The 57,671-nt window shown below is 34.5% G+C and carries 56 protein-coding genes (1 of these 56 running past the window's edge); 33 read left to right on the forward strand and 23 right to left on the reverse strand.

Translation table 11 applies throughout. The features are described from left to right. Nucleotides 1-18: 18 nt before the first annotated feature. The 4 genes from KCG49_RS07130 to KCG49_RS07145 form a co-directional block, all read right to left on the reverse strand. A complete protein-coding gene (locus tag KCG49_RS07130) occupies nucleotides 19-354 on the reverse strand; it encodes an antibiotic biosynthesis monooxygenase family protein (RefSeq protein ID WP_218545507.1) in 336 nt (111 codons plus the stop codon). Nucleotides 355-458: 104 nt separating this feature from the next. After that, complete coding sequence (locus tag KCG49_RS07135) at nucleotides 459-1,313, reverse strand: SH3 domain-containing protein (RefSeq protein WP_218545508.1); 855 nt, start codon at nucleotides 1,311-1,313, stop codon at nucleotides 459-461. Nucleotides 1,314-1,613: 300 nt separating this feature from the next. After that, on the reverse strand, nucleotides 1,614-7,202 hold the full coding sequence (locus tag KCG49_RS07140) for an alpha-2-macroglobulin family protein (protein WP_218545509.1): 5,589 nt from the start codon (nucleotides 7,200-7,202) through the stop codon (nucleotides 1,614-1,616). A 128-nt stretch (nucleotides 7,203-7,330) separates the two neighbouring features. Then, on the reverse strand, nucleotides 7,331-8,443 hold the full coding sequence (locus tag KCG49_RS07145; protein WP_218545510.1) for an isoaspartyl peptidase/L-asparaginase family protein: 1,113 nt from the start codon (nucleotides 8,441-8,443) through the stop codon (nucleotides 7,331-7,333). Nucleotides 8,444-8,564: 121 nt separating this feature from the next. On the opposite strand from KCG49_RS07145, the gene amaB reads away from it, so the two are divergent. The 3 genes from amaB to KCG49_RS07160 all read left to right on the forward strand — a co-directional run bounded on the left by amaB (nucleotide 8,565) and on the right by KCG49_RS07160 (nucleotide 12,883). Continuing rightward, nucleotides 8,565-10,118: an L-piperidine-6-carboxylate dehydrogenase gene (amaB, locus tag KCG49_RS07150; RefSeq protein ID WP_218545511.1), complete on the forward strand. Its 1,554-nt coding sequence runs from the start codon at nucleotides 8,565-8,567 to the stop codon at nucleotides 10,116-10,118. Between the two features lie 201 nt (nucleotides 10,119-10,319). Further along, nucleotides 10,320-11,693, forward strand: a complete 1,374-nt coding sequence (locus tag KCG49_RS07155) for a DUF1800 domain-containing protein (protein ID WP_218545512.1) — start codon at nucleotides 10,320-10,322, stop codon at nucleotides 11,691-11,693. Between the two features lie 2 nt (nucleotides 11,694-11,695). Further along, the gene (locus tag KCG49_RS07160) at nucleotides 11,696-12,883 is read left to right on the forward strand and encodes a DUF1501 domain-containing protein (RefSeq protein WP_218545513.1); all 1,188 of its coding nucleotides are present in this window, start codon (nucleotides 11,696-11,698) and stop codon (nucleotides 12,881-12,883) included. A gap of 208 nt (nucleotides 12,884-13,091) precedes the next feature. Here the strand turns inward: KCG49_RS07160 and KCG49_RS07165 are convergent, their stop codons facing one another. The 4 genes from KCG49_RS07165 to KCG49_RS07180 form a co-directional block, all read right to left on the reverse strand. Then, nucleotides 13,092-14,225, reverse strand: coding sequence for an ATP-binding protein (locus KCG49_RS07165; protein WP_218545514.1), 1,134 nt, complete (start codon nucleotides 14,223-14,225; stop codon nucleotides 13,092-13,094). A gap of 30 nt (nucleotides 14,226-14,255) precedes the next feature. Next, the gene (locus KCG49_RS07170; RefSeq protein ID WP_256259906.1) at nucleotides 14,256-14,885 is read right to left on the reverse strand and encodes an HD domain-containing protein; all 630 of its coding nucleotides are present in this window, start codon (nucleotides 14,883-14,885) and stop codon (nucleotides 14,256-14,258) included. Next, nucleotides 14,882-15,634, reverse strand: a complete 753-nt coding sequence (locus KCG49_RS07175) for an SDR family NAD(P)-dependent oxidoreductase (protein ID WP_218545515.1) — start codon at nucleotides 15,632-15,634, stop codon at nucleotides 14,882-14,884. The genes KCG49_RS07170 and KCG49_RS07175 overlap by 4 nt, the downstream gene beginning before the upstream one ends. Nucleotides 15,635-15,718: 84 nt before the next feature. Next, nucleotides 15,719-16,582 (reverse strand): aldo/keto reductase, encoded by an 864-nt coding sequence (locus KCG49_RS07180; protein ID WP_369680351.1) that lies wholly within the window; start codon nucleotides 16,580-16,582, stop codon nucleotides 15,719-15,721. A gap of 104 nt (nucleotides 16,583-16,686) precedes the next feature. Between KCG49_RS07180 and KCG49_RS07185 the strand changes: the two genes are divergently transcribed. From KCG49_RS07185 to KCG49_RS07245, 14 genes are all read left to right on the forward strand, one after another. Then, nucleotides 16,687-17,256 (forward strand): DUF4382 domain-containing protein, encoded by a 570-nt coding sequence (locus tag KCG49_RS07185; protein WP_218545516.1) that lies wholly within the window; start codon nucleotides 16,687-16,689, stop codon nucleotides 17,254-17,256. Nucleotides 17,257-17,414: 158 nt separating this feature from the next. Continuing rightward, a complete protein-coding gene (locus tag KCG49_RS07190; protein WP_218545517.1) occupies nucleotides 17,415-18,416 on the forward strand; it encodes an AAA family ATPase in 1,002 nt (333 codons plus the stop codon). A gap of 159 nt (nucleotides 18,417-18,575) precedes the next feature. Beyond that, nucleotides 18,576-19,442: a DUF58 domain-containing protein gene (locus KCG49_RS07195; protein WP_218545518.1), complete on the forward strand. Its 867-nt coding sequence runs from the start codon at nucleotides 18,576-18,578 to the stop codon at nucleotides 19,440-19,442. 118 nt (nucleotides 19,443-19,560) lie between these two features. Further along, entirely contained in the window at nucleotides 19,561-21,210 is a 1,650-nt protein-coding gene (locus tag KCG49_RS07200) for a hypothetical protein (protein WP_439901098.1), read from the forward strand. Continuing rightward, the gene (locus KCG49_RS07205; RefSeq protein ID WP_218545519.1) at nucleotides 21,210-22,214 is read left to right on the forward strand and encodes a vWA domain-containing protein; all 1,005 of its coding nucleotides are present in this window, start codon (nucleotides 21,210-21,212) and stop codon (nucleotides 22,212-22,214) included. The genes KCG49_RS07200 and KCG49_RS07205 overlap by 1 nt, the downstream gene beginning before the upstream one ends. After that, nucleotides 22,215-22,733, forward strand: a complete 519-nt coding sequence (locus KCG49_RS07210; RefSeq protein ID WP_218545520.1) for a flavodoxin family protein — start codon at nucleotides 22,215-22,217, stop codon at nucleotides 22,731-22,733. Continuing rightward, the gene (locus KCG49_RS07215) at nucleotides 22,726-23,763 is read left to right on the forward strand and encodes a vWA domain-containing protein (protein WP_218545521.1); all 1,038 of its coding nucleotides are present in this window, start codon (nucleotides 22,726-22,728) and stop codon (nucleotides 23,761-23,763) included. Before KCG49_RS07210 ends, KCG49_RS07215 begins: the two co-directional genes overlap by 8 nt. Nucleotides 23,764-23,830: 67 nt before the next feature. Next, nucleotides 23,831-24,652, forward strand: coding sequence for a tetratricopeptide repeat protein (locus tag KCG49_RS07220; protein ID WP_218545522.1), 822 nt, complete (start codon nucleotides 23,831-23,833; stop codon nucleotides 24,650-24,652). An 84-nt stretch (nucleotides 24,653-24,736) separates the two neighbouring features. Then, complete coding sequence (locus KCG49_RS07225) at nucleotides 24,737-26,512, forward strand: BatD family protein (RefSeq protein WP_218545523.1); 1,776 nt, start codon at nucleotides 24,737-24,739, stop codon at nucleotides 26,510-26,512. Continuing rightward, a complete protein-coding gene (locus KCG49_RS16430) occupies nucleotides 26,512-26,973 on the forward strand; it encodes a tetratricopeptide repeat protein (RefSeq protein WP_256259908.1) in 462 nt (153 codons plus the stop codon). The genes KCG49_RS07225 and KCG49_RS16430 overlap by 1 nt, the downstream gene beginning before the upstream one ends. Nucleotides 26,974-27,036: 63 nt before the next feature. Further along, nucleotides 27,037-27,270, forward strand: a complete 234-nt coding sequence (locus KCG49_RS16435) for an SH3 domain-containing protein (RefSeq protein WP_256259909.1) — start codon at nucleotides 27,037-27,039, stop codon at nucleotides 27,268-27,270. Nucleotides 27,271-27,406: 136 nt separating this feature from the next. Continuing rightward, nucleotides 27,407-27,619 carry a hypothetical protein gene (locus tag KCG49_RS07235; protein ID WP_256259910.1) on the forward strand — a complete coding sequence of 71 codons (213 nt, stop codon included), beginning with the start codon at nucleotides 27,407-27,409 and terminating at the stop codon, nucleotides 27,617-27,619. Nucleotides 27,620-27,706: 87 nt separating this feature from the next. Continuing rightward, the gene (locus tag KCG49_RS07240) at nucleotides 27,707-29,305 is read left to right on the forward strand and encodes a SulP family inorganic anion transporter (protein WP_218545525.1); all 1,599 of its coding nucleotides are present in this window, start codon (nucleotides 27,707-27,709) and stop codon (nucleotides 29,303-29,305) included. Nucleotides 29,306-29,333: 28 nt separating this feature from the next. After that, entirely contained in the window at nucleotides 29,334-29,963 is a 630-nt protein-coding gene (locus KCG49_RS07245; RefSeq protein ID WP_218545526.1) for a carbonic anhydrase family protein, read from the forward strand. 193 nt (nucleotides 29,964-30,156) lie between these two features. On the opposite strand, the gene KCG49_RS07250 is transcribed toward KCG49_RS07245, so the two are convergent. Beyond that, nucleotides 30,157-30,669: a CvpA family protein gene (locus tag KCG49_RS07250; protein ID WP_218545527.1), complete on the reverse strand. Its 513-nt coding sequence runs from the start codon at nucleotides 30,667-30,669 to the stop codon at nucleotides 30,157-30,159. 130 nt (nucleotides 30,670-30,799) lie between these two features. On the opposite strand from KCG49_RS07250, the gene KCG49_RS07255 reads away from it, so the two are divergent. Both KCG49_RS07255 and pheS read left to right on the forward strand, forming a co-directional pair. After that, the gene (locus tag KCG49_RS07255; RefSeq protein ID WP_218545795.1) at nucleotides 30,800-31,156 is read left to right on the forward strand and encodes a hypothetical protein; all 357 of its coding nucleotides are present in this window, start codon (nucleotides 30,800-30,802) and stop codon (nucleotides 31,154-31,156) included. 35 nt (nucleotides 31,157-31,191) lie between these two features. Beyond that, nucleotides 31,192-32,211: a phenylalanine--tRNA ligase subunit alpha gene (gene pheS, locus KCG49_RS07260; RefSeq protein WP_218545528.1), complete on the forward strand. Its 1,020-nt coding sequence runs from the start codon at nucleotides 31,192-31,194 to the stop codon at nucleotides 32,209-32,211. A 69-nt stretch (nucleotides 32,212-32,280) separates the two neighbouring features. Here the strand turns inward: pheS and KCG49_RS07265 are convergent, their stop codons facing one another. Then, a complete protein-coding gene (locus tag KCG49_RS07265) occupies nucleotides 32,281-32,682 on the reverse strand; it encodes a hypothetical protein (protein ID WP_218545529.1) in 402 nt (133 codons plus the stop codon). Between the two features lie 80 nt (nucleotides 32,683-32,762). Further along, nucleotides 32,763-33,134, reverse strand: coding sequence for a DUF1801 domain-containing protein (locus KCG49_RS07270; protein WP_218545530.1), 372 nt, complete (start codon nucleotides 33,132-33,134; stop codon nucleotides 32,763-32,765). A gap of 116 nt (nucleotides 33,135-33,250) precedes the next feature. Between KCG49_RS07270 and KCG49_RS07275 the strand changes: the two genes are divergently transcribed. Both KCG49_RS07275 and KCG49_RS07280 read left to right on the forward strand, forming a co-directional pair. Next, nucleotides 33,251-33,646 (forward strand): hypothetical protein, encoded by a 396-nt coding sequence (locus KCG49_RS07275; RefSeq protein ID WP_218545531.1) that lies wholly within the window; start codon nucleotides 33,251-33,253, stop codon nucleotides 33,644-33,646. 7 nt (nucleotides 33,647-33,653) lie between these two features. Then, nucleotides 33,654-33,977: a hypothetical protein gene (locus KCG49_RS07280; RefSeq protein WP_218545532.1), complete on the forward strand. Its 324-nt coding sequence runs from the start codon at nucleotides 33,654-33,656 to the stop codon at nucleotides 33,975-33,977. Here the strand turns inward: KCG49_RS07280 and KCG49_RS07285 are convergent. Beyond that, complete coding sequence (locus KCG49_RS07285; RefSeq protein ID WP_218545533.1) at nucleotides 33,949-34,950, reverse strand: NAD(P)H-dependent glycerol-3-phosphate dehydrogenase; 1,002 nt, start codon at nucleotides 34,948-34,950, stop codon at nucleotides 33,949-33,951. The genes KCG49_RS07280 and KCG49_RS07285 overlap by 29 nt on opposite strands. Before the next feature lie 260 nt (nucleotides 34,951-35,210). Here KCG49_RS07285 and KCG49_RS07290 point away from each other — a divergent pair, with 260 nt between their 5' ends. From KCG49_RS07290 to KCG49_RS07315, 6 genes are all read left to right on the forward strand, one after another. After that, entirely contained in the window at nucleotides 35,211-36,155 is a 945-nt protein-coding gene (locus tag KCG49_RS07290; protein WP_218545534.1) for a nicotinic acid mononucleotide adenyltransferase, read from the forward strand. Nucleotides 36,156-36,328: 173 nt separating this feature from the next. Then, entirely contained in the window at nucleotides 36,329-37,501 is a 1,173-nt protein-coding gene (locus KCG49_RS07295) for a helix-turn-helix domain-containing protein (RefSeq protein WP_218545535.1), read from the forward strand. A gap of 95 nt (nucleotides 37,502-37,596) precedes the next feature. After that, entirely contained in the window at nucleotides 37,597-38,991 is a 1,395-nt protein-coding gene (locus KCG49_RS07300) for a hypothetical protein (RefSeq protein WP_218545536.1), read from the forward strand. Nucleotides 38,992-38,998: 7 nt separating this feature from the next. Continuing rightward, complete coding sequence (locus KCG49_RS07305; RefSeq protein ID WP_218545537.1) at nucleotides 38,999-39,451, forward strand: hypothetical protein; 453 nt, start codon at nucleotides 38,999-39,001, stop codon at nucleotides 39,449-39,451. 383 nt (nucleotides 39,452-39,834) lie between these two features. Continuing rightward, nucleotides 39,835-40,560, forward strand: a complete 726-nt coding sequence (locus tag KCG49_RS07310) for a sterol desaturase family protein (RefSeq protein ID WP_218545538.1) — start codon at nucleotides 39,835-39,837, stop codon at nucleotides 40,558-40,560. A 77-nt stretch (nucleotides 40,561-40,637) separates the two neighbouring features. Then, entirely contained in the window at nucleotides 40,638-41,165 is a 528-nt protein-coding gene (locus KCG49_RS07315; protein ID WP_218545539.1) for a hypothetical protein, read from the forward strand. 18 nt (nucleotides 41,166-41,183) lie between these two features. On the opposite strand, the gene KCG49_RS07320 is transcribed toward KCG49_RS07315, so the two are convergent. The 3 genes from KCG49_RS07320 to mfd all read right to left on the reverse strand — a co-directional run bounded on the left by KCG49_RS07320 (nucleotide 41,184) and on the right by mfd (nucleotide 46,922). After that, complete coding sequence (locus KCG49_RS07320; protein WP_218545540.1) at nucleotides 41,184-42,485, reverse strand: TlpA family protein disulfide reductase; 1,302 nt, start codon at nucleotides 42,483-42,485, stop codon at nucleotides 41,184-41,186. 43 nt (nucleotides 42,486-42,528) lie between these two features. Continuing rightward, nucleotides 42,529-43,392: a DMT family transporter gene (locus KCG49_RS07325; RefSeq protein WP_218545541.1), complete on the reverse strand. Its 864-nt coding sequence runs from the start codon at nucleotides 43,390-43,392 to the stop codon at nucleotides 42,529-42,531. A gap of 131 nt (nucleotides 43,393-43,523) precedes the next feature. Continuing rightward, nucleotides 43,524-46,922 (reverse strand): transcription-repair coupling factor, encoded by a 3,399-nt coding sequence (gene mfd, locus KCG49_RS07330; protein WP_218545542.1) that lies wholly within the window; start codon nucleotides 46,920-46,922, stop codon nucleotides 43,524-43,526. A gap of 100 nt (nucleotides 46,923-47,022) precedes the next feature. On the opposite strand from mfd, the gene KCG49_RS07335 reads away from it, so the two are divergent. After that, entirely contained in the window at nucleotides 47,023-47,454 is a 432-nt protein-coding gene (locus tag KCG49_RS07335; protein ID WP_218545543.1) for a tellurite resistance TerB family protein, read from the forward strand. Between the two features lie 44 nt (nucleotides 47,455-47,498). On the opposite strand, the gene fbp is transcribed toward KCG49_RS07335, so the two are convergent. Continuing rightward, on the reverse strand, nucleotides 47,499-48,512 hold the full coding sequence (gene fbp, locus KCG49_RS07340) for a class 1 fructose-bisphosphatase (protein ID WP_218545544.1): 1,014 nt from the start codon (nucleotides 48,510-48,512) through the stop codon (nucleotides 47,499-47,501). A 224-nt stretch (nucleotides 48,513-48,736) separates the two neighbouring features. Here fbp and KCG49_RS07345 point away from each other — a divergent pair, with 224 nt between their 5' ends. Genes KCG49_RS07345 through KCG49_RS07365 form a run of 5 tightly spaced genes read left to right on the forward strand, consistent with a single transcriptional unit; the run spans nucleotide 48,737 to nucleotide 54,416 of the window. Continuing rightward, a complete protein-coding gene (locus tag KCG49_RS07345; RefSeq protein ID WP_218545545.1) occupies nucleotides 48,737-49,216 on the forward strand; it encodes a GNAT family N-acetyltransferase in 480 nt (159 codons plus the stop codon). A 30-nt stretch (nucleotides 49,217-49,246) separates the two neighbouring features. Continuing rightward, the gene (locus tag KCG49_RS07350) at nucleotides 49,247-50,497 is read left to right on the forward strand and encodes an aspartate kinase (RefSeq protein ID WP_218545546.1); all 1,251 of its coding nucleotides are present in this window, start codon (nucleotides 49,247-49,249) and stop codon (nucleotides 50,495-50,497) included. 37 nt (nucleotides 50,498-50,534) lie between these two features. Beyond that, nucleotides 50,535-52,349, forward strand: a complete 1,815-nt coding sequence (locus tag KCG49_RS07355) for a GNAT family N-acyltransferase (RefSeq protein WP_218545797.1) — start codon at nucleotides 50,535-50,537, stop codon at nucleotides 52,347-52,349. Further along, nucleotides 52,333-53,388: a carboxypeptidase-like regulatory domain-containing protein gene (locus KCG49_RS07360; protein WP_218545547.1), complete on the forward strand. Its 1,056-nt coding sequence runs from the start codon at nucleotides 52,333-52,335 to the stop codon at nucleotides 53,386-53,388. The genes KCG49_RS07355 and KCG49_RS07360 overlap by 17 nt, the downstream gene beginning before the upstream one ends. Before the next feature lie 17 nt (nucleotides 53,389-53,405). After that, nucleotides 53,406-54,416, forward strand: coding sequence for a carboxypeptidase-like regulatory domain-containing protein (locus KCG49_RS07365; RefSeq protein WP_218545548.1), 1,011 nt, complete (start codon nucleotides 53,406-53,408; stop codon nucleotides 54,414-54,416). A gap of 50 nt (nucleotides 54,417-54,466) precedes the next feature. Here the strand turns inward: KCG49_RS07365 and KCG49_RS07370 are convergent, their stop codons facing one another. From KCG49_RS07370 to KCG49_RS07400, 7 genes are all read right to left on the reverse strand, one after another. Further along, nucleotides 54,467-54,967: a TM2 domain-containing protein gene (locus tag KCG49_RS07370; protein ID WP_218545549.1), complete on the reverse strand. Its 501-nt coding sequence runs from the start codon at nucleotides 54,965-54,967 to the stop codon at nucleotides 54,467-54,469. Nucleotides 54,968-55,028: 61 nt separating this feature from the next. After that, nucleotides 55,029-55,415, reverse strand: a complete 387-nt coding sequence (locus KCG49_RS07375) for a VOC family protein (RefSeq protein WP_218545550.1) — start codon at nucleotides 55,413-55,415, stop codon at nucleotides 55,029-55,031. 111 nt (nucleotides 55,416-55,526) lie between these two features. Next, a complete protein-coding gene (locus KCG49_RS07380) occupies nucleotides 55,527-55,985 on the reverse strand; it encodes a DUF1801 domain-containing protein (protein WP_218545551.1) in 459 nt (152 codons plus the stop codon). Nucleotides 55,986-56,007: 22 nt separating this feature from the next. Then, nucleotides 56,008-56,514: a DUF4199 domain-containing protein gene (locus KCG49_RS07385; protein WP_218545552.1), complete on the reverse strand. Its 507-nt coding sequence runs from the start codon at nucleotides 56,512-56,514 to the stop codon at nucleotides 56,008-56,010. A gap of 23 nt (nucleotides 56,515-56,537) precedes the next feature. Then, entirely contained in the window at nucleotides 56,538-56,909 is a 372-nt protein-coding gene (locus KCG49_RS07390) for a VOC family protein (RefSeq protein WP_218545553.1), read from the reverse strand. 107 nt (nucleotides 56,910-57,016) lie between these two features. After that, nucleotides 57,017-57,427 (reverse strand): response regulator transcription factor, encoded by a 411-nt coding sequence (locus KCG49_RS07395; protein ID WP_218545554.1) that lies wholly within the window; start codon nucleotides 57,425-57,427, stop codon nucleotides 57,017-57,019. Nucleotides 57,428-57,595: 168 nt separating this feature from the next. Next, a protein-coding gene (locus KCG49_RS07400; protein WP_218545555.1) for a 2-hydroxyacid dehydrogenase crosses the window boundary here: on the reverse strand, nucleotides 57,596-57,671 show its final stretch. Its footprint extends 902 nt past the window's final position; only the last 76 of its 978 coding nucleotides appear in the window; its start codon lies off the right edge, out of view — the gene reads right to left on this strand; it ends in the stop codon at nucleotides 57,596-57,598.

A 57,671-nucleotide genomic window follows, 5' to 3' on the forward strand; every position in this document is an offset into this window, starting at 1 on the left:
ACATTTTACTTTAAAGCGCTAATCTAATTTAAACTCATATTCTCGTTCTACTTTACAGATTCTTACATTGTACCAGTTGTACCATTGTTCGCGTCCTTTTTGCTGGGCGAACAAATGTTCTGTATTTGCTTTCCAGTTTTTAATGGCTTCTAAACTTTCCCAATAACTTACTGTAATACCTAGACTAGCACTGAGCGCAGTCGAAGTATTATTTCTCGCACTATCAATGTCTAAATAACCTTTTTGCTGTTTAGCCAAGGCTTCCATTTTGTTGGCCATTTCAGTATAGCCTTCGGTCTCTTCTGTTTGTGTTGATGTGAATATTACAGCGTAATAAGGAACATTTTCTTTCATATACTTTCTATACTGTAAGGGTTATCTAACCCTTTTGGGTATTGGTTAGTTTTAAATAAAACCTACAAGGTGTTCAAAAACCTTGTAGGTCAAATTAATATTATTCATGAACGTTTAGGTATTTTAAATTCAATAATTTTTTCTGTGACATTATCTTCAAAATCCGTCAATATAAATTTAATAAAAACACGATTTGTAGAGACACTAACAGGAAAATCTTTTACATTTTCAATAGTCTTTACATAAGCTAACCAATCTTCGCCACATTTATCTACAACGTCATCTTTTAAATCCTTTGTCGCTGTTTCAATAAAATTAATCCAATCCCTTTCTGTGTAAGTTGAGGTTTCAAACGTATTGGTTTTTAATTGCTTCAACGGTTTCCACTCGGTGTCAAACTGCTTCCATTCGTTGGTGTTACATTTAACATCAGAGCTCATAAATGAAAAACTATTTTCATAACGTTGAAACAAACTCACATGCTTGTAATCGTTATCAACTAGCACTATATTTTTACCTTCAGGTGAATCACTTGCATCAACGTTGATTGTCGCCTTATCTTCACTTTTTAAATCGTGCGTTCTTTTATAATCACTTGTCGCTATATTTTTAACCTCAACTTTTACCTTGTCTAGATTTAGCCTAATTGTTCTGGCGATTTTGTTTGGTGATAAATACCCATTGAAAACATAACCGATATGGTTTCTGGTTTCTACCTTTACCCATTCACCACTTACTTTCTCTCCACCATCCAATACCACAAGTTTTTTATTTGTTTTTTCAATAATCCCAATGGCTTCACCATAGACTAGTTTACTTAGCATTTTGGCACTAATGTCTGGTTGATCTCTAAGAGACAAACCACTTTCTGCAGCTACATAAGCTTCTTCTTGTTGTGCAGTTAATACTGCTAGATTGCACATGAATCCGATCGCTAAAATCATTTTTAAATAGTTCATAATTTCTTGTTTTTAAGTTAAACATTTTAGCGGTTTGTTTTCTTAGGATTCTTGCCTGTCGACCGACAAGTATTTAGTTTATACAGAACTTGTTTTCAATATCTATTAGTTCTTTTTTAGTTTTGTCATTTCGAGTAAATTTCAAGCTTTCAAGGGCTAAAAATTGTATCGAGAAACAAGAAACATCATTTGCTTAAATGTTCTTGATAAAATTCTGACGAAAAAAAATCAGAATTACTCGAACTGACGTTTGTTTTGTTATCCTGCAGGGTCTTTTTTAATCTTATAGGTCTCCTCCAGTTACTTTTCAACAGTTACCCATTCGCCTTTATGTCTTACCAAATAGTCATCATTATCGTACATAGCTTCAGCTTGTGATCCAGGTAAATAATAGGTACCTAAGTATGATGCATTCAACATTACTGTAAAGGTTTTGGTACCATATTTTCCTTTTCTACTCATATCAAAATAGAAATTAACACGGTCATCTCGTATATCTGTAAATCGCGCTTGACTTACTGTTGTCTCCCCAAAGTCCGTAAAACGTGTATTTACAATATCCCACCCTGATGGGAAAATTTGGGTTAATGCGACATCACTTACATAATCTCTAGTTAAGTTTGAAATACTGACCGTTGCTACAAAATCCTGACCTTGCTGCAGTTTGGTCACATCAATTTTGTTGCCTTGTAAATCTTTATAAACTGTTGAAATTGAAAAACCTCGTTGCTCTGCCAATTCTTCTCCTAATTTTAATTTCCCTGAGTTGAGAATACGAACATAAACCAGGTTATCTTTTCCATTTGAAATCGTCATTTGGTTTGATCCATCATTGATCGGAATGTTACGCTGTGCTATACCATTTTGAGTGTCAATAGTTTCTGTTTTTCCATTGATACTGTACGTAACTTTTAAATCTTTACCACCATTTTGAGTAATCATTTTACCAATGGCCAACAAACTGTAAGCTGTAGTTTGGGTACTCATCCATGTATCACTAGATAAGGATTTAGCAATGCTTTTTGCTAAATCTGTCTTTTTAGTATGATTTATAAGCAACATCGTTTCTAATGCCATGGCTCTATTTCTATGGGTAGAACCGTAGGTGTAGTTATCTTTTTTATCTGATTCAAAATCAATATTTGCAGATTTAGAAATAGCTTCACTTGCTTCTTTTTGTCCTGCTAAAGCATAAGCCGCAGCCAATCTCCATTTGGCATCATTTGAAATCTCTTCGAATTCTCTTAATCGGTTCATGCTCGCTAAATCTGGACTTCCAGCTAAAGCCAATGTGTATAAACGGTATGCTTGAGCAAAATCACTGTGATAATTTCTATAGCTTGGTCTCCAATTGCGAGCGGCTTGTCTTTGGTAGTTAATCCAATTGTTTTTAAAGGCGAGTGGTAGAACATACCCTTTTTTCTCAGCTTCAATCATAAAATGACCTGCATAACTGGTTCCCCAATCATTGGCAGAACTCTCTCCCATCCAATAGCCCAATCCACCAGTGGCATTTTGAAAACGTCCTAATCGTCTAATACCATTTTCAATATTACGTTGCACCTGCTTTTTCTTTTGTTCAGCTAGATCAAAAACATCGGCTAAGTACAATTGTGGAAATACACTAGACGTTGTTTGCTCCACACAACCATGTGGATAACGAATTAAATATGCCATACGTTTTGAGAAATCCATTGGTGGCAAAGTTGAAAATTCTATTGTTGCAGAATTACTTCCCTGAACTCCAAAAGTTGAAAAGTCAATAGTTTGATTGCCATTGGCCTGCAATTCTTTATCAATTACACGAGAGGTCATTGGATTTGGATTTTCTACATCGATCTCTACTTTATAGGTTGATTTCTCTCCATTCCCTGTAGCCACAACTTCGATGGTATTAATGCCTTTTGCTTTGGTAACATCCAATTCAAAATAGATCATTTTTTCATCGGGTTTACTGAATTGTAGTGATTGTGTTTTGTTTCCTTTTATGGTAATACCGTCACTAAGATTAACAGAAAGATTGACGTTTTTCACCTTCTTTTCCATCGCAAAAACAGTGACAGGAAGCGTTACTTTTTCTCCAGGACTTAACTTACGTGGCAAAGTTGCCAAGACCATTAATGGTTTTTTAACCTGTACTGATTTTTCTGCGCTACCATAAGCTTCAGTAGTATTGTCACCTGCGATGACCATTGCTCTAACAGCACCAACATAATTTGGCATTTTTAGTTTGTGCGTTTTGGTTTGTCCCTCTTTTAATAAAAACGGTCCCAAATACGTGACTACTGGTTTAAAGCGATTTGCTTTTTTGTTTTTGCCTTTTGCAGCTGCACCATCACCACCAATAGCAAATACTTGATCGATACTACCAGAATAGGCTCCGATAACATCATCGAAAACATCCCAAGTTTTTACTCCCAAAGCTTCGCGAGCATAGAAACTGTTCCATGCATTTGGGGTTTTAAAACGTGTTAGGTCTAACAAACCTTCTTCAACCACAGCAATGGTGTAAGTCATGGTTTTTTTATTCTTTTCTGAAACTTTTATCTCGTAAGATTGCTCAGGTTTTATAACATTAGGCATGTTGATTTGCGGTTCTAACTTTGTGGCAGGATTTTCGACCATCATAGGAATAATACCATACAAACGAATTGGCAAATCATTGGATGTAATAGCGTGTGGTTGCAATAATGAAATATTGATGAACACGTTTGGAGCCATTTCTGCTGTAACAGGAACATCAATAGTCGTTTCACCTGGTTTGGTTTTTACCCATTGGTGCTGCAAAACTTCAGTGCCGTTTTCAATACTCACTAATGCCCTACCTTCGCTACCAGAAGGGAACGTGAGTTTAGCCGTATCACCAACATTATAGTTGTCTTTGTCTGTTGAAAAGATTAACATTTTAGCTGCTTCTTTATCTCCTGATGGTGAGTTAGACCACCAATTTTTATAGAAATAGGCTGTGCGACCTGTTGCGTGGCCACTAACAGGGTCTACCACTCTAATTAAATAACGACCTCTATCATTTTCAGGAATGTTGACTTTAAAACTCGCTTTTCCGTTTGCATCTGTATTTATAGAATAGTGTTTTACAGGTCTATGATAGTTGCTAGATACGTAACTAGCCAAATTATCATAGGAGGAATTCCACCACCAACGCCATTCAATTCTGTAGACTTTTACCTCTAAGTTATTGCGTTGAATAGGTTTGCCTTCAGCAGTAACTGTAGCAATATCAAAGGTGTGATTTTCGTCTGTAAAAAAAGACCCGTAATTATTGCCTTTGGGTGATTGCAGCCCAACAAAACTCTCATAAGGTGCATAAGGCATCGTAAATGCATCGAGTGAAAAATCACCTCCGTTTTCAAATGCTCTTACCAAGAATTGTGCTTTTAACATACCTGGCGCATTCTTCCCGATGTTTAATTTAGTATTGACTTTAGCATTTCCATTGGCATCTAAATTATCCTCAAAAACATTGGTTTCTTCTGTACTGAATTTTTTAGTTGGATCATTGAACACATAGTTTTTATAGCCTTCAAAACTCGTATTCGACGTTGTGAATTTCGCTTTTATTTCGGCTTTTAAATTTTTTGCCGGTGCTCCGTGTAACCAGGCTACGTTTAAGTCACCTTGCAATGGTTTGTTGTTAGTTAAGACCTTATCTTTAAAATCAATTTTAATTTTTAGTCGATTCGGCTTAACCGTTTCAATCTTTAAGTTTTTACTGAATTTAGCTCCACCAACAGATACCTTGGCGTTGTAGTTTCCTGTTTTATAATCTGGTGAGGTTGGCACTTTAAAATCATAGAAATTATTGATATTGTCTACGGATACTTTTCTGTAAACCAGCTTTCCGACAGGATCTGTGATTTCTAGTTTTACGGGGTGACGTTTTGGTAATTTATTGGCTTTGTCATTAAGTATAAAAGTTAAGAACAAACTATCTCCCGGTCGCCAGACTCCACGCTCTCCATAGATGTAACCTTTAAGTCCACGTTGTAATCTACTGCCCGACACATCAAACTTACTCAATGACAAGGAATTGCCATCAAAAAGCTTAACGTAGCTCACATTTTTTCCTTTTGAAACAATGGCGAAAGCAGCACGTTTTTTAGCATCTAATTCTATGATTCCGTCACTGTTGGTGTTGCCTTTAGCCAGTTCTTGTTGCTGGTAATTATATAGTGCGACTTCTGCATTTGCTTCTGGATTAGTGGATAGAATATTGGTGACTGCCAAGAAGTAAGTATTATCATTACCTTGCTTTGCAATGACCCCTAGATTAGAACCAATTAAGTTGAGTGAAACCGTTTTATTACCATAGTTAAAGTATGACTCTGTGCATGGATTGTTTCGGTCTCGATATCTATAATTGGTGTTTCTGTAACGGTAAGTCAAATTATCCCAATAGCGTTCTTCTCTGAGTTCGGCTTCTTCATCAGAAATATCCTCTAAAGCATAGAAATCTTCCTCGTAATAATCATCATAGTAGTCGTCATAATAATCGTCTTCTTCGACTTCAGTAGTTTCAGATTTTGATGTACAATCGTATAAAGAATAATCTTGTTTATAACTTACTTCCACTCTGTAAATAGCACCTGGATCTGCTTTTAAATATTTAGACAAATCAATACTGTAAGCTTTCCATTTGCCTGTATTTTGTGTGTCATCTTGTATTAATGTAATGGTTTCTTTAGCAATTCTGCGTCCTACATTTCTAATGGCATTTTGATTATTGCTGTTAAGATTATTGGTCTGTAAAAATTGAAGTACATTATCTTCAAAAAGTTTAATAATCCTAACATCAACTTTGCTGAGATTAACAGCTTCAAAATTGAATTTTAAATCCTTTGAATTGGGAAGAATTGAACCATTACTTATCAAACGCACTTGTGGTTTTAGTTCTTCGAATGTTAAGGTTTGCGCAAATGGATTTTTAAGTTTAAAACCGTCAGTATTTTTAATGCCCGTAAACACATCGACCCTAATATCGCCAACTAATTTTTTATCTGGATAGACTTTGAGAACATTTCCATCAACAATATATCTTGGGTTTTTCACATTTTGAATTGTTACCAAACCTGCAAAATTCTGTTGCTTTTTTAATGGGTCTGAAAAATTAATAGATAAGTATTGCTCTGGGTTTTGGATGACATTAGTTTCTACAATACTGAAGTTGTTTTTACCAGGAATGGTGATAAAGTTCTCTCCTTTATTTTCAGCTTTAATAGCTTTACCATCCCAAGCAATATCAATCTTGATATCCTCTATATTGCGCTTAATACTGTCTATTTTAAATTCAAAATATTTTGAAGGTTCTGGCACTTCTAGCCAAACAATATTTAGGTTTTTTTTGTTCTGTTTCGCTGATACTACTTTTTTAGCATCTTCTAAAGTAATTACATCCGAAGAGCGTAATTGACCCAATACGTATTGCCATTCTTTACTATAAGATTGCAAATTGTTGGTCATGATGTTAAAACTCGGTGTGATGGTTTTAAACTCAAAGGTGTAGTTTGCAAATTCTTTAGGGATATTTTTATAGATGTCACCCAATTTTACGGTAACCCCATAAGCTTTTGCTGGCTCTAAAGGTTCGTCTGGTGTAAAAAGTAGAGTATGTTTATTAAGTGCTCTTAATGCCCCTTGTATATGAGGTTGTGTTTCAATTAAATCCGTATCTAACTCTTGCTCTGCTTCCCAACCTTCAACTTCACTAGCAAGATTTATTCTAATTGGCGATGTTACCGAAATTACTCCTGAGGTTGTATAACTTATGTAATCTCTATACTTAAAGATATTATCCGTTTCTACTGGCTTTTTTTTACATGAAATTACAATTACGATGAGTGCTAGGAAGGCAAGGTGCTTTTTGATCTGCATTGTGCTGATGGATTTAGTGGTAAAACTTCGATTTAGAAAGAAGGTAAGTGCTTTCTTGTTAAATAAGTACGGTGGTTTTTTAGTGTTTAGACTTTGGGTTGTTGTTAAATTGTTCTTAAAGTTATTGATTACTGATTGTAAATACCAATAGTCAGCTCTCCTTTATCGTTCATCATCGCTCTATACATACCAGCAGTATTAAATTCTGCAACCATATTACCGCTTTTATCTACAGCTACAACACCACCATCACCACCTAAATCTGCAACTTTACCTAAAACTATTTTAGCAGCTTCTTTTAAGCTTAATCCTTTATAATCCATCAAGGCAGAAATATCGTGTGCTACTTGGGCTCTAATAAAATATTCACCCCAACCAGTACTAGATACAGCACATGTGGTATTATTGGCATAGGTACCAGAACCTATAATCGGTGCGTCTCCTACTCTACCGTAACGTTTATTTGTCATACCACCAGTAGAAGTTCCTGCTGCAAGATTTCCGTTTTTATCCAATGCAGCACAACCTACTGTTCCGAATTTAGAATTCTTAATATCGGCATCATAGAAATCTAAATATGCAGATTCTGTATCTATTTTACCTTCCTTTTTTGCTTCCCTTTCTTTAACACACTTAAGGGATTCTAAACGCCTATCTGTATGAAAATATAAAGGCTCAACAATGGTTAGACCTTGCTCTTTAGCAAAAGCTTCAGCACCTTTACCAGAGAGCATCACGTGCTTAGATTTTTCCATCACAGCTCTTGCTAAATTTATGGGATTTCTAACCGTTGTTGTACCGGCAGATGCACCAGCATTTAACGTTTTTCCGTCCATAATTGATGCATCTAGCTCATTAGTCTCAGCATTCGTAAAAACTGCGCCTTTGCCAGCATTAAACAAAGGTGAATCTTCCATAACGTTAATCGTTCTGGTAACAGCATCTAAACTTGTGCCTCCATTTTTTAAAATCTCATACCCTACTTTTATGGCTTCTTCTAATTTCGCCTTGTAAGCCGCTTCTTTTTCTGGTGTCATATGCTTCTTGAGAATTGTACCTGCTCCACCGTGGATAATAATAGCGAATTCTGGTTTTGAGTCTCTATTAAGCTCATCTAGTTTTTCTGAGTTAGTCTTATCTGTTCTTTTTATATTCTCAGGATTATCATCTGGATTTGGAAGTAATTCACTACAGGCTAAAAGTAAGAATAATATTACAATAAAAGGAATAATTTTCTTCATGACGAATTAGATTTATAAGTGCTTTAAAGTTACATTTTTTAGAGTTCAAGCTTCAAGTAAAACTGAGTTTTTATTAGTAACTTCGCATCGAAATTTAATAATTCATAAAAAATAAGCATATATGGAAGCAGTTGCTACCGATTTCGGAATAAAAGAAGCGTTACAACAATTAGGTGTAAAGGCTATAAATGATGGAACTTCAACAGGCTCTAATAATTTTTCAAACGGTGAAATCATCGAATCCTATTCACCAGTAGATGGGCAATTAATTGGAGAAGTAAAGACAACAACAAGAGCAGATTACGACAAAGTAATGGATGCTGCGACTAAGGCATTTTTAACTTGGAGAGATGTACCTGCACCTCAACGTGGGGAAATCGTTCGCCAATTTGGAAATAAATTAAGAGATTTAAAAGAACCACTTGGGAAGCTTGTATCTTACGAAATGGGTAAATCTTTGCAAGAAGGTTATGGTGAAGTGCAAGAGATGATAGACATTTGCGATTTTGCAGTTGGTTTATCGCGACAATTAAACGGACAAACTATTCCTTCTGAACGCCCAGGACATGTTATGAGAGAGCAATGGCACCCAATTGGTGTGGTTGGGATTATCTCAGCATTTAACTTTCCGGTTGCTGTTTGGTCTTGGAACACAGCCTTAGCCTGGATTTGTGGCGATGTTTGTGTGTGGAAAGCTTCAGAAAAAGCACCTTTATGCTCAATAGCATGCCAAAATATTATTGCTGATATTTTAAAAGACAACAACTATCCTGAAGGTATTTCTTGTATCGTTAATGGAGATTATAAAGTAGGAGAATTTATAACAACAGATTCTAGAATTCCTTTAGTCTCTGCAACAGGTTCTACAAGAATGGGACGTATTGTTGGTGCTACGGTTGCTGAACGCTTTGGGAAATCATTATTAGAATTAGGTGGTAATAACGCCATCATTATTACACCATCTGCAGATTTAAAAGTAGTAGTTCCCGGAGCTGTTTTTGGTGCTGTAGGTACTTGTGGTCAACGTTGTACAAGTACACGTCGTTTAATTATTCACGAATCTGTTTACGATAAAGTACGCGACGCGATTGTTGGCGCTTATGGCCAATTAACCATTGGTAATCCTTTGGATGAAAAAAATCATATCGGGCCATTAATTGATAAAGATGCTGTAAATACGTATTTAGCCGCCATTGAAAAGGCAAAAGCTGAAGGCGGAAATGTATTGGTAGAAGGTGGTGTTTTAGAAGGCGAAGGTTACGAAAGTGGTTGTTATGTTAAGCCAGCAATTATTGAAGCTGAAAACCATTTTGAAATTGTACAACACGAAACTTTTGCACCTGTCTTGTACTTAATGACATATTCTGGCGAGGTTGAAAATGCCATTGCTATACAAAACGGGGTTGCTCAAGGTTTATCGTCTGCAATTATGACCAACGAAATGAAAGAAGCTGAAAAATTCTTGTCTTATGCTGGCTCCGACTGTGGAATTGCCAATGTAAATATCGGTACATCCGGTGCTGAGATTGGTGGTGCTTTTGGTGGTGAGAAAGAAACAGGTGGTGGACGTGAGTCTGGATCCGATTCTTGGAAAATTTATATGCGCAGACAAACCAATACTATAAACTATTCTGATGAATTACCTTTAGCACAAGGCATTAAGTTTGATTTGTAGTTAGTGTTATGAAGAGAAAAGATATCTTAATATTAATTATAATAAATCTTTAGAATAGAAAATACGTATTTTGAAATAAGTAAAAATAAAAACCGTTCCTAAACTAGGAGCGGTTTTTTAATTACCTATATTTTAGAATCATAGCTTCGGAATAGTTATTGTGGTAATTAAACCATTACACACATTCTAAGTCTAATCTACATGACACCAAAAGAACTTCAACATTTATATTGGCGTGCAGGTTTTGGCATAAAACCAAAACAACTAATGTCTAGCAGCAATAACAGAAAACAAGTTGTTGATGCCATTTTTGAAGGTTCTAAAAACACGGATAATTTAAACATAGATCTATCATATCTTAATGGTGTTGTCCCAAAAGATCTTAAAAAATATCCTTCATTGGCGAAGGAAATCAGTAAAAAAAACAGGAAAAGCATACTAGATCTTAATTATGCATGGATTGATCGGTTGATGCACCCAAGAGAATTATTGCGAGAACGTATGACTCTATTTTGGGCCAATCATTTTGTGTGTAGAGATCGAAACCCAAAACATTCACAACAATACAACAATACACTTAGAGCATATGCTTTAGGTGATTTTAGAGCTTTTGTAAAAGCCATTTCCAAGGAAGCGGCAATGCTAAAATATTTAAACGGAAAGCAAAACAGAAAGCGTAAACCAAACGAGAATTTTGCACGTGAGTTGATGGAACTTTTCACTTTAGGGGAAGGACATTATACCGAAGAAGATATTAAAGAAAGTGCGCGTGCTTTTACAGGATACAACCATAATTTTAAAGGAGAATTTGTATTTAGAGAATTTCAGCACGATTACGATTTCAAAACATTTTTTGGCAAAACAAGTAAATATGATGGAGATGCTATTATTGATAGGATACTTGATAACAAACAATGTGCAAGATTCATATCAGAGAAGGTCTATTGCTACTTTGTAAATCCTACTCCAAATAAAATACATATCGAAGACATGGCAGATGTTTTCTATAAAGATTATAATATTGAAAAATTGATGCGTTTCGTATTTATGTCTAATTGGTTTTATGACGAAGCTAATATTGGTGCAAAAATAAAATCGCCTATCGAATTTTTGGTTGGTATGGTTACAACCGTTCCTGTAATATTTGAAAGAAAAAAAGACCTATTGGCTATTCAGAGATTATTGGGACAAATGTTATTAGACCCACCAAATGTAGCTGGATGGAAAGGCAACAGAGCATGGATAGATGCCAATACTATTATGGTAAGGCTAAAACTGCCATCACTTTTATTGAACAATGCTTTAATCTCTCTTAAAGGATATGGTGATTTTAATGATAAATTCAAAGAACAATATTTTAAGAGAAGTAAAAGAAAGCTCCCTTTTAAAACTGTACCAGATTGGGATATGTTTCTAAACGATTTTAAGTCCGTTAAAACGGAAGCACTTACAGATATTATCATTCAAGGAACTATTAACAATGGAACCACAGCTTATTTAAAGACACTAAATAAAGCATCTAAGCGTGACTTTTGTGTGCAGTTAATGTCGTTGCCAGAATACCAAATGTGCTAATTATGGATAGAAGAAAATTTATAAAAAATTCGGCATTGGCAAGTAGCCTGCTTTTTGTGCCCAGTTTTGTAAAGGCTTTCGAGTCAACAACCACAGAAGGGTTTGGCTATAAGCGATTGGTTATTGTTCAGTTGGCAGGTGGAAACGATGGTCTAAATACCATAATTCCCCATAACAATGACATCTATTTTAATTCAAGACCGCGGTTGGCCATTACAAAAGATATTATAAAACTAAATGATAATTTAGGGTTTCATCCAAGTTTAGGACCACTTCGCTCTTTGTTTGATAATGGTGAATTATCCATCATCAATAATGTTGGTTATCCAAATCCTGTGCGCTCGCATTTCAGGTCAATGGATATATGGCAAACAGCAAGTAGTTCTGATGAGTATTTACAAAGTGGTTGGTTAGGACGTTACTTGGATAAGTATGGTAAAAAACCCTATAATGCCATTGAGATGGACGAGCAGTTAAGCTTAGCCATGAAAGGAGAGCGTTTTAATGGTATTGCCACTGATAATTATAAAGTACTTTATAAGACCGCTAAAGACCCTTTTTTTAAAAGTGTACTTAACCATTATAACGATGCACATTTAAGTGAGCATAATTTAGGCTATCTATATCAAACCATGATTGAAGCCAAATCGTCAGCTAAGTATATTTATGAGACCACCAAAATAAAGTCATCACAACAAGACTATCCGCAAAATAAATTTGCAAAGCAGCTTAAAAATGTGGCTCAGTTTATAAATTCAGACTTAGATACAAAAGTATTTTATACCTCACTGGGTGGTTTCGATACGCATGCAAATCAACAAAATAAGCAAGCTAAATTATTAAAGCAATATGCAGAAAGTGTGTTGGCATTTGTAAAGGATTTAAAGCAAAACCAACGGTTTGAAGATACTTTAATTTTAACCTTTTCAGAGTTTGGAAGACGCGTCAAACAAAATGCAGCCAATGGAACGGATCATGGTGCCGCCAACAATATTTTTGTAATTGGCAAAAATTTAAAGCAATCCGGTTTCTATAATAATCTAGCAAGCTTAAGTGATTTAGACAAAAATGGCGACTTAAAATATGAGATTGATTTTAGAACAATTTATGCCACAATTTTAAATCATTGGCTAAAGGCTGATGATACTACTATTTTAAACAACAGCTTCACAAAGCTTAACTTTATATAGACAAAAAAACCTTGTTTCAGAACTACCTCAGGCAGTCAAAACAAGGTTATATAATTGATTAATAGCACACCAAAGATGCAAGTAATTTTTGTTTGTCCTTTAATTTTTTTGATGAATGGTCGAAAAAAATGTATAATCAGTAGTATTTTTAAAAGCACCTCGATAAGATGCAAATAATATGGATTAAATCTGCTCAAATTCCGACGAACTAATTATACTTTACCTTTCGTAAAATCCTAATAGTTTCCTTGTAAGACTGATAAAGCTCAGAACTGTACTTTTTAACATAAGCTTTTGCATAATCTAATTTAGGCAAAGCATCTTCAAAGCCGTTGAGATAGCAAATTAAATAACTAGCCGCCAAGTTTTCTAAATCCCCCAATTCGTGATTTCCCAACATTATACCTTTTTCAAGCTTTTCGAGAATGGCATTATTGGTATTATAAATATGATGCAATACTTTTTTATCGTATTGCGGTGGTTCAAAAACCAAATTAGCTTCAATAGAGTAGTTAACGTTATTATCAAAACGAATGGTTTTTTCTTCAAGTTTATAATATTTATAAGACTGCTGAAGTCCAAGTCTAACATATTCTACAATCTTGAAAGAATCATCATCATAGAAAATAGCAACTTCGTCTAATGCCGAATAAAACAAACGCACTTGCTCATTAATCAGTTCAATATCCACGCGAGAATAAAATATTTCATCCTTTAAGTGCTTTTTGTCACCAGACCAACAGAGTACAAAATATTCCTTAAAGACTTTGTATTGTGGATTAAAATCTTTTCGCTTATTCATAAAGTCAAATACACCATCAAGCGTCAATTGAATATTGTTCTGAGCATGATTTTCAATGGCCGAGACTATTTCTGAGTTAACATCTTTAATTTCAATATCAAAAACCTTAGGCATGCTCATGCTTCCATCTCTAAAGAAAACGGAACCGCCATAATATTTCCAGATGTTTTTTCTTAATGCCGTAATATCTTCGTTAGATCTAATAGTTACTAAACCGACCACTTTATCGTCTGGCAAATGTGGAAAGGGAATATTTTCGTACTGTACAATTGGTGGATTGGTTAAATAGGCATTAATGAGGTTTTGAATTTTACTGTCGTCAAAAAAATCGACTCCAATAATTTTGTTATCCTCGTCCTCTACACCAATGACGATATACGAGTTGTTTTTGGGATTGCTATTGGAGAGTGCACAAATATGCTTTAAGAATTTAGCCTTTCCCTCTTTATGGCTAATGTCTACTTTTCGTTTTTTATCATAAAAACTGTTCTCATCGTTATGAGCTAAGAGGTTTTTTATGAGTAGACGTTTGTTAATCATAGTTCTCATTCTTGCATAAGCAAGAATTGCTTAAAGCTGTTCAATTTCTTTTTTTAAGTTCTCTCTAGCCTGATTTTCATATTTCATTTTATAAGCTTCTGTAAAGTACAATGTTTTGCATTCTAAAAAATGCTGAAGTACTTTTTTTCGACCTGATTTATATATAAAATTAGGATAGATTTTATATTCTCTTCTAATTTGCTTAGTGTAATTTTCATAGATATTCCATTCCCTTCCAAGAATAGATAAATCAAAATCTAAAAGATAGGCATTGTCTTTGTTTCTGTTTAAGATAACTTTATGCTTTTTGGTCGAAATAATTAAGTTTTGAATACTTTTTAGCCTTTTTTCTTCAAAATTTAGAGTTTTGATAGTTTTCTGAGCAAAAAGAGCACTTTTTTCTTCATTATCTTTTTTAGTGGATTTATAAATAATATCATGGTACCAAATTGCAAAAACCAAAGCATCATAATCTTCAATATGACTTTTAAATTCCTCAGCTTGTAAAAGCATACTTTGGATATGCGAAAGATTATGGTAGTGTCTATTTTTATCAGAATAATGTTTTAAAATATCATCCCAAAGTAAAATCATGCTAGTCTGTTCTTCTGTATATTTTGAAGATAAATAAAACCATTGAGATTTTAGTTCAGTAATCATTGAGATTTCTTAACAATAGTAGAACTAGCCTGAGCTGTACAAAACACTAATACATCAGCAATATTTACATGAGCTGGTCTGGATACTGCAAAATGAATGACCTCAGCAACATCCTCAGCCTGCAAAGCTTTGTAGCCTTTGTAAACATTATCTGCCACATTATCGCCTTTAAAACGTACTTCGGAAAATTCGGTTTCTACCAACCCAGGGTTAATTGCAGAAACTTTTATCCCGAATGGATTAAGATCAATTCGCATGCCTTCAGTAATGGCCAAAACCGCATGCTTGCTGGCACAATACACATTACCTTTAGGATAAACTTCTTTGCCTGCCGATGAGCCAATATTAATGATATGTCCGGATTGTCGCTCTGTCATTCCCGGAATTACAGCTTTACTCACATAGAGTAATCCTTTTACATTGATATCCATCATGGCATCCCAATCATCGAGATTTCCAGTTTGTATCGGATCTAATCCATGCGCATTTCCAGCATTATTAATCAGTATATCTATATCTTGAAAGTCTTTCGGTAATGATGCAATAGCTTCTAAAGTTTTTTCTCTATCTCGTACATCAAAATTTAAAGTGTGTACATGTGTTTGTTTAGATAATACCTTTTCAATACTATCTAAGCGTTTCTGCCTTCGGCCACATAACACCAAATTGATACCGTGTTTGGCAAACTCGTGAGCAGTGGCTCTACCTATTCCGCTTGTTGCGCCAGTTATTAATGCTGTTTTTTTCATAGTTCTGTCATTTCTGCAAAGGCAGAAATTTTATTTTTCATTCCATCTATAATAAGTGGATTCCTGCCTTTGCAGGGATGACAATCAAGGCACTTTATGTCCTTGGCTAGCCACTAAAATCAGAAACCAATCCTCTAGTTCAAGCTCAATTTTTGAGGCTTCCATGGCTTGGGTCAGTCGTGTTGTATTTGTCGTACCAACCACGGGATGAATTCCAGCTGGATGCTTTAATATCCAAGATAATAGCAACTGGTCTTCAGTAGCCTTATATTTATCCATAAGTTCGCCAAGCTGTTTATGAATACGTCTGGTTTGTTCGTTATCTTCCCTAAAAACTGAACCCAAAGGCGACCATGCCATAGGCTTAATACCACAAGTTTTCATATAATCTAAGATACCATCGTGCATGGCAGAATGCTGCGTCAATGAAAATTCAATTTGGTTCACATCTATGTCCATACGCAAACCAATCATCTCCATTTGAGATGGTGTAAAGTTAGATACACCAAAGTCCCTAATTTTCCCTTGCTTTTTTAAAACGGTTATGGCTTCAGCAATTTCTTCAGCCACCATTAAGGGACTTGGTCTGTGCAAAAGCAACAAATCCAAGTATTCAGTTTCAAGATTTTTTAAGGACGCTTCAACGGACCAAATAATATAATCTTTACTGTAATCGTAATGCTTTACTTTGTTAGCTCTGTTATCGCATAAATACTGAATACCACATTTAGAAATCAGTTGCATATCTTTGCGCTTTATTCCAGATTCTGTAAAAGCCTTTCCGAAATCGGCTTCCGTGGTATAAGCACCATAAATATCGGCATGGTCAAAGGTTGTGATATTATTGGAAATACAATGGTGCATTAAAGCGACCATTTCTTTTTTTGAGAGTTGTTTGCCCCAGCTTCCCCAGGTCATAGTACCTGCAATTAATCGAGAATATGTCACTTTTTTTTCAGTTTATATCGGTTTTTCTGCAATTGGTGTATAAAAATACTCAAAACATAATGAATAGTGTATTCTTGTTATGTAATTATTCCATAACCCAAATCATGAAACATTTACAAACTACAAGAGCTCTAATTTATATACTCATTTTTTCTGTTTCTTTTGCTAGTTGTACCAAAGAGGACATCAGTAATTCTGACGACACTACTAATATTACAGTAAAATTAAAAAGTACAATAGGTCAGCTCGATAAGGTATTTATAGATATAGAAGATGTTCAGTTTAAAGTAAAAGAAGACGAAAACTCACCAAATGCTTGGATAAGCTTAAATACAATCAACCAAGGCACATACAACGCATGCCATTTAAATGAGGAATCTTCATTATTACTGGTAGATCATATAAAGATTGAATCAACTTTTATCCATGAGATACGATTAGTGCTCGGAGACAATAATTTTATGGATGTTAACGGATTGCTTATGAGTTTGGACATATCAGATTTAGGCAATGCTACACCATCAAATTTAATAAAGACAGAGCTTTTGGCAAACAAGACTTATGAGTTTGTAATAGATATGGATATCGATGAATCCATTCATTTTAATGAAGACCAAAACATGATGGTTTTAAATCCAAAATTATATACCGCAATACGACAATTTGAATATTAATTATCCTAATCCATAATTAATCACAAAAAAAGGGCAATACAATAATAGTTTTGCCCTTATTTTTTAACCAATTGTTAACAGCAACTACCGAATAATTTTAACATTTTGCACTTCGGAAAAAACACTAATAACGGTTTTGCTTTTAAACCCTATAACTTATGGAAGAAACGAGTACAATTGACATTAAATCAATTAATGAAAAGATAGAAAAGGAAAGTGCATTTGTCGATCTTTTAACCTTAGAAATGAATAAGGTTATCGTTGGACAAAGGCATATGGTAGAACGCTTATTGATAGGCTTGCTTGGGCAAGGTCATATTTTATTGGAAGGTGTTCCTGGTCTAGCAAAGACCTTGGCAATTAATACCTTATCCCAAGCTATTGATGCTAGTTTTAGCAGAATTCAGTTTACACCAGATTTATTACCAGCAGATGTTGTTGGTACATTAATATACAATATTAAAGAGAACGACTTTACCATTAAAAAAGGTCCAATCTTTGCTAACTTCGTTTTGGCAGATGAGATTAACAGAGCACCGGCCAAAGTACAATCTGCTTTATTGGAAGCCATGCAAGAAAAGCAGGTTACCATAGGTGATGAAACTTTTATCTTAGACAAACCATTCTTGGTAATGGCAACCCAAAATCCTGTTGAGCAAGAAGGAACGTATCCTTTACCTGAAGCTCAGATAGACCGTTTTATGCTAAAAACAGTTATTGACTATCCAAAGATCGACGAAGAGCAACTTATTGTTAGAGCCAACTTAAAAGGAGCATACGAAAAAGTAAATCCGGTGGTGTCTATAAAGCAAATTCTAAGTGCACAAAAGGCTGTTAGAGAAGTATACATGGATGAGAAAATCGAAAAATATATTCTAGATATAATTTTCGCGACACGTTATCCTGAGAAATATAAGCTAGGGGATTTAAAAGCCTTAATTTCATTTGGGGCTTCACCACGTGGAAGCATCAACTTGGCAACAGCTGCAAAATGTTATGCCTTTATTAAGCGAAGAGGCTATGTCATCCCTGAAGATGTTAGAGCTGTTGTGCACGATGTATTGCGCCACAGAATAGGTATTACTTACGAGGCCGAAGCGGAAAATGTCACTTCAGAAGATATTATCAATAAGATTGTAAACGAAATCGAAGTCCCTTAAAAAGAGTTTTCAGTATTCAGTCACACTTAATAGCTGCTCACTAAAAACGGAATACTAAAGTTTAAATCTATAATCGCAAAAAACGGAATACTGCGACTGAAAACTGTTTACTGAATAATGCCTACTGAAAACTGAGACTGCCAACTGTTAACTGAAACAATGGATACCAAAGAACTTCTAAAAAAAGTACGAAAAATAGAGATTAAGACACGTCGTTTGTCTGATCATATTTTTGGAGGAGAATACCACTCGACTTTCAAGGGGCGTGGTATGACCTTTTCCGAAGTTCGTCAATATCAGTTTGGTGATGATGTTAGAAATATTGACTGGAATGTTACCGCACGTTATAATGAACCTTACGTAAAAGTCTTTGAAGAAGAGCGCGAACTCACCATGATGCTCATGGCTGATGTGTCTGGCAGTAAACTCTTCGGAACCAAAAATCAATTTAAGGACGAAATTGTTACAGAAATTGCTGCGACCCTTGCCTTTTCTGCAACCCAAAATAATGATAAGATAGGGCTAATCTTATTTTCTGATGATATTGAACTTTACATACCGCCAAAAAAAGGACGCTCGCATGTATTGAGAATTATTAGAGAATTACTAGAGTTTAAGCCTAAAAGCAAAAACACAGATATAGCTCAAGCACTTAAGTTTTTATCTAATGTGATGAAAAAGAAAGCCATTGTGTTTGTACTTTCCGATTTCATAGCAGACGACTATAAACAGACCTTAAAAATAGCTTCGGGAAGACATGACATTACGGGTATAAGAATATATGATAAACACGAGGAGACAATTCCCAATGTAGGAATGGTGCAAATGGAAGATGAAGAAACGGGTGAGCTATTATTGGTAAATACGGCTTCAAAAAAAGTGAGACAGAATTATGGTAAATTTTATAATGATAAAGTCGATTATTTTAAAGATAGTTTTACCAAATCGGGTGCAGGTACTATAGATTGCCGTGTGGACGAAAGCTACGTTAAAAAGCTGTTGGGCTATTTTAAACGAAGAGGATGATGAATGTAAAATGTAAGTGTAAATTGTAAAGTAAGTTTTGAAAGACGAAATTATAAATAAAGTTGAGGTTAAGAATAGGTTTCGAGTTGGCTCTAGGTTAAAGGCTCGTAATCTTCTATTGCTTTGCTTATACTTTACAATTTGTAATTCGTACTTGTACAGCCAAGTTAAAACCGAAGTTGATACTACCAAAATCCGAATCGGAGAGCAAATCAATTATAAAATAAAAGTTGAAGCGGACTCTTCGTCTTTGGTTGTGTTTCCAGAGGGACAAACATTTATGCCTTTAGAAGCTGTTGAAGCTCTAGACATTGATACCACTAAAAAGGATTCTAAATTTTTATTATCTCGAATATATAAACTCACTCAGTTTGACTCTGGTTCTTACACCATACCAAGACAAAAAATTATAATAGACGAAAAACCATTTTTTACAGATTCTCTTCAAGTAGACGTCAATACCATAGAGGTTGATACCACCAAACAGAAACTCTATGATATTAAACCCATCATAGAGGTACAAAAAAGTGGGAGCAATTGGTGGAAATGGTTGTTAGCGATTATAGCAGCTATTGTATTGGTCGCATTTTTATTGTGGTGGTTTATTTGGAGGAAAAAACCATTGACCGAAGAAGAGGAAATTGCTTTATTACCACCTTATGATCGTGCAAAATTAGCACTACAAAAATTAGATGAAAGTCAGTATTTAATACGCTCCGAGGTAAAAGAATACTATTCCGAATTAACATTTATCATCAGAAAATATCTTGATGAAAAAGTATATGATCGTGCTTTAGAGAGCACAACAGATGAGTTAATTGCCAGATTACAATTGTTAAAAGAGGGGAATCAAGTGCATTTAACTAAAGATACGATTCAAAATCTTCAATCCATATTAAAACGTGCCGATTTAGTAAAGTTTGCCAAATCAGCTCCAGATACAGCATTAGCTGAAATGGATAAAGCAACCATTACCAAGGAAGTAGATGCGGTAAAGGCCAGCTTGCCTGAGCCTACCGAGGAAGAAAAGCTATTAGACCAACAATACAAAGAAGCCCAAGAGCGCAAAAAGAAACGTAGAAAAATTGTCCTAACCGTTGCTATTTCTCTATTCTTAATCGTTGCCACAATTGTAGGTTTTGGTATTAAATATGGTTTTGGGTATGTAAAAGATACCATTGTTGGCCATGAGAGTAAGGAGTTGTTAGAAGGTGAATGGGTAGAGAGTGCTTACGGTTTTCCACCAATTTATATAGAAACACCTAAAGTACTCAAGCGAACTGAAGTTGAAGTACCAAAAGAATACCAGGATAAAATAAAAACTTCTTTATTTAGGTATTTGGCATCAGAATCCGGAATTGACATTCAGGTGAGTACAACGGCTTTTAACAATCAGTCAGAACAAGCAGGTGAACAACAACAAATGTCTGATGAGGAAAAAGCACAAGACCTGTTAAAAGCTTCAGAGAACTATTTAAAAAAGTTAGAAACTCAAGGGGCTCAAGATATTACTGTAAAAAGAGAGCAGTTTATTACTCCTAATGCTGCAGCGGGATTGAAGACTTTTGGCAGTATGAATTTTTCTTTAGATGAAAATAAATCAGAACTCGCTAATTATATTATCCTACTTTTTAGAGCAGAAAATATAAGACAACAAATAGTTTTAGTATGGAGAGGTGAGGATTCTTATGCCGATGATATCATTGACAGAATATTAGATTCCATAGAACTAAACCCAGACGAACCAGTAGAAGAAGACAAAGAATAATGTTTGAAAATATAGAATTTTTAAATAAAGAATTATTTTGGTTCCTATTGCTTTTGCCAATAGCATTGGTTTGGTATGTCCTTAAACATAACAAGCAAACAGCAGAGTTAAAGATATCGAGCATTAAGGGTTTTAAAACAACGTCATCGTTTTGGTCTAAGTTTAAACATGTACTTTTTGCTTTACGCCTCATTGCTCTGGGCTTATTGATTACAGCATTAGCAAGACCAAGAACCGTAGATGTCTCAACCAAAACCAAAACGACCAGAGGTATTGACATTGTAATGTCCATCGATGTTTCTGCAAGTATGTTAGCCAAAGATTTACGCCCAAATCGTTTAGAGGCTTTAAAAGAGGTCGCTGCAGATTTTATAGATGGCAGACCAAACGATAGAATAGGTTTGGTAGAATACGCCGGTGAAGCTTACACTAAAACACCAATTACCAGTGATAAATCCATAGTACAACGCTCACTTAGGGATATTAAATACAATACAATTATCGAAGGAGGTACTGCCATTGGCATGGGACTGGCGACTTCAGTGAATCGTTTGAAAGACAGTAAAGCTAAAAGTAAGGTTATTATATTATTAACCGATGGTGTTAACAACGGAGGGTTTATAGACCCTAAAATTGCCAGCGAATTAGCTTTAGAATATGGTATTAAAGTCTACACTATTGGATTGGGAACTAATGGCATGGCATTATCTCCGGTTGCCATTAATCCTAACGGAACGTTTAGATATGGTCGTCAGCAAGTAGAAATTGATGAAGACTTGTTAGAGGAAATAGCTGAAGTAACCGGAGGAAAATATTTTAGAGCAACTAACAACAAGAAACTAGCAGAGATTTATAACGAAATCAATAAGCTCGAAAAAACCGAAATAGAAGAAAAGAAGTATTACAATTACGATGAAAAATACAGGCCATTGGTGTTGTTAGCTGGCTTATTATTATTGATTGAGATACTATTAAGAAATACAATATTTAGAAGCTTTGTATAAATGGGAAAAGGAGTTATCATACAAGCAAGCTCTAGAAGCGATGGGGATACAAATTGTATCGTTACGGTATTGAAAAAGAAGACCGATTTTGACGTCATTGATCTAAACCAAAAGCATATTGGACATTTTGATTATAAGTTTAAGAACAAGAATGACGATTTTAAGCCACTCTTCTATGAGATTACTGAAAAATACAACACCATCATTTTTGCTACCCCAATATATTGGTATACGATGAGTGGTTTATTAAAAGTGTTTTTAGATAGAATTTCTGATTTTCTGTACGATGAAAAGGATATTGGCCGACGATTAAGAAAAATGAAAATGGGTATTGTGAGTTCTAGTAATGAAAATATGGTGTTTGACGGGTTCGCTATGCCATTTGAAAAAAGTGCAGAATATTTAGGCATGAAGTATCTGGGGCATCTTCATACGTGGATACAAAAAGGAATTATTCCTAACGAAGTAATGCAATCGATAGAAGCATATACAAACAAAAAGCTATTAGCTAATGTTTAGACTCGACGAAAAAATATGGTTTTGGACGTTATTGGTTATTCCAGTAATCATTCTATTATTTCTTTTACAGCAGGTTTGGAGACGTTCTGCACAAAAGAAGTTTGCGGATTCAGCCTTATTAAAACGTTTAAGTCCCAATCAATCACTTTTTAAAAGTATACTAAAACTATTGGTGTTATGTAGTGCTTTTGCGTGTTTATCCTTAGCATTAGTAAACCCAAAAATTGGTACTAAATTAGAGACCGTCCGTAGCCAAGGTGTTGATATTGTTTTTGCGGTAGATGTATCAAAAAGTATGCTCGCAGAAGATATTGCACCAAACCGGCTAGAAAAATCGAAACAACTGGTAACTCAGATCATCAATAACCTAGCAAGTGATCGTGTTGGTATTATTGCCTATGCAGGTAAAGCTTTTCCGCAATTACCAATTACAACAGATTACGCATCTGCAAAGATGTTTTTACAAAATATGAATACAGATATGCTGTCGTCTCAGGGCACGGCAATTCACGAGGCCATCCAATTAGCAAAGACCTATTATGATGACGAAGAGCAAACCAACAGAATATTAATTATCATTTCAGATGGAGAAGACCATGGTGGAGAAGCTGTTGATATTGCAGAAGAAGCCAATGAAGAAGGTATTAGAATTTTAACCGTCGGTGTGGGTGACCAAAAAGGAGGTCCAATACCAATAAAACGAAATGGTGTTATACTTAATTACAAAAAGGACAATAACGGAGAAACAGTTATTACACGTTTAGACGAAACCACTTTAAAGGAAATAGCAGAAGAAACCGACGGAGTTTACATCAACGGAAGTAATACAACAGAGGTTGTAGAAACTATAAAGGAATTGCTCAATAAGATGGATAAAAAAGAGTTTGAATCTAAACAAATTGCAGATTTTAAAGATCAATTTCAATGGTTTTTAGGTTTGGGGATTCTACTATTATTTATAGATATATTCTTTTTAGAACGCAAAACAGCTTGGTTAAAGAAGCTAAATCTGTTTAATGAGAATTTTTAAGATTTAAATTTTCTTTAACGCTAATAAAACATAGGGTTTATTACTTTTAAATTAAAGTACAAAAAGCATGAAGTTTCACTTAATAATATTTGTAGCATTAATAAGCTTTTCAGGCTTTTCGCAAGAGGATGACAAAGCACAATTAAAAGCAGATAAAAGAGCCACGAATCTGGTTTATAAAGCTAATGAATTGCTCGAAGAAGACAATTATATCGAAGCTGAGATGGAATATAGAAAAGCCATTTCCGAAGCTCCGAATAAAGCCGTTGGGGCTTATAATTTAGCACATTCATATTACAAAAAAGGAAGTTTTGATGAAGCTCTGTATAGAAGTCAGGAAGCAGCCAAAAATGCCACTACCAAGGATGAAAAACACAGAGCATATCATAACATTGGCAATATTTTAATGCAGAATGAATTGTGTAAGGAAGCTGTTGAAGCTTTTAAAAGTGCATTGAGAAATAATCCAACAGATGAAGAAACACGTTATAATTTTGCTTTAGCTAAAGAATGTGCGGAAAAGCAAAAAGACGGTGGTGGCGAAGATGATAAAAAAGACGAAAACAAGGACGAAGAAAAGGATAAGGAAAACGAAGAGAAGAAAGAAGACGAAAACAAAGACAAAAAGGACGAAGGAGATAAAGACAAAAAAGAAGGAGATAAAGAAGAAGACGAAAAAGGAAAACCTAAAGACGACAAAAAGGATGGTAAAGGAGACGATAAAGAAGATAAGAAAAATCAGAAACCAAAACCAAAGCCTGGACAAATGTCTCCTCAGCAAATAAAAAATATTCTTGAGGCGATGCAAAATCAAGAACAGAAAGTACAAGAAAAAATGAATGCTGAAAAGCAAAAAGGTGCTAAGGTAAAAACTGAAAAAGACTGGTAATCAAAATTCAATCACTAAATCCGTAAAGGGTCACACGGAGCTTGCCTTTGTCGGTAGACAGGCGTAGTCAAAGTGTCTTTAAAAATGAAATTCACAAAACACATATCAATTCTATTTTTATTACTTGCTACAAGTATTGCTTCTGCTCAGGTTAAATTTGAAGCTAAGGTAAGCAAGAAGAAACTTGGTGTTAACGAACGTTTGCGTATAGATTTTGAGATGAATAAAGATGGAGATAATTTTGTACCGCCAAGCTTTAAGGATTTTACTGTTGTTGGCGGACCGAATACCTCTTTAATGAATTCTTATACTAATGGAAAAAAATCGTACTTAAAAACCTACTCTTATTTTTTAGCACCTAAAAAGCGGGGAAAGTTAACTATTAAGCAAGCTACAATAGAAATTGATGGGGAAGTATACAAAACATTTCCAGTAACCGTTAATGTTACTGCTGCTGTAGATCGACCAAACGCACCACCGGGAGCTTCAGAAATTGCTTCAGAGAATATTCATTTGGTTGCAGAAGTTTCTAAAACTGACCCTTACTTAAATGAAGGGTTTACAGTAGTTTATAAATTATACGTTTCACCAGAAACGGGAGTAAGCAACTGGCGAGAAAAGGACAATCCAAGGTATAATGATTTTTGGAGTCAGAATATAGAAATTAAAGGTCTTAATATTCAAAAAGGACTATATAAAGGTGAAGAGTATCGTTATGTTGTCCTAAGAAAAACGGTACTTTATCCTCAAAAAACAGGGAAATTAAAAATTGAGCCTTTGGTCTTAGATATTACTGTTGAAGTCCCAACAGGAAGAGCTGATATTTTTGGCCGTGCCATAATGACCAAGGTTCCTAAAACCGTAACAGCTGGTAGTAGAACCATAAATGTGAAACCATTACCCGAACAAGAAAAACCTTCAGACTTTAAAGGTGCCGTTGGTGATTTTTCATTTCAGGTAACAACTTCCAAAACAGAGTTGGATGCAACAGAATCGCTTCAAGCCAAAATTGAAGTTTCAGGAAAAGGAAATCTTAAGCTTTTTGAGCTTCCAAAACTAACCACTCCAAGTTCATTGGAAGTCTACGAGCCAGAACACCAAGAGAATGTGCGCACTAATTTAAACGGAATGCAAGGTCGTATATCAGATACTTACACTATTGTACCTCAGTATAGGGGAAAATATCCGGTACCTCCTATTTCATTTTCTTATTTCGACTTAAAAACCGAAACTTACAAGCGTATTACCTCAGATGAGATTGTAATCAATGTTTTAGAAGGACCAACAGCTGCGGGTACCAATTCCAGTAACTCTACAACATCAGCTAATCCCAAACAAACTGTTAGATCAAATACCAATGCATTTGCATTTATAAAAACAACAACAAACTGGTCTAGCATTAGGAGCACACCGTTTTTTAAATCTACCGGATTTTGGTCTCTGCTATTACTGCCATTTTTGGCTATTCCGTTGGCAATCATAATTAGAAAGAAAAAAGATGAACGCGATGCTGATGTACAAGGTAATCGCATAAGAAGAGCAGATAAACTGGCACGAAAATATTTAAGTGAAGCAAAGAAACATTTAGGGCAGAAAGAAGCATTCTACGAGTCTTTGGAGCGAGCACTTCATAATTATTTAAAGGCAAAGTTAAACATAGAAACCAGCGATTTTAACAAAGAAAAGATTGAAGCCTTACTTTTAGAACGACAAGTAGAAAATGATGTGATTTCAAACTTTATCTCAATCTTAGAAAATTGTGAATTGGCACGTTATACACCTATAACCCAAGTTACCATGCAGAACGATTATGATAAGGCTGCAAAAACCATTTCACTAATCGATAAACAAATAAAATAATGAGAATAATTATTTTTATGTTTTTGTGTTGTTTTAGTCTTTTTGGATTTTCCCAAAACGACCAACGTTTTGAGAATGCAAACGCTTTATATAACGAAGGTAAATATGCTGAAGCTATTGATACTTATTTATCTATATTAGACTCTGGTGTACACTCTTCAGAATTGTACTATAATCTTGCAAATGCTAACTACAAGCTCAATAATATAGCTCCTAGTATTTTCTATTATGAAAAAGCGCTTCAACTCAACCCTGATGATGAAACCATAAAAGATAATCTGTCTTTTGCCCAAAAAATGACCATTGATGCCATTGATAAAGTTCCTGAGGTTGGTTTTTCAAAAATTATTAAGAATGTAGTAAATACTTTTAATGCCGATACTTGGGCAAAAATTGCTATTGGTGGTGTTTTTGTATTTGTTTTACTGTTCTTAATGTATCACTTCTCTTATACCTCATAAAAAAAACGAATCGCTTTTGTTACAAGTGTTGCAGGTTTATTGTTGGCTTGCTTTTCTGTATCAATGGCATTTCAAAAAGAGCATTTAGAAAAAAAGGATAATCCAGCTATTGTATTTGCTCAAGAAAGTAGAGTGAAAAGCGACCCTAATAGAAACTCTGAAGAAGTGTTTAGACTGCACGAAGGCACGAAAGTTCAGGTTTTGGAAACTTACGAAGACTGGAACAAAATTATGCTTTCGGATAATTCAACAGGGTGGATTCCATCTCAAGATATAAAGCTCTTAAATACGTTTTAATTATTATTTAACAAAATCGTATATTGGTAATGTTATATTTGTTGTAGCACAACCTATGATTTTGAAAAAAAACTTAGCACTTTTTTTCATGATATTTTTCATGTTTATAATAAGTGCACCCATCATTATTGTATCAATGGACAATTCATTTGATACCACAATTTTCTTTGATATAAATGAAGAAGAAGAAAAAGAGAGTGTTAAACTTCTTTTTGAAACCGCATCTCTAGATTTGGAAGATTTTTACACAGACCGCACCGATTTAAATTCAAATTCATATACATTTAAAGCCTATTCAAAACCACATCTCAATTTGGTTTTTCCTCCTCCCGAAAAAATTCTAGGCTAACAGAAAATTCTCAAATCAGACCAATGAAGGTCTAATCTTTTAACTCTATTCAAGGGATTTTACCCTTAAAATTTATAATTTAACATTATGTTCAAAAAATTAAAAAGTGATTTCCCAGCAAGTATTGTCGTATTCTTTGTTGCTCTACCGTTATGTCTAGGTATTGCATTAGCTAGTGGGGCACCATTATTTTCAGGCTTAATTGCTGGTATTATTGGTGGTATTGTTGTGGGGTTTCTCAGTGGTTCGCAAATTGGTGTCAGTGGACCAGCAGCTGGTTTGGCTGCAATTGTACTCACTGCAATTACAGCACTTGGCGGTTGGGAGAATTTTCTTGTGGCAGTGGTTCTAGGTGGTGCAATTCAGTTATTGTTTGGAGTTCTTAGATTAGGTATCATAGGATATTATTTTCCATCTTCTGTTATCAAAGGTATGCTTACGGGTATCGGTATAATTATTATTTTAAAGCAGATTCCTTATTTCTTCGGAATTGATAAAAACCCCGAAGGGGATTTCGCATTCCTACAAGTTGATGGAGAGAATACACTTACCGAGCTTTTGAAAACTTTAAATGCATTATTGAGTGGCAATTTTGATAAAGGCGCTACCATTATTGCACTTATAGCAATAACCATACTTATTTTATGGAGCAATGTATTGAGTAAAAAGGGTAAATTTTTTCAGCTTGTACAAGGCCCTTTGGTTGCTGTAGTTGCAGGTATTATTTACTTTTTCCTTACTAGAGATTCTAGTATGGCACTAAGTGTTGACCATTTGGTTTCCGTTCCTGTACCAGAAAGCTTATCTGATGTAAAATCTTTATTAGCCTTCCCAAATTTTGAAGTCATTACCAGGGGAGATGTAATACTAACAGGATTTACCATTGCTTTAGTTGCTTCTTTAGAAACACTATTATGTGTTGAAGCTACAGACAAATTAGATCCTCATAAGCGTGTAACACCAACCAATCGCGAATTGTTGGCACAAGGTACTGGTAATATGATATCAGGATTTATTGGTGGGCTTCCAATAACACAGGTTATCGTTCGTAGTTCGGCGAATATCCAATCTGGCGGACAGACCAAAGCGAGTGCCATAATACATGGGTTTTTATTACTCATTTCAGTTCTTACAATACCGCACATCCTCAACTATATTCCATTATCAGTCTTGGCAGCGATATTATTTATCGTAGGATATAAGCTCGCAAAACCTTCGACTTTTAAAGCCATGTATAATGGAGGATGGATGCAATTTGTTCCGTTTATTGTAACTGTGCTAGGAATTGTGTTTACAGATCTATTAAAAGGGATCGGACTCGGATTGGCCGTTGGAATTTTTATTGTACTTTTTAGAAGTTTTCAAAACTCTCATTTCCTTCACAAAGAAGGAGAAGATATTGATGACGGAAAAATTAAAATGACTTTGGCAGAAGAGGTCACTTTTTTTAATAAAGGTGCTATTTTAAAAGAGCTAGATCGCCTTCCTGAAAATTCTTATTTTGAATTGGATGTTAGAAAAACCCGATACCTCGATAATGACATCATTGAAATTCTTGATGATTTTGCCATAAAGGCTAAAGAGCGAAACATTGACATAAAGATATATTCAGAAAGAGGTACAGTGGAAAACCCAGAGAGTTTTATTGAGTTTTTTAAACTGAGACCTAAAAACGGAAAATCATAAAAATTAGACATAACTAAAAAATATATAAATGAAAACCACAGCGATAACCAAAGACGTACAAAGTGAATTAACACCAAATAGTGTATTACAAGATTTACTGGAAGGCAATAAACGATTTGTAAACGGAAATCCTGAAGGTGCAGATAATGCTGCACTTGTGAGCCAAACTACAAGCGGACAGTATCCAAAAGCTGTCATCTTATCTTGCATAGATTCTCGCGTACCTGTAGAAACCGTATTAGACCAAGCTATTGGAGACATCTTTGTTGCCAGAGTAGCTGGCAATTTTGAGAATGCAGATATTTTAGGAAGCCTAGAATACTCGTGTAAAGTTGCAGGAAGCAAATTGGTTTTGGTTTTAGGCCATGAAGCTTGTGGTGCTGTAAAAGCGGCTTGTGATGGCGTAGAATTAGGGAATATAACGCATTTATTAAGCAATATTTTACCAGCAGTACATCAGTCTGCAGAAGAAGTAGAAGGTAAAGCTAATTCTTCTAACAAAGCTTTCGTTGCAAAAACTGTAGAAAATAATGTTAGGCTTACCATGAATCGTATTCGTATTAAAAGTCCTATTTTAAAGGAGATGGAAGACAATGGCGAGATTTCTATCGTAGGAGGTGTCTATAGTTTACATACGGGTAAAGTAGAAATGCTGTAATGTTATTTAAAGCATAGTATTTTTCAAACTGAGCTCTATTACTAACAGGCTATTTTAACATATCTGCAAGGTTTTTGATACCTTGTAGGTATTTAAGACATACTTAAATATAGGATACAATAAAATTATTCGCTTTGCTCTGAATGATAAAACCAAACGTATTTCGACTGTGCTCAATGTGACATTTGACTATTTATACTTGTTCGGTTTCTTGCAGTTCCGCTTCACTCTTTATGAGATTAGGGAAAATCATAGGAGCCAAAGATTTTACAGGTTTATAAAGTATACTTTCTTCCAAATCTTCTTTTTCCATAAAAGGAAGTGTACTATTCAATTTATTGAAAACAATAAGTAAAACACTAAGAATAAGGCCAATCTTAAGCGCACCAAAAATGCCACCAGCTAATTTGTTAACGATGCCTAAAGCTGCAAAATCAGCAAGCTTGGTCAATGCCTTTCCTGCAAGACTTATAAGTAAAACAATAATGACAAAAGTGATTGCAAACGCTACAATATTGATGGTCTTTTGATTCCAATCTACTTTAGATTCTAAAACTTCTGCAGCAAAACCACTAAAATGAATCGCGCCATAAACGCCCAACACTAAAGCAACTAAAGAAGCTACCTCAACAAAAAGACCTTTCATGGCACCTCTTATTAATCCAAACAATAACAAAGAGCCTAAAATAATGTCAATGATACTCATAATACTAGCGGTTTTAGCAAACGTACATAAATTTTACCATTTTAGAATAATAACGCAAATCAAGAGCGTTTAGTTTATTAACTTTGAAGTCTGGTTTAATAAAAGATTTCCACATGTGTGGAAAATGAGCATGGCAAGAGACGAGCAATTAAAAGAACGGTGGAATTTAGTAGTGGAAAAACTCTCCAATCAGTTTGCCGATGGTGATCGGCTAGACTTAGATTCTATTATATATCTTATTGGCATTCAAGAACTTGGACAAATACACAGAGCATATAAAAAAGACCATAAGCTAGACCTTATGCATATTGCAGTATGTAAACTTTTAGAGCCTTATGGTTTTTATGAGTTCGATTTTGTTGACGATGATGGCTGGCCGCACTACAAGGTAAAGGAACAGTTGCCATTTTTAAAAGCGGGAGAGCAAAGCGTCTTAATGAAAGAAGCTATTGTGAACTATTTTGTTGAAACTGAATATATCGATTAAGATTTTTTAAATTTGCGATCTGAATAAACGGTATCATGATAGATAAGCTAAAAGAACTCATTGCAGAAGCCGAAGCATTTACAACCCAATCTAAGGAAGAAGTTGAGGCATTTCGTATTAAATATCTAGGCTCTAAAGGATTATTAAAACAGTATTTTGCGGAATTTAGAAATGTAGCGAACGACCAAAAGAAAGAGTTTGGACAAACCATAAATCAGCTTAAAAAAACAGCTGAAGAAAAGGTTAATGCTTTAAAAGAAGAGCTCGAAAGCAAAGAAGAAGATAATGGTATTTACGGCGATTTATCTCGTCCTGGAGAACCCATTGCTTTAGGAGCACGCCATCCTATTTCTATCGTAAAAAATCAGATTATTGATATCTTTTCACGTATTGGTTTTAATGTTAGTGAAGGCCCAGAGATTGAAGATGATTGGCACAACTTTACAGCATTAAATTTACCAGAATACCATCCTGCTCGCGACATGCAGGATACGTTTTTTATTCAGACCAACCCAGATATCTTGTTACGTACACACACCAGTTCTGTACAGGTGCGTTATATGGAAAATAACAATCCCCCTATTCGTACGATTTCACCGGGCCGAGTATATAGAAATGAAGCCATTTCCGCACGCTCACACTGCTTTTTTCATCAAGTTGAAGGTCTGTATATAGATAAAGATGTGAGCTTTGCAGATTTAAAGCAGACCCTACAATATTTTACGACTGAAATGTTTGGTAAATCTAAGATTAGATTACGCCCATCTTATTTTCCATTTACTGAGCCAAGTGCTGAAGTTGATGTGTATTGGGGGCTGGAAACGGAAACGGATTATAAAATCACCAAAGGTACAGGCTGGCTAGAAATTATGGGTTGCGGTATGGTTGATCCCAATGTATTGGAAAACTGCGGCATTGACTCTAAAGCATACTCTGGTTTTGCATTTGGAATGGGCATTGACCGTATTGCAATGTTACTCAACCAGATTAGTGATATTCGCTTATTGAGTGAAAATGATGTGCGTTTTTTAGAGCAGTTCAAAAGTGCGCTTTAATTTGCCATTCTGAACTCATTTCCTGAGCTCTGCGGAAGTATAATTTAGAATCTATGGATACTCAAAATATTATTCCAAGTGTTTCGCATCTTCAATAGTAAAGACAGACTTCCTGAATTCAGAAGGCTTTTTGTCGTTTAAAAGTTTTAAGCCACCAGTCGCTTTTATGAGTTCAGCAAAATGTGTTTCTCTACTTTCATATTGTTCTTTATTAGAATAAGTGGTCACCAATAACAGATGAAAAGGTGTATCTTCGGTATATAGGGATTCCATTAATTGAAAGGAATGGATATAGCCTTTTTCAACAGCATTCAACCTTAATTGTTTCCAGTTGTTTTGAAAATAATAAATAGCTTCCTCGGTATTGTTGTTCAAAATTTCAATAGTCTCAATCGTAGTGATTTTTTCTTTGATCTGAGCAGTACACATAACACAAAAAAGAATAATTGGAATAATAAGTCTAATCTTCATCACGTACGTTTTAGAATTTGATTCTAAATTAAGAATTTAGCATTTCATGAGCTTCAATTTAGTGTATAATTAACATGAAATCAAAAAGGCGTATTTTCTTCGACCTGCTTAAGTAACCATCTAATCTCGTCTTCTTTAACATCGTCAGCACTTTCAAACTTTATACGTTTGGCATGTTTACCTTTTCCTGAAAACTTTAAACGTTGGTGCACAATGCTATCAATGTGATGTACATACAGCATACAGGTATCTTTAGCGGCTTGCTGAATACCGCACAATACATTTTTAGCATCGCCTCTACTATAGAGTACCAATTTTACTTTAGCACCACCAAGAATGGACTCTTCTGCATTTGGAAAAAAACCCAAGACAATAGATCTTAATTTTAAACCTATACGCTGCGCTTCAGAAGCATTAACAAATGTGCTTTTAAAAGCTTCGAGATCGTTCATAATACCATATTTTAAAATTAAGTTTTTCTTCTTAAAGAATTATTTAGCTTTGTTCTCAAATTTAATGAGATTAGTGCTTTCATTAGATACAAATACTGAAACAAGTTCAGCATAAAATGAAAAAAGACATTAAAATTCCAAAGGTTAAAGATGTGTATATTGCAGTAGTAAAAGAAGAGCATCTAGACTACAAAACACAAGATTGGAATGCCTATATCATTAACAATAGTGATGCGGATTTAGATACGGTTCTTATCGTATCTCAAGGAATGTCCGAAGATAAAATGACTCCTCCAATGCGCCATACGATTTCTAAATTACCTGCTAGGAGTTACGCAAAGATTGAGTACTTACAGGAAAAAGTTTTGGAACTTAATAATTCGTTTAAAATAACTTTTTTTGAAGGCAACCAAATGTTTGACAAAACATATCTGTTTAGAAAAAACACCATAAACGAAAAAGCTTTACAAACAGTTCCTTTGATGCAGTTGAAAGGTGTGCTCGTTCAATAATGGAGTTATGGAAGACTTAAGAAAAGAACTTCAACGGCTTTCAAAAGACCCCATTATTTCAAAGAAATATAGAAATATAAAACTGTTTTCTTATCTGATAAGAACGTTTATAGCTGTAGTGATTATTTACTTCTTATGGTATTATGAATGGATAAAATGGGTATTGTACATTTATATCCCTATTAATTTAATTTCACTCATTTCTATTTTTGGATGGAATCTGTTTTTGAATAAAAGGATTAAAAAATCGCAACTTCAGATCGAAGAAGTCATAAGTACAATTGATGAAGAAAGAGGAGTAATTAATCCAACTTGTCCGTCAGCTTCTTAAACACCTTTTTAGGATTCTTATTTTCGTACAAAACGTCATAAACCGCATTGATTATAGGTAACTTCGTCTTTTTTAAATTCTTCTCATTTAATAAAAACGCACTTTTGGTGGCATAGTAACCTTCAGCAATCATATTCATTTCCATCTGTGCAGATTTCACCGTGTAACCTTTACCTATCATATTGCCAAACATTCTATTACGAGAAAACACAGAATAACCCGTTACCAATAAATCCCCCAAATAGGCTGAATTATTAATATTGCGCTTCATCTTATGCATTTTCTTAATAAAACGTTTCATTTCCCTTATGGCATTGCTCATCAATACACTCTGAAAGTTGTCACCATAACCCAAACCATGTGCAATACCCGCAGCAATAGCATAAATATTCTTTAACATCACTGCATACTCCACACCGATAATATCATCACTGATTTTTGTCTTAATGTAAGAGCTCGATAAGTTATTAGCTATGGCTTGCGCTTTTACTGGGTCTGCACAAGAAATGGTAAGATAAGATAAGCGTTCTAAAGCTACCTCTTCTGCATGGCATGGACCAGCGATGACCGCTATATTTTCAAAAGGGATGTTGTAAATATCATGGAAGTGCTCACCTACCAATAAACCCGATTCTGGTATAATTCCTTTTACTGCTGAAACTATGGTTTTTCCACTAATATCTGTGGTAAGTTTTTCGAGTTCAGAATGCATAAAAGCCGACGGAATCACAAAAATAAGTACATCTGCCCATTCAGCAATTTCATTAATATCATTACTGAGTTTTAATTGTTCTATATGAAATTCTACCGAGCTTAAATAACTGGGATTGTGCTGTTCTTTTAAAAGATGTTCCTTAGTGTAGACACTGCGCATGTACCAACCGACTTCATCTAAGTTTTCGCAAAGCATTTTTACAATGGCAGTTGCCCAACTTCCAGCCCCAAAGACCGCATATTTTTTGGTGTCGCTCATAGAAATAGTTTCGTTTAAGTCATTCAAAAATACACAAATTTTAGAGAATGATTCTTGGTTTTTCCGCTGTCAATCTATGGCCAGTTACTAAACTTGTAGAAGTATAGTTAATATTCTTTTTAGGTCAATACACCCATTGTACATTGTAATGAAATTTGACATTTTGACTACGCTCAATTTGATATTTCAATCGGTATTAAAATTTGACTTTGGCACACGTTTTGAAATTATAAAAGTAATAACCCTAAAACCGTTAGATTATGAAGACGATAAAACTATTACTTGTATTTGCACTCAGTGCAACATTGTTTACCTCATGTTATACTGAGGAAATAAACATTAACGATAATGACCCTGCAATTTCATTAAATCAATTGCTGCAATCTTACGATTTGTGGTACGTGGATATTAACGCTACCCAAGGTTATGGCGAAACTCCATTTTTACAAATTGCCTTTACACTGAGCTTTGATAATGGTCGTATGTATGCCAATAATAATTTAGTAGGTTTGGGTAGTCAAGGTAATGGATTTGGTGTGCAAATAGGAAATTACGATGCCTATGATATGATATTGGATGTTAACCACACCGTCGATGGGTTTGAGTCTTTTGATGTGTTTCAAATAGACAACAATACTATTGAGCTATACAATCCGTTTAATGACACGTCTTACTTTTTAGACGGTTATCAACGCTCTAATTTTGATTATGACTTTGTCTTCTACGACAATATTCATTATTTCTTGCAAGAGTATGAGGCTTGGGAAAAAGTATACACAAGTGAGTTTGGAGCTTTAAATGAGTTTGATAATGAAAACTATTTACAGTTTTTATCTGGTGGAAACGATTCTACATTTAGAAGCTCGCAAGATGTAAATGTGAACAATCCAAATAATATCTACTGGGATTACACAGGGTTTTATGGTGTAGGAGATATTACAGGAAATATGTACCTAAAAACATTAACATTAGATTATGATTTCTTTGACAATGAATTCTTTGAACTCAGCGTTATTGATGATGGTAGGATAGAGTTGTTCCATGCAAATTCTGGCACAGTATATGAGTTTGAAGGAAGAGGATATATTGCTTATTACAGAAGTTCTGATACCCAAGGCCGAATTACAGAGACAACGGAAATGCCCAAAAAACGTAAACAAAAATTACCTAAGGTAGATAACCCTAGAAATAATACTCGAAGCTAAATTTTGGTTGGTTATTTAGTTTCAAAAACGCTCAGTTGATACTTGTCGACTGGGCGTTTTTATTTTGAAGTGACTTTAAGGGTTTACCTAGTGTCTAAAAAATAGAGCTTGTCACTAATTCTTTATTACATCACTTGAATGCAATTACACCACATTGTGACCAAGCCTTACCCATGGATTTTAAAACTAGAAATGGCAGAACTCTTAACCTAAATATTTTTAATATACTCATCATATCAGGAGTAGTACATGGTATAATCTTCAGTGTAATTGTATTGAGTCAAAAAAAATATGCCACAAATAATGTTAAATACCTCTCTCTAATAGTATTATTTCTCTCATTAAGTAACTTTAAATATTGGTTATTGGACACCAAGTTAATTGATCTCTACCCCATAATTAAATACATATACATACCTTGGCATTGGTTAGTGTTACCTATGTTCTATTTTTATGTGCAAAAATTTATTGGAAAACAACCCATTACCAAAATATTAAGCGTATACTTAATCGGCCCCTTTGTGCTGGTCCTGTTTATACATATAGTGCAGGTGTTTTATAAGTTAACGGTAAACAAGGCCTATGATATACCATCACATTTTAGCAGAGGGATTTTTGTCTATGTGGAATTCTTCTCAATTGCGTTCAATATTATACTTATGGTTTTAACTCATAAAATGATAATTAACCATGAGAAAGATATTTCTTATGATATAAAATGGATAAAATCGGAAACAAATTGGCTGAAAAAACTCATATACCTTGGAATGCTAACCTGTTTGTTTTGGTTCTGTGCTATAAGCATTGTCGTAATATACGACCTTAATAGATCATATGTTTTCTACCCAATGTGGATTGGTATATCTATACTTGTATATTGGATAGGGTATATAGGCCTTCAAAAATCTAAACAACTTGAAGAGCGAATTGGATTAAGAAAAAAAAGAATTGCCCTAATTGAAAATTTAAAGAAAAATAGTCACAACACCCAAAACAAAAACACTTTCCTTAGAAAACCAAATGTCATTGAAGTTATAGAAGATATGTTCAACAATGAAAAGTTATATCTTAACCCAAACTTAAGCTTAGAATATTTAGCTAATAAGGTTAACCTAAGTACAAGTCATCTTTCAAAAGTCATTAATAACCAAAAAAATATGAATTTTAAAGACTATGTAAACGGTTATAGACTTGAAGAAGCTAAAAAATTACTAAAAGATAAAAATTATGATAACTATACAATCGTAGCCATAGGTTTAGAGTGTGGTTTTAATTCAAAATCAGCATTTTACAGTGCTTTTAAAAAACAATATCAACAAACACCAAACCAATTTAGAAATGTATAAACTTGTCCTATTTTTTGTTGTTCTGCAAGTTTCGGGACATGGGTGTTGGTAATTATACAGAACTTTGGGTATTGAAAATTAAAAAATCCTACTTTATGAAAAATCTTTTCAAACTCATTTATCTATCAATTGCCCTATCTACCCTTTTTTGCTGCGAAAAAGAGGATAACGGCACCGCCCAGAACGAAAACTTTAAAACGGTATCCGTTGATGATGCCATGGGTTTTCTGAACCTAAGGACAGTAAAAAAGACCAATGCCAACAGTTACCTTACCAACATATCCACGGATGTGCAGCAAGAACAGATCACCAATACCGATGAGCTGCTTACCATTGTACCAGCAGCAACAATCCATCAACAGCACTATAGCCATATACTGCTTTTAGAGATCGATGGGGAGATACAGAGTGTGGTGTTCAGTATGACCCCAGATGAAAGTCCCGACTCGGAAGCTTACGATGGTGAACTGCTCATTACAGACCTTGATGGCAGCTTCATAAAGGGATACACCGTAGAAAACGGAATTTTGCAAACCGAGTACCTGGGATTCCCAGACGTTTATGGCAAAGCCGTGACCCAAAAAAACGATTGTACGGATTGCCCCTATTCTGTCTGTGACTATTGCGACCTGGAGGAGGTCGATATAGGGTTCGTTGGCGGCAGCTCTGGTCTGCCTCAAGTCAATTATATCGTCGTCGGTAGCATCTTTGACCGAGGGAACAGTGGCGGCTATATTGACTTTGGCTGGAACTCTGGCGGTGGCGGAGGAGGAGGCTCGTCGAGCCCCAATATTACCCCTTACCAAGGCTTCCTAAATTCGCTCACACTGGCGCAACGTAATTTTTTAACGGCTAATACGCCCTTAAAAATCAATATCCAAAACTTCTTTTCCGAAAATGGGCACAGTGAGGCTAATGAGAGTTTTATAACAGATATTATTATTTATTTAATGGGTAATCCCAACTCATCTTTAGAATTTAATATTAACCTAGACCCTAACAATGCTCTACATTTTGATTCTTTCGAAGAAGCTGAAGACTATTTTGACAGCTTATCTAGTAGTAATTACACACATGTATCTTCAGTTTTTGAAATAGGCTCGGTTAGAAGAGACGTACACTCATTAGAATTCAATAATTTTCCTCAAGCTAACATAGTCACCTCAATCAAAGCAATGATACCAGACGATAACAATGCTTTGGAATGTTTGAACATCTTAAATGTAAGATCAGAATTAGAAGGTAATAACACGTTGTTTGATTGGACGCAGCTTGATAGTGAAGATCCCAATGACAGCAGTGGGCCTGTAATTGAAATAAATGAATCTACAGACAGCGTTAAAATATCTGTTGAAGGTGAAATGTTGGTTGGATTAAACATTGGTGGTTACCCTCTCAGAAGTAGACATTTAATAACGGTTGTTATTACATATAATTATTCAACAGCTCAGATTAACGAAGATTATTGTTATTGGTATTATACTAATTAAGCACTTTATGAAAACACAGTCTCTTATTATAATATTATTAATTCTTCTAATGATTAATTGTACGGTTTACAAACCTTTTTCAAGTAATAAGAATAGAAAAGAGTCTACAAGGCAGATTAAAGACACCTTTAATCTTACGTCAGAAGAATTTAAGCAGATTAATGAAGATTCTATATTGTTTGAGATATCTGAGTCTTTAGCCAAACAAGTGAGTTTTAAAACAACTAATCGACGTATAGATTCTTTTTTAAGCGGTAACTATGAAAAAAAGCAATTATTAATTGCATTGAATATTGACCAATTAAAACTCAAAGGAGAATTTGATTTTGATTATACAGATAAATTTAATGGTCGAAGGCTATACTTTAATACAGTTAAAGAGTATGAAGAGTTTATGAAAAAATTGGACTGTAGTTTTATAAAAAAGGTAAATTTTAAAGTAGATACATTAAAAAACTGAATATGGAAACAGTAATATCCCCGAGTATTGGCTTAATAATATGGCGACTGCTCATGATTGCCATTATGATATGTTTTATAATCTCAATGGTTAAACTTTATAGAAAAGTCACAAAATATATTGATTTGAAATCTAAGTACTACGAAAACAAAATGGAACTTTAAAAAAGTCTCGTAATTATACGGTATGAAGCCTTTATCCCCATATGATTAATGTCGACAAAGAATTATACTATGAGAACAGCTTAAACTAAACAACGAATAAAAATGAAAACAAAAAAAACAGTTATAACAACAATAGTAATAGTAGTAATGATAATTTTAGCTTTCCTTTATCTATTAAGCAATATAAAATTATGTGGTCAGTAATTTAAAGACTTATTTATGTTAATCACAATATTTATAGTTTTTGCATTGTGTTTTATCATTGAGCGCATAAAGCCTGGGTGGCATTTACCGCAAGTCCCTACATGGACAATAAGGGTTTTGGCCATTAATTTTGTACAACTATTCGTTGTAGTCATAGCAGGGTTTACATGGGAAGAATGGTTGTCTTCTTCATCTATCTTTAGATTATCAGATTTTGTCAATCCTACCTTGGGAGGTGGAATAGCTTACATTATTGCAACCTTTGTGTTCTATTGGTGGCATAGATGGAGGCATACTGTAAATTTTCTATGGTTACATTTTCATCAAATACATCACAGCCCACAACGAATCGAGGTAATCACCTCTTTTTATAAACACCCTTTAGAAATGGTTCTCAATTCAATCATTGGCAGTTTATTGGTTTATATGTTATTAGGTCTTAGTATTGAAGCAGGAGCCGTCTATACTTTATGTACCGCACTTGGGGAATTCTTTTATCATACAAATATTAAAACACCTCAATGGGTTGGCTACATTTTTCAACGACCAGAAATGCATAGAATCCATCATGAATACAATAAGCATACAAACAACTATGGTGATATAGTTTGGTGGGATATGCTATTTGGCACATATGAAAACCCTAAAGAATTTAAAACCTCATGTGGCTTTGATAATGAAAAGGAGCAGCGCTTGATTGACATGCTGAAATTTAAAGATGTACATGAAGAAAACTTGTAGTGGCGTAATTGGAAATCAAAAGTCACTTGTGAGTCAATCTAGCTACAAAGATTTATCATAAATATAAAGAATTAATAATGAAACAACAAGATCATATCGGTTTTTACAATTGGGTAAAGTTTTTAATTGCAGGCATATTGATGCTGTTCTTTTTAAACAGTAACTCACAAGAAAACTACGTAAAATTGCCAAAAACACAGAGCAGTTGTCCCATGATAATTGTTAACGACAATATCATCGCTAATGAAAGCTTTATCAACAAATACAAGACTTTGATTATTAAAGTAAGGGTATTGAAAGATAGACATTATCATACAGTTCATAGATCTTCCAACCTAAGTGAAAACGGAACTGTCTTTGTGGAGTTGGATCAAAAAATAAAAACCAAGTCACAATGTGATTTAAACAAATTTTTTGGAATAGATAAAAACAATGACGTTTACGTTAATGGATATTTAATTGAGGATGCTAAATATAAAATTGCCGTAGAGAGTATCATTGATATTGAGTTAATCACGCCAAACTCAACAAACAAATTAAAACGTAAGTCAATTAACGTTTGGACCATCACTAAAGAAGAACGGGAACAGGGATGTAAACAATAGGCTACAGAATAAATTCGCTTACAAATCCTTCAAAACCACTTCCAAATCCTCATAGCCATAAGGCTTTGCCATAATAATCTTGGATGCACTTAACAAAAAGTACATAGGTGTAGCGGCAACACCATAGGTTTTTACAATGGGGTTTCCCCATTTACCCAAACCGATGTTATGGATAAAATCGGGGTAATTTTTAATCTCTTCTGTCCATTTGGTGGGTTCATCTTCCAAACCAAAAGCCACTACTTTTATATTGGGTTTTTCGGCAACCAATGCCTTTACTTTAGGAAGTTCTTTTAAACAATGTCCACAGCCACTACTCCAAAATATAAGCAGATAATATTCCGAGCCTTTTAAATCGTGAAGACTTGAAGTGTTCTCACCATATATAATTTCAAAATTAGGGGCTTTGGTACCCAAAGATGTATTTTTATAGGATGTGATGGTTTCTGCCAAAACCTTATTACCAGTAGCGTTAGCCAGGTCTAATAAATGATTTTCGGTAATATAATTGGCAAGCTCGTGGTTTTCTAAGGTTACAAAACGTTGCCATAGAATTTCCATTAAACTCGTTTTAATAATACGATCGTCGTTACTAATCGCATCGGCTACTTGATCTACCAAATCCTTATAGGATTTGTTCGTAGGGTTTTCTATCATATTAAAAACATAACCTGTTACTCTATCGACCAAAAACGAAGAACTCTGCAATAGATAATTACTAAAATCTATCTGACTTAAAAAATGCTGTTTTAGATGGTTAGAATAGGCGCTAACATCTTCGTACTGCGGAGGTATATAAGGTCTATTGGCCGTGATAAATGCAGAAACCAATTTGTCTTTTGAAGATTCTTCATACGCCAACTGTGTATCCTTTACTACCTTAAAAATAGATGCAAAGCCATCCTCGTCTGTATTGGCTTTAGAATAATAATTACTAATGGTTTTGTTAACCATGTCCATGCTGTGCAGATAGGAATTCCAGAGTTTGTTTTCTTCAGATTCGGTAAATTCCACACCTTTATCATAACTAAAATTAAAGGCTACGGTTTCCTTGCCATCGTATATAAAATCGAAATTGTTTTCTTCTGGCGGAACAGCGTACACAATTTTATAAATTCCTGGAGTCACTGTAGAATCCAATGGAATTTCAAAATTACCAAGACTATCTAATTTCCCCCTATTTACATAGTTGGCACCTTCTGGTGTAGCCTTGTATAAAAAGGCATAGGAAAAATCTTCTGCTGGCGAAAAGTTTCCTTTTACACTTTGAGAAAAGGCGAAACAAGGAACTAAGAACAAGGAAAGGATTAATTTTTTCATTTTATATGGTTTTATCGCGATAACTGCTTCAATAATTAAGCCATTATGCCTTTTTAGATCTAATACTTTCTATAACAACCGTGCATAATATTAAGAGACCTCCAACAAATGTATGTATTGTTGGTATTTCTTTCAAGAAAAAATAAGCAATTATAATACCGAAAACAGGTTGTGCGCTTCCAATAATACTTGCTGTACTCGCTTTAAAATATTTTAGGCTATTAACAAACAGCGTATGTCCAATAACAGTCGTTAGAAGCCCCAACAATATTACATAAGGATATTGTGTGGTGATATTTGAAGTATCCATAACATATAAAACCGGAGCTAAAATAACGGTAAGTATAGCGACTTGATAAAACATTAACATAGTAGGGTTATACTTTACTACATGGCTTTTTAGTATAAGAATACGAAGTGCATAACAGACTGCTGATAATAACCCAAAGAGAATCCCTTGAAGTTGACCGCTTTTTATATCAAGATCAGGCGCTAAAATGTAAATACCTACAAGCACAATAATACCTAAAACAATATGAACAGGATCGAATTTTACTTTAGAAAACAAGGGCTCCAAAAGTGCCGTAATTACAGGAAAAGTGAACAACGACAACATCCCGATAGCCACATTAGAAAATTTTAAGGCGTAAAAATAGGTAATCCAATGTGCTCCCATACATACAGCACCAACTAAAAATGTCCACCGATCCTTACGCGTATAGATCTTTAAATCAATGCCCTTGTAAAGACATAAAACCAATAAAAATACCGCTGCAATAGCTGAACGCCACCAAATTACAACTGGTGTCGGTAAGGCAATGTATTTACCCAAAGCACCTGAAGTACTGATGAAGATTGTAGCAACCGTAAGCCACAGTAGGTGATTTAAATGTGAATTTTGTTTCATTCATTTAAAATTTGTCAATTCAATTCAATTGAATTTTAAGTCATTAAATTGTAACATTTAGATTAAAAAAACTTTGGTAATTCTAGATACAGTTTTTCATACTCCAAAACCAATAGAACAGACTTTAATCTTTATATTTTAGAAAGTGCTGCCAGTGCCTGTTTTATAGATTTTATGTTTTCAAATGTAATGAGTAAACGCAATCCGTTTCGGGTTTGCTTTTCTTTCATTTTACATTGGCCCGCATTAGTTTGCACAAACTGTAAAACTTTGGTAAAAGCTTCGGTTTGATAGAATTTACTTTGTTGGTCATTTATAAAATAGCCTATCAATTTACCCTGTTTCATAATGAGTTTTTCAATTCCCATTTTAGTGGCAATCCATTTTAAACGTACACTATCAAAAAGGTCAGAAACTTGTGTTGGTAATTCGCCAAAACGATCAATAATTTCAGATTCAAACTTCTCTAGTTCCTCTTCTGTTTTTATGGCATTGAGTTTTGTATATAGATTGAGACGTTCGGTAATATTGTTGACATAGTCATCTGGAAAAAGTAATTCAAAATCCGTGTCTATCGTTATATCTTTAACATATTGCTTTGGCTTACCATCATCTTCATACAGATCTGCAAACTCTGACTCCTTTAGTTCTTCAATGGCTTCGTTTAAAATCTTCTGATAGGTATCGAAACCTATATCGTTTATAAATCCACTTTGCTCACCACCGAGTAGGTCTCCGGCACCTCTAATTTCCAAATCCTTCATGGCGATGTTAAATCCGCTGCCGAGCTCGGTAAATTGTTCTAAAGCGGTGATGCGTTTGCGAGCATCGGTGGTCATTGCAGAATATTCTGGTGTAATGAAATAACAAAAGGCCTTTTTATTGCTTCTACCTACACGACCTCGCATTTGATGCAGATCGCTCAATCCAAAATTATTGGCATTGTTGATAAATATGGTGTTAGCATTGGGAACGTCTAAACCGCTTTCTACAATGGTTGTACTCACCAAAACATCGAACTCACCATTGATAAATGCGAGCATGAGTTGCTCTAGTTTTTTACCATCGAGCTGCCCATGGCCGATGGCAATTTTGGCATCTGGAACCAAACGCTGAATCATCCCGGCAACTTCCTTTATGTTTTCTATTCTGTTGTGAATAAAAAATACTTGGCCTCCACGCTGAATTTCATAACTAATAGCATCGCGAATGGTCTCTTCGTTAAAGCGAATTACGTGACTTTCAATCGGGTATCGGTTTGGCGGAGGTGTGTTTATTACAGACAAGTCCCTTGCGGCCATTAAGCTAAACTGAAGTGTTCTGGGAATGGGAGTGGCGGTTAATGTCAATACATCTACGTTTTCTTTTATCGTTTTCAATTTTTCTTTTACGGCAACACCAAATTTCTGTTCTTCATCTACGATAAGTAGTCCCAGATCTTTAAACTTTACATTTTTATTCGCAAGTTGGTGCGTACCAATGATGATGTCTACACTCCCTTTTTCCAAACCCTCTAACGTTAATCGTTTTTCTTTAGCAGTTTTAAAACGGTTGACATATTCTATCGTAACAGGGAAAGCTTTTAGGCGCTCCTTAAAAGTACGGTAATGCTGATAGGCCAAAATGGTTGTAGGTACCAAAACGGCAACCTGTTTTCCGTTATCAACAGCTTTAAAAGCCGCTCTTATGGCGACTTCAGTTTTACCAAAACCAACATCGCCACAGACCAAACGGTCCATTGGGCGCTCGCTCTCCATATCTGCTTTTATATCTGCCGTTGACGACACCTGATCTGGCGTGTCCTCATACACAAAAGAGGCCTCAAGCTCGTGCTGCATATAACTGTCTGGAGCGTATTGAAAGCCTTTTTTAAGCTTCCGTTTGGCATAGAGCTTAATGAGGTTAAAAGCAATTTCCTTAACTCTAGATTTGGTTTTCTGTTTTAGATTTTTCCAAGCCTTACTTCCTAGCTTGTATATTTTTGGCGGTTTACCATCCTTACCATTAAATTTTGTGATTTTATGTAACGAATGAATACTTAAATACAGTACGTCCCGTTCACCATAAATCAATTTTATGGCTTCTTGTTTTTTGCCCTCAACATCTATTTTTTGTAATCCGCCAAACTTACCAATACCATGATCTATATGAGTTACATAATCCCCAATTTCGAGATTTGTGAGCTCTTTTAAGGTAATAGCCTGCTTTTTGGCGTAGCCATTCTTAAGATGAAATTTGTGGTACCGATCAAAGATCTGATGGTCAGTGTAAACTGCTATCTTATGTATCTTATCAATAAAACCCTGATACAATGAAAGTACTACCGTTTTGTAATGTACTTCTTGCTCAATATCATCAAAAATATCGTGAAAACGTTTTGCCTGTTGTTCACTTACGCAAGCGATATAATTGGCAATTCCGTTCTGGTGGTTTTCATTTAGATCTTCAATAAGCAAATTGAATTGTTTGTTGAACGAAGGTTGTGGTTTGGTATTGAATTCAATTACGGAGGCATTAGTAGAAACTTGTGATGCCGCAATCTCTTTTTTGTCTGGGTGAGATTCTATGCTTTGCCCTAGATGAGAAAAGAAACTCTGCGAACCAAACTCAATCAAATTGTATTCTAAAAATTGATGTTTCAATACCTCGGAGCTACAGAACAATTCTTCTGGTGAAGCATGCTTTATATCTGAAGACAACTTATTGAAAGCCTCTTCGGCTTTAGCAAAAAACTCATCGATTCTTGAAAACAGCAAAGATGCGTTCTTAGAAAAAATAACCGTTTTATTAGAAATGTATTTTAAAAAACTCTCACGGCTTTCTGCAATTTGCTTATTGGCAACATTAGGTATAATACTTACTTTTTTAATACGCTCAGTGGAAAGTTGTGTCTCAACATCGAAAGTTCTAATGCTATCAACTTCGTCACCAAAAAACTCAATACGGTAAGGCTCATCGTGCGAAAAAGAGAATACGTCTATAATACCTCCTCTCACGGAAAACTCCCCCGGTTCTGTCACAAAATCGACACGTTTAAACTTATATTCAAAAAGGACTTCATTTACAAAATCGATACTCAGTTCATCGCTAACGGTAACCTTTAAGGTATTTTTCTCTAATTCTTTTTTAGTAACCACCTTTTCAAAGAGAGCATCGGGATAGGTAACAATTACAGCTGGTTTTTTTCTTGAATTGATTCGATTTAAAACCTCAGCCCTAAGTAAAACGTTGGCATTATTGGTTTCTTCTATTTGGTAAGGTCTTCTATAGCTTCCAGGGTAAAACAATACATCTTTATCGTTGATGAGCTGTTCTAAATCATTGAGGTAATAGGCTGCTTCCTCTTTGTCATCAAAAATCAACAAAAATGGTTTGTCAGCAGTTTTAAATGCTTCGGCCACAACTATTGAGAACGACGATCCTACAAGGCCCTTTAAATGTATTTTATTTTCGGTTTGGGTAATAGCATTTTGCAGATTTTGCAGTTGCAAAGTCTGTGCAAAAGTTTGGGAAATGAATGCTTTACTCAAGTTCCTTTATTTGATGTGCAAATATAAAATTTTTGCGGTGTTATTAATTGAAATTATCTATTATTAGAATTATATTTGCACTCTATAAAAAACAGTATATATGTCATTTTCAGAATTATTTGAAAGCGGATTTAAAAAGCGAAATGAAGACCATTTTGCAGCCATAGTAAGAGTTGCAATGAGCGATGGAGTTATCAATGATGCAGAAAAGGCGTTTTTAGACCGTTTGGCTATTCGCTTAGATATTACAGAGCTCGAATACAAAGACATTCTAAAGGATTATAAAAGTCATCCTATTAATGCACCACATTCTTACGACAAACGCCTAGAACGTTTATACGATTTGGCGCGTATGGTTTGGGCAGATCATATTGAAGGCCCAAATCAATTGGGATTATTAGAAAAGCTTTGTATCGGATTAGGATTTAACCAAGACAACGTAAAATATATTGCTGATAAAGCTTTAACGCTAGTACATTACGAAGTAGACTTGGAGGAGTTTACTGAGAGAATGAAAAAAATGAACCAGTAGTAGATTTTAGAAAAAAATTAAGCGAACATTAATGTTCGCTTTTTTTATTCTGCATTGCGCATAAACTCCTCAGCTTTTTCCACCATATTCTTACTTCCACAAATAAAAGGTACACGCTGATGTAGTTCGGTAGGTTGAATATCCATAATACGTGTAAAACCATCACTGGCTTTACCATTGGCTTGTTCTGCTAAAAATGCCATAGGATTACATTCGTACAGTAAACGCAATTTACCATTACTTGCTTTAGAACTTTTTGGGTACATGTAAATACCACCTTTTATCATGTTTCTGTGAAAATCAGAAACCAACGAACCAATATATCTACTGGTATATGGTCTGTCCCCTTCTTCCTCTTGGCAGTATTTTATATAGTTTTTAATGCCCTTTGGAAAATGAATATAGTTCCCTTCATTTACTGAGTAGATACGGCCATCTTCGGGGAATTGCATATTGGGATGCGATAAGTAATAGGATCCAATGGCAGGGTTTAAGGTAAAACCGTTAACGCCATCGCCTGTTGTATAAACCAACATGGTAGACGTTCCATAAACCACATAACCCGCCGCTACTTGCTGATTTCCTTTTTGAAGAAAATCCTCGAGCTGCACAGGTGTACCAATAGGAGTCACACGCCTGTAAATTGAAAAAATAGTTCCCACAGATACATTCACATCAATATTAGACGAGCCATCTAGCGGATCAATCAACACAACATACTTATTTTGATGGTTTTCGTCCTGACTGTTTATGGTAATAAAATCGTCTTCCTCTTCACTGGCTATACCACAGACAATATTTCGCTTTGTCATGGTCTGTATAAACTTCTCATTGGCATAAACATCTAATTTCTGTTGGTCCTCACCTTGAATATTGGTATCACCAGCCGCACCAATAATATCAACTAGACCCGCTTTATTAACTTCGTGATTAACCACTTTTGCCGCTAAACGAATAGAATTTATTAATCTCGAAAGCTCACCAGAGGTATATTTGAAAGACGCTTGATTTTCAATGATAAATTCACCTAGAGTTTGATTTATTTTAGAGTTAGACATGGAGTGGTATATTGATTAGATGGCACAAATATCGCATTTTTTAACAAACTATATCGTTTTCGTACTGTAAACTATTTACAAGTAAACCTAAGTTCTTTTTTTAGTATAACCTTATAAAATATTTAAGTAAATCTGTAAGCATTTAAAATGCAATTATCGCATAAATAAATTATGGATTAAAGCGAGTTTTAGATTATATTTGATTTTCGTTTTCATAATTAATAATGACTCTACCTAGACCAGCAACTAAAGAAGATATGCCAAGGGTTTTAGAGCTAATAAATGAATTAGCCGTGTTTGAAAAAGAGCCCGAAGCAGTTGAAATCTCATGCTCTGATTTAGAACGTGATGGCTTTGGCGAGCTCCCCAAATTTAAATGCTTTGTTGTAGAAGTAGAAAACAAAGTTGAAGGTTTGGCATTGGTTTATCCAAGATATTCAACCTGGAAAGGTAAAGCACTGCACCTCGAAGATCTCATTGTAAGTAAAGCATGCAGATCCAAAGGTCTAGGAACACAACTCTTGGATACCGTAGTAAAATACGGAAAAGCAATTGGAGTAAAACGCATAAGTTGGGAAGTCTTAGACTGGAATGAACCAGCCATTGCATTTTACGAAAGTAAAGGCGCAAACGTTATGAGAGATTGGGATGTGGTACAACTCGATGAGAACGGAATCAACGCTTATTTAAAGAATATTAACTAAAAAAGATTCTCATTTTTACGAGAAGTATATATGCAGATTTTTAAATTTGGGGGAGCATCGGTAAAAGATGTTAAAGGTGTGAAAAATTTAGCCAAAGTTTTAAACACCACAGGTTACAAGAATACTTTAGTGGTCGTTTCTGCCATGGGAAAAACCACTAATGCTATGGAATTGGTCATCAAAAATTATTTTGAAAACAAAGCAGAACTGCAAAGTTCTATCCATGATGTTATAAAATATCATAATGAAATTCTGCTAGGTTTGTTTGACAATGAGCGTCATCAGGTATTTTTAGCTGTTAAAGCCCTTTTTGATGAATTAAACTTATTTTTTAAAAGCAATAAATCACCAGATTACAATTATGTCTATGACCAAACTATAGGTTTTGGTGAGTTAGTTTCTACAACAATTATCAGTCATTATCTCAATGATATAGGTTTAAAAAATAATTGGTTAGATGTTAGAGACTACATAAAAACCGATAATTATTACAGACGTGCCAACGTTAATTGGGAAGTGACCCAAGCCCAAATTTCTTCTCAACTTAATACATCAGTCCTAAACATTACCCAAGGATTCTTAGCCAGCGATGCAAATAATTTTACTACCACTTTGGGCAGAGAAGGTAGTGATTATACGGCGGCTATTTTTGCGTATTGTTTAAATGCCAATAGTGTTACCATTTGGAAAGATGTACCTGGTGTTTTAAATGCAGATCCTCGCTATTTTGAAAATGCACAATTGCTTAACCAAATTTCTTACAGAGAAGCGATAGAGTTGGCATTTTACGGAGCTTCGGTCATTCATCCAAAAACACTTCAGCCATTACAACGCAAGGAGATTCCATTGCATGTAAAGTCATTTTTAAACCCTAATGCTAATGGTACTTGTGTTAGTAAAGGAAAAACCTTGGAGCCAGAAATTCCGTGTTTTATCGTAAAGAAAAATCAGATTTTAATTTCACTGTCATCATTAGATTTTTCATATATCGTTGAAGAAAATATCAGTGAGATATTTAGCTTATTGCACCTATACAAAATGAAAGTTGATGTTATTCAGAATTCAGCCATTAGCTTTTCTGTTTGTATCGATAACCTATACAACAATCTCGAAAAGTTGCTTCAACATTTAAGAGCAAAATTTAAAGTCACATCTCACGAAAATGTAAGTCTTTATACTATAAGGCATTATAACCAAGCTGCAATAAAAGAACTCGAAAAAGATAAGACCGTACTGTTGAAGCAGTTAACACAAGAAACGATTCAAATAGTAACTAAATAACATTTACTACATTTGTTTTATGGGGAAATCATCTAATATGGGATTAGTTACGGCAAAAGAGGTTGCCAAAGCAATCCATGCAGATAAGTATGGTTTCTTAGGAACGTTTTTTGGTTGGATATTGATGAAAGTACTCAAAATTTCTACGATAAATAAAATATATAAGCGCAACAAACACTTATCTAACGTAGACTTTTTGAATGCATTACTTGATGATTTTCAGATTAAATTCGAAATTCCCGAAGAAGACTTAAAAAGACTTCCTAAGGACGGTGCTTATATCACCATTTCTAACCATCCATTGGGCGGAATAGATGGTATTCTACTATTAAAATTAATGCTAGAACAGCGAAGTGACTTTAAAATTATTGCCAACTTTTTGCTTCATAGAATTGAGCCTCTTAAACCTTATGTAATGCCAGTAAATCCTTTTGAAGATCGTAAGGATGTAAAAAGTAGTATCGCTGGATTTAAAAATGCCATTTTGCATTTAAGGGAAGGGCATCCGCTTGGAGTATTTCCAGCGGGAGAAGTATCGACCTACAGAGATGGTAAATTGGTAGTGGATAAACCTTGGGAAGAAGCTGCAATGAAACTTATTCAAAAAGCAGAAGTTCCCGTAGTTCCTATTTATTTTCATGCCAAAAACAGTCGCCTTTTCTATAGATTATCTAAAATAAGTGACACGCTTAGGACTGCTAAATTACCTTCGGAGTTGTTAACACAAAAGCGTAGGGTTATAAAAGTAAGAATAGGCCGGCCTATCTCTGTTAAAGACCAGAAGGAGCACAACGCACTTGCTGATTTTTCAGAATTCCTAAGGCGTAAAACCTACATGCTATCAAAATCTTTTGAGGATAAACCAAAGATTTTAGATAATCTACAGTCGCAACTTAAAGTATCCAAAGAGCCAAAACGTATTGTAACCCCGATAGATACAGATGTTATGATTGCCGAGGTTGAGCAACTCAAACAAAAAGATTGCAGACTTTTAGTAAGCAAAAATTATGAAGTGTATTTGGCTTCGGCTAAGGACATGCCAAATATTCTAAGGGAACTCGGAAGACTAAGGGAAATTACTTTTAGAGAGGTTGGTGAAGGCACAAATGAAGCTATAGATCTTGATACTTTTGACACCTATTATCATCATATGTTTTTGTGGGACAATGAAAATAACATGGTCGCTGGAGCGTATAGAATGGGTTTGGGCTCTCAGATTTTTGAGCGTCATGGCATTGACGGTTTTTATTTACAAGACCTATTCCGTTTTGAACCCGAGCTTTACAAAATGATGAGCCAGTCTATTGAAATGGGGCGTGCTTTTATCATTAAAGAATACCAACAAAAACCAATGCCTTTATTTTTACTTTGGAAAGGTATTGTACACACTACTTTGCGTTATCCTGAGCATAAGTACCTAATAGGCGGTGTGAGTATAAGCAATCAGTTTTCTAACTTTTCTAAGAGTTTGATGATTGAGTTTATGAAATCTCATTATTACGATCCTTATGTAGCGCAATATGTGCATCCTAAGAAAGAATTTAAGGTAAAATTGAAAGATGCCGATAAGGATTTTGTGTTCGATGCTACCGAAGCCGACTTAAACAAGTTTGATAAAATCATTGACGAGGTTGAGCCAGGCGCATTACGTTTGCCCGTTTTACTTAAAAAGTACATAAAACAAAACGCCAAACTTGTGGCATTTAATGTTGATCCATTATTCAACAATGCAGTTGATGGTTTAATGTATATAAAAATTGCTGACCTACCTGAAAGCACCGTGAGACCTGTGATGGAAGAATTTCAGGCAGAACTCGAGCGAAAATTCATGGAAAATGGAGAAGATAAGTAAAGTTATTGTTTTACTGTTTTTATTAAGTTCGTTAATTATTCGCTCTCAAACCTTTATCGGTAAGGTTGTTGATTCCCAAAATTTAGCATTAGAAAACGTTGCTGTATATTTTGATAATACATCTATTGGAACCGTAACAGATAGTCTGGGCAATTTTTTCATAAATCATTTAGAAACACCCAACAAGCCATTAGTGTTTAGATTAGTAGGATACGAAGTGTTAGTAGTTGATAATCCTTTAAAGGATAATCTTAAAAAAATAATACTTTATGCAAAACCAGAAATATTAGACGATGTTATAATAGAAGCTGACCCATGGACAAGACAACGAAAAGAAAATTACTTTAAGAGTTATTTTTTGGGGAAGAATCAAATGAAAGAATATTGTAAAATACAGAACATTGAAGATGTGGATTTAAGATTTAGTCCGTCAGATGGAATACTTTACTGTACCTCTGATAAACCAATTTTAGTGGAACATAAAAAACTTAGCTATTTAATAGAGGTAGATTTAGATTATTTCAATTTAACATTTAATAAATTAAACATGGGTGATTTAAAGTTTTCATTATCACCCCGTATCATAAAAGGAGCTATTCGAACATTCTATAAAGAGTTGGTTAACAATGGCAAAACATCTAAACGAAAATTAAAGTTAAGAGATGAGGTCTATGAGCTTTCATCTTTAAGATTCTATAGAGCCATGATAAATGAAACCCTACCTCAAGATAATTACAAAATGTATTATGAGGATACTGTTGTTGACACAAAAGAACACATTAGGGTAAACAAGGTTGGTGCTTTTTTTTCTATAGCGTTAAAAAATGACACATATCTTATTGAGGATAAATTTGGAAACAAAACGCAAATTGCGCCTCTTCAGCAAATTTTTATCGTAAACAAGAATGGCTATCTTATCGATGAGAATGGAGGTATATCTAATAAAAGAGCATTCGCTTTTCGTGGTCATTTAGGTAATTTAGGGATTAGCATGCGATTGCCAGATGATTATATATGTTCAAATTGTACTAAGCTCTAGTGTTTTAATCGAAAAAAATGAAATTAAAATCTTTCTTATTTTTTATATTGTTACCATGCATTTGTGGCTCTCAAGTTATTAAGGGCAAGATAATTGACAAAGCTACAAAGCAACCATTGGAAACCGTAGCAGTGTATTTTGACAACACAACTATTGGAACAACAACAGATGAAAAAGGTGAGTTTTCAATTTCATATACAGAGGCCATTCAATCTACATTAGTGATTTCTTATTTGGGTTATGAAAAAGTTTTAATTTCAGATTTTAGAAATCAGAACAACATCACCATAGAAATGGTTGAGGCTGATAACGAACTTGATGAAGTCCTTATAGAATATGATGATGGTTTAACCAGGAAGCAAAAACTAAGGTTGTTTAAAAAAGAATTTTTAGGTTCTTCAACGTTTGGAAAATCTTGTACGATTTTAAATGAGGATGACATTATCTTAAACTATGATAAGCAAGATAGAACTTTACATGCAAGTGCTAGAGTGCCTATAGTTGTAAAAAATAAAGCTTTACAATACGAGGTTAATTTTGACGTGAAAGACTTTGAAATAGAATTTAGATATGTTGACCCCAGTATTAATAAATTTGTACTAAAAAAAGTGGCTTTTCAAGGAACTTCATTTTACAAAAACCTAGAGAAAGCTGATCGTAAAAAGACTTTAAAAAATAGGGAGAAAGCTTACAAAGGTTCTATACAACATTTTATGCGTTCGCTCTATAAAGAAAATATACGCGATGAAGGCTATAGGATATTTTCTGGAAAATTTATGGTGAACGAATGGGCACATTTTAGAATTGAAAAGTCTAAAGACAGTAGTTATAAAAAGGTGGTACTAAAAGATAAGGTATCGATTTTATATGATAAGAAGTTTCAATCGAGTTTAGAAGTATTGGTACCTGAATTTTTTGTGAACTCGTATGGTTATTACCTACCTATACTTGGTGTTTATTTTAGTGGAGAGATGGGCAGTCAGCGTCTAGGTGACATGCTTCCTTTTGATTATGAGCTAAAAGATTAAAACAAAAAACCCAGAATTAGTATTCTGGGTCTAGATATGTTTTATGGTTTTTAAAACCAAGGTTTTTTGCCCACTTGATACATATTATAAAACTCTGCATCAGATTTGGTTAAGTAGATGATTCCTTCAATTAGTCCAATAATACTCATAATCCAGACTAAGAATACACCAATACCAACACAAGAGAGTACAATACCAATTAAAGTTATACCAAGCATAATACCACCTTCTTTATTGTAACCTAAAATAAATTTATGGATACCTAAACTTCCGAAAATGATTCCTAATATACCTGCTAACACTTTTTTATTGTCACCAGTAGCTTCTTGGTAAGCCTCTTTAGCGCTATCTGAAAATTCTTTAGCGGTTTCCTTAGCTTCATCTGCAAATTCAGAAGCTTTTGCTTTGGCCTTTCTTCCTAACTCTTCTGCATCATCAGCTAATTCACTAGCTTTTTGGCTTATTTTATCTCCTGTTCTTTTTGCCCCTTCTTTTGCGTCATCTAACATATCGTTAAGATCATCTCCTAAATCTTTATTATCGTCTGCCATAATTTTAAATTGTTTTTTAGTTAATTTATTGAGTCTAAAATTAATAAAAAAACAAATGCAATTATTTAAAAGCCGCATCAATAGGTTCCCACAATTCAATTTTATTGTTTTCGTTGTCCATAATCCATGCAAATTTTCCGTAGTCGTAAGTCTCCATATCTCCTACAATGGTCACTCCTTCATCCTTTAAAACTTTTAGCAATGCTTCAAGATTTTCAACCCTATAGTTAAACATAAAGTCTTTTTTAGAAGGCTCATAGTATTTTGTATCTTCTGCAAACGGACTCCATTGGGTAGAACAATCATTGCCGTCTTTGTCTTTCCACCAAAAGGTACAGCCGTAATCGTCGGTGTTAAATCCAAGGTGTTTTTTATACCAATCTTTTGAGGCTTTTGGGTCTTTGCTCTTAAAGAACAAACCGCCAATTCCTGTTATGCGTTTTTTCATTTTATCTTGAATTTATTTCAGGATCTCTTAAAATGGAAACCCTGATAAGTTCCTGCAAAAAGCAGAAATCTTTTTTTAAATTAAACTTTGATTTTATTTTGTAAACACAACCTATTTCTTCTTTATGGCCGTTTCGTAAATGTCTATCCACTCATCACAAGTCATTTTTCTAGTGAGTTCTCCAATCAGCTCTAAAGGAATATCATCCATTTTTTTAAATCTTATGCAACTTTTACCCATATCTAATTTGCGTTTGCAGTGTTTGGGATATTCATTAATAAACCAGTCATGCAGTTCTTTTTTAGCATAGATGCCACTATGGTATAGGTTTACTGAATTTTTTTGTGAAGCAAAACTCATAAATGGCAAAGGTGTGTTTGGGTCGCAATGGTAACCATCTGGATACACCGAATGTGGTACATAGTAACCTATCATTTTGTAAATCATCCCTTCTTCAAAACCTTTTGGCAAGTTGTCGCTTATAACTTTACGTAATTTTTTTAATGTGTCTTGGCGTTCCTCAGGAACTTGGCTAATATAGTCTGCCGGAGATGTTGCTTCGTATTGCATGATTATAGATTGATTATAGAAGTTATTTTCGTTGTAGGATTAATCCAGATATTAAAGATATAACAAATCCTAAAATCATAACGGACACGAACATTATTAGTGCCATAAAACTGGGACTTCCATAGTCCTCCATTTGCTGTTTTAACTCCGCGCTTTTAACTTTTAATTCTTCAGGAGATAATGTTGCTTCCATCTTTTTTGTGGAGTATTCTAAATAATCACTCGCAAAATCTGGGTTAATCTGGGTTGTATAGATATAATCGAAAACTGCTACTCCAACTGCAGAACATAAAGCAATGAGCATTCCGATTGCAAGCGCTTTTAACAGAGACACTTTACCATTATTCACTTTATCTCGATAGTGTCTAATTCCGAAATAAACAAAGAGCAAAGAGAGAACCATTGAGGTGTATCCAATAATTTCTCCATAGTCATAATCTACTTCCATTCCAAAGAGAAACGGAAACCCGAAAAATAAAAAACCGCTTAATAATGCATAAACACCATATTTAATTACTGTACTTTTCATCTTGAACTAATTTGATTTATTGATTATATGTGTTGGTCAATTAAAATAGTATTTCCATCAGGGTCATAAAATACGATGCTTGCAGGGCCAGAGTCAGCTCCTTCTGTTTCACGTTCTAGCTTTACATTATTGTCTTTGAGATGTTTTTCAATAGTTCTTACATCATCATAAGATTTTAAAGTATTAGCATTTTGATCCCAACCAGGATTAAAAGTCAATATGTTTTGTTCAAACATACCTTGAAAAAGACCAATAAGTGAGTCTTCGTTTTTCATGATTAAATAATTGTTTTTTATGTCACCTGCAAAGACCGTAAAGCCTAAAGTTTCATAAAATGATTTTGAAGCGTGAATGTCTTTTACACTCAAACTTACCGAAAAGGCTCCTAATTTCATGAGAATAAATTTTAAGATTATTACAGAACAAAGCTATTATAAGTGCCTAAACACCAAGTCATACTAAAGTACCAAAGCACTAGTACCTTGGTCTAAAAGTATATTTTTTAAATGATTTTGCATGCTTTAGCAATTTGTACAGCTTGAGTTCTACGCTTTGCATTAAGTTTTAAGAATAAATTTGAAACATGCGTCTTTATAGTACTCTCAGAGAGAAATAGTTTTTCTCCTATTTCCTTATTCGATAAGCCTTCAGAAATATGTAGTAAGACTTCGTATTCTCTTGAGCTGATTTCTAAATCTTTAATCTTATTATGGTTTATTTCAGCAGATTCGGTTTGGTTAGGCTTGAGTGATTTTTTGTTGATAAATACACCAATAAAGAAAAACACAATTGCTATAACTGCAACAATTAACTCCACTTTTAGACTACCAGAAATAACGGCATATTTACTAAATTGAAATAACAGCAGCAATGCAAGTATGAGCATTCCAAAAATGAGAATGGTTTTCTTCATATTTATTTCCTGCGTAAGCAGAAACTTTTTGTTTTAGATTACTAAAATATAGAAAATTGTCACATTGAGTGATACTGACCTTATGGAGTAGTGTATCGAGATGTCATTTAAGGTTAAATGTTCTCTATATATTTCGAATCTATAAAGTTGAAATACTCGAACTAGCAACTATTTAAACTTTAGTATGATTTTATCTACAATAGTTTGTGCCAATTTTATATTGCTTTCAATGGTCCAGCCTGCA

Origin of the sequence: Winogradskyella luteola, assembly GCF_019203985.1 — a bacterium.
GTDB classification, from domain to species: Bacteria; Bacteroidota; Bacteroidia; order Flavobacteriales; family Flavobacteriaceae; genus Winogradskyella; species Winogradskyella luteola.

Excerpts from the sequence above, each read along its gene's own strand:
- KCG49_RS07130 (WP_218545507.1), bottom strand. The coding sequence starts at position 354 with ATGAAAGAAAATGTTCCTTATTACGCTGTAATATTCACATCAACACAA.
- KCG49_RS07135 (WP_218545508.1), bottom strand. The coding sequence starts at position 1,313 with ATGAACTATTTAAAAATGATTTTAGCGATCGGATTCATGTGCAATCTA.
- KCG49_RS07140 (WP_218545509.1), bottom strand. The coding sequence starts at position 7,202 with ATGCAGATCAAAAAGCACCTTGCCTTCCTAGCACTCATCGTAATTGTA.
- KCG49_RS07145 (WP_218545510.1), bottom strand. The coding sequence starts at position 8,443 with ATGAAGAAAATTATTCCTTTTATTGTAATATTATTCTTACTTTTAGCC.
- amaB (WP_218545511.1), top strand. The coding sequence starts at position 8,565 with ATGGAAGCAGTTGCTACCGATTTCGGAATAAAAGAAGCGTTACAACAA.
- KCG49_RS07155 (WP_218545512.1), top strand. The coding sequence starts at position 10,320 with ATGACACCAAAAGAACTTCAACATTTATATTGGCGTGCAGGTTTTGGC.
- KCG49_RS07160 (WP_218545513.1), top strand. The coding sequence starts at position 11,696 with ATGGATAGAAGAAAATTTATAAAAAATTCGGCATTGGCAAGTAGCCTG.
- KCG49_RS07165 (WP_218545514.1), bottom strand. The coding sequence starts at position 14,225 with ATGATTAACAAACGTCTACTCATAAAAAACCTCTTAGCTCATAACGAT.
- KCG49_RS07170 (WP_256259906.1), bottom strand. The coding sequence starts at position 14,885 with ATGATTACTGAACTAAAATCTCAATGGTTTTATTTATCTTCAAAATAT.
- KCG49_RS07175 (WP_218545515.1), bottom strand. The coding sequence starts at position 15,634 with ATGAAAAAAACAGCATTAATAACTGGCGCAACAAGCGGAATAGGTAGA.
- KCG49_RS07185 (WP_218545516.1), top strand. The coding sequence starts at position 16,687 with ATGAAACATTTACAAACTACAAGAGCTCTAATTTATATACTCATTTTT.
- KCG49_RS07190 (WP_218545517.1), top strand. The coding sequence starts at position 17,415 with ATGGAAGAAACGAGTACAATTGACATTAAATCAATTAATGAAAAGATA.
- KCG49_RS07195 (WP_218545518.1), top strand. The coding sequence starts at position 18,576 with ATGGATACCAAAGAACTTCTAAAAAAAGTACGAAAAATAGAGATTAAG.
- KCG49_RS07205 (WP_218545519.1), top strand. The coding sequence starts at position 21,210 with ATGTTTGAAAATATAGAATTTTTAAATAAAGAATTATTTTGGTTCCTA.
- KCG49_RS07210 (WP_218545520.1), top strand. The coding sequence starts at position 22,215 with ATGGGAAAAGGAGTTATCATACAAGCAAGCTCTAGAAGCGATGGGGAT.
- KCG49_RS07215 (WP_218545521.1), top strand. The coding sequence starts at position 22,726 with ATGTTTAGACTCGACGAAAAAATATGGTTTTGGACGTTATTGGTTATT.
- KCG49_RS07220 (WP_218545522.1), top strand. The coding sequence starts at position 23,831 with ATGAAGTTTCACTTAATAATATTTGTAGCATTAATAAGCTTTTCAGGC.
- KCG49_RS07225 (WP_218545523.1), top strand. The coding sequence starts at position 24,737 with ATGAAATTCACAAAACACATATCAATTCTATTTTTATTACTTGCTACA.
- KCG49_RS16430 (WP_256259908.1), top strand. The coding sequence starts at position 26,512 with ATGAGAATAATTATTTTTATGTTTTTGTGTTGTTTTAGTCTTTTTGGA.
- KCG49_RS16435 (WP_256259909.1), top strand. The coding sequence starts at position 27,037 with ATGGCATTTCAAAAAGAGCATTTAGAAAAAAAGGATAATCCAGCTATT.
- KCG49_RS07235 (WP_256259910.1), top strand. The coding sequence starts at position 27,407 with ATGGACAATTCATTTGATACCACAATTTTCTTTGATATAAATGAAGAA.
- KCG49_RS07240 (WP_218545525.1), top strand. The coding sequence starts at position 27,707 with ATGTTCAAAAAATTAAAAAGTGATTTCCCAGCAAGTATTGTCGTATTC.
- KCG49_RS07245 (WP_218545526.1), top strand. The coding sequence starts at position 29,334 with ATGAAAACCACAGCGATAACCAAAGACGTACAAAGTGAATTAACACCA.
- KCG49_RS07250 (WP_218545527.1), bottom strand. The coding sequence starts at position 30,669 with ATGAGTATCATTGACATTATTTTAGGCTCTTTGTTATTGTTTGGATTA.
- KCG49_RS07255 (WP_218545795.1), top strand. The coding sequence starts at position 30,800 with ATGGCAAGAGACGAGCAATTAAAAGAACGGTGGAATTTAGTAGTGGAA.
- pheS (WP_218545528.1), top strand. The coding sequence starts at position 31,192 with ATGATAGATAAGCTAAAAGAACTCATTGCAGAAGCCGAAGCATTTACA.
- KCG49_RS07265 (WP_218545529.1), bottom strand. The coding sequence starts at position 32,682 with ATGAAGATTAGACTTATTATTCCAATTATTCTTTTTTGTGTTATGTGT.
- KCG49_RS07270 (WP_218545530.1), bottom strand. The coding sequence starts at position 33,134 with ATGAACGATCTCGAAGCTTTTAAAAGCACATTTGTTAATGCTTCTGAA.
- KCG49_RS07275 (WP_218545531.1), top strand. The coding sequence starts at position 33,251 with ATGAAAAAAGACATTAAAATTCCAAAGGTTAAAGATGTGTATATTGCA.
- KCG49_RS07280 (WP_218545532.1), top strand. The coding sequence starts at position 33,654 with ATGGAAGACTTAAGAAAAGAACTTCAACGGCTTTCAAAAGACCCCATT.
- KCG49_RS07285 (WP_218545533.1), bottom strand. The coding sequence starts at position 34,950 with ATGAGCGACACCAAAAAATATGCGGTCTTTGGGGCTGGAAGTTGGGCA.
- KCG49_RS07290 (WP_218545534.1), top strand. The coding sequence starts at position 35,211 with ATGAAGACGATAAAACTATTACTTGTATTTGCACTCAGTGCAACATTG.
- KCG49_RS07295 (WP_218545535.1), top strand. The coding sequence starts at position 36,329 with ATGGATTTTAAAACTAGAAATGGCAGAACTCTTAACCTAAATATTTTT.
- KCG49_RS07300 (WP_218545536.1), top strand. The coding sequence starts at position 37,597 with ATGAAAAATCTTTTCAAACTCATTTATCTATCAATTGCCCTATCTACC.
- KCG49_RS07305 (WP_218545537.1), top strand. The coding sequence starts at position 38,999 with ATGAAAACACAGTCTCTTATTATAATATTATTAATTCTTCTAATGATT.
- KCG49_RS07310 (WP_218545538.1), top strand. The coding sequence starts at position 39,835 with ATGTTAATCACAATATTTATAGTTTTTGCATTGTGTTTTATCATTGAG.
- KCG49_RS07315 (WP_218545539.1), top strand. The coding sequence starts at position 40,638 with ATGAAACAACAAGATCATATCGGTTTTTACAATTGGGTAAAGTTTTTA.
- KCG49_RS07320 (WP_218545540.1), bottom strand. The coding sequence starts at position 42,485 with ATGAAAAAATTAATCCTTTCCTTGTTCTTAGTTCCTTGTTTCGCCTTT.
- KCG49_RS07325 (WP_218545541.1), bottom strand. The coding sequence starts at position 43,392 with ATGAAACAAAATTCACATTTAAATCACCTACTGTGGCTTACGGTTGCT.
- KCG49_RS07335 (WP_218545543.1), top strand. The coding sequence starts at position 47,023 with ATGTCATTTTCAGAATTATTTGAAAGCGGATTTAAAAAGCGAAATGAA.
- fbp (WP_218545544.1), bottom strand. The coding sequence starts at position 48,512 with ATGTCTAACTCTAAAATAAATCAAACTCTAGGTGAATTTATCATTGAA.
- KCG49_RS07345 (WP_218545545.1), top strand. The coding sequence starts at position 48,737 with ATGACTCTACCTAGACCAGCAACTAAAGAAGATATGCCAAGGGTTTTA.
- KCG49_RS07350 (WP_218545546.1), top strand. The coding sequence starts at position 49,247 with ATGCAGATTTTTAAATTTGGGGGAGCATCGGTAAAAGATGTTAAAGGT.
- KCG49_RS07355 (WP_218545797.1), top strand. The coding sequence starts at position 50,535 with ATGGGATTAGTTACGGCAAAAGAGGTTGCCAAAGCAATCCATGCAGAT.
- KCG49_RS07360 (WP_218545547.1), top strand. The coding sequence starts at position 52,333 with ATGGAGAAGATAAGTAAAGTTATTGTTTTACTGTTTTTATTAAGTTCG.
- KCG49_RS07365 (WP_218545548.1), top strand. The coding sequence starts at position 53,406 with ATGAAATTAAAATCTTTCTTATTTTTTATATTGTTACCATGCATTTGT.
- KCG49_RS07370 (WP_218545549.1), bottom strand. The coding sequence starts at position 54,967 with ATGGCAGACGATAATAAAGATTTAGGAGATGATCTTAACGATATGTTA.
- KCG49_RS07375 (WP_218545550.1), bottom strand. The coding sequence starts at position 55,415 with ATGAAAAAACGCATAACAGGAATTGGCGGTTTGTTCTTTAAGAGCAAA.
- KCG49_RS07380 (WP_218545551.1), bottom strand. The coding sequence starts at position 55,985 with ATGCAATACGAAGCAACATCTCCGGCAGACTATATTAGCCAAGTTCCT.
- KCG49_RS07385 (WP_218545552.1), bottom strand. The coding sequence starts at position 56,514 with ATGAAAAGTACAGTAATTAAATATGGTGTTTATGCATTATTAAGCGGT.
- KCG49_RS07390 (WP_218545553.1), bottom strand. The coding sequence starts at position 56,909 with ATGAAATTAGGAGCCTTTTCGGTAAGTTTGAGTGTAAAAGACATTCAC.
- KCG49_RS07395 (WP_218545554.1), bottom strand. The coding sequence starts at position 57,427 with ATGAAGAAAACCATTCTCATTTTTGGAATGCTCATACTTGCATTGCTG.